The sequence below is a fragment of the Microbacterium sp. NPDC089186 genome (assembly GCF_040685115.1).
GTDB lineage: Bacteria > Actinomycetota > Actinomycetes > Actinomycetales > Microbacteriaceae > Microbacterium > Microbacterium galbum.
The window spans coordinates 564,194-620,967 of sequence record NZ_JBFBHJ010000003.1 but is presented as its reverse complement, the minus strand read 5'-3'; the positions used below and the strand labels follow the sequence as shown (position 1 = coordinate 620,967).

53 protein-coding genes and 1 tRNA gene (2 of these 54 running past the window's edge) are annotated in these 56,774 nt (G+C 71.8%); 26 read left to right on the top strand and 28 right to left on the bottom strand.

Going from position 1 to position 56,774, the window contains the following annotated elements:
• The 4 genes from dapC to AB0N82_RS13225 all read left to right on the top strand — a co-directional run.
• On the top strand, window positions 1–837 hold the 3' portion of the coding sequence (dapC, locus tag AB0N82_RS13240; protein ID WP_363392142.1) for a succinyldiaminopimelate transaminase. 267 nt of this gene lie to the left of the window's left edge; only the last 837 of its 1,104 coding nucleotides appear in the window; its start codon lies off the left edge, out of view; the stop codon is at window positions 835–837.
• A gap of 321 nt (window positions 838–1,158) precedes the next feature.
• Window positions 1,159–2,454: a citrate synthase gene (locus tag AB0N82_RS13235; protein ID WP_315995373.1), complete on the top strand. Its 1,296-nt coding sequence runs from the start codon at window positions 1,159–1,161 to the stop codon at window positions 2,452–2,454.
• 155 nt (window positions 2,455–2,609) lie between these two features.
• On the top strand, window positions 2,610–2,771 hold the full coding sequence (locus AB0N82_RS13230) for a hypothetical protein (protein ID WP_363392140.1): 162 nt from the start codon (window positions 2,610–2,612) through the stop codon (window positions 2,769–2,771).
• On the top strand, window positions 2,768–2,893 hold the full coding sequence (locus tag AB0N82_RS13225) for a hypothetical protein (RefSeq protein WP_363392138.1): 126 nt from the start codon (window positions 2,768–2,770) through the stop codon (window positions 2,891–2,893). Before AB0N82_RS13230 ends, AB0N82_RS13225 begins: the two co-directional genes overlap by 4 nt.
• A gap of 88 nt (window positions 2,894–2,981) precedes the next feature.
• Here the strand turns inward: AB0N82_RS13225 and dapD are convergent, their stop codons facing one another.
• On the bottom strand, window positions 2,982–3,902 hold the full coding sequence (dapD, locus tag AB0N82_RS13220) for a 2,3,4,5-tetrahydropyridine-2,6-dicarboxylate N-succinyltransferase (protein ID WP_363392136.1): 921 nt from the start codon (window positions 3,900–3,902) through the stop codon (window positions 2,982–2,984).
• Window positions 3,903–3,945: 43 nt separating this feature from the next.
• On the opposite strand from dapD, the gene dapE reads away from it, so the two are divergent.
• From dapE to AB0N82_RS13205, 3 genes are all read left to right on the top strand, one after another.
• The gene (dapE, locus tag AB0N82_RS13215; protein ID WP_363392134.1) at window positions 3,946–5,022 is read left to right on the top strand and encodes a succinyl-diaminopimelate desuccinylase; all 1,077 of its coding nucleotides are present in this window, start codon (window positions 3,946–3,948) and stop codon (window positions 5,020–5,022) included.
• Window positions 5,019–6,242 carry a hypothetical protein gene (locus tag AB0N82_RS13210; protein WP_363392132.1) on the top strand — a complete coding sequence of 408 codons (1,224 nt, stop codon included), beginning with the start codon at window positions 5,019–5,021 and terminating at the stop codon, window positions 6,240–6,242. Before dapE ends, AB0N82_RS13210 begins: the two co-directional genes overlap by 4 nt.
• Window positions 6,243–6,349: 107 nt before the next feature.
• A complete protein-coding gene (locus AB0N82_RS13205) occupies window positions 6,350–6,523 on the top strand; it encodes a DUF3117 domain-containing protein (protein ID WP_076490128.1) in 174 nt (57 codons plus the stop codon).
• Between the two features lie 81 nt (window positions 6,524–6,604).
• Here AB0N82_RS13205 and AB0N82_RS13200 read toward each other — a convergent pair whose 3' ends face one another.
• Complete coding sequence (locus AB0N82_RS13200; protein ID WP_315995378.1) at window positions 6,605–7,243, bottom strand: class I SAM-dependent methyltransferase; 639 nt, start codon at window positions 7,241–7,243, stop codon at window positions 6,605–6,607.
• A 72-nt stretch (window positions 7,244–7,315) separates the two neighbouring features.
• Here AB0N82_RS13200 and AB0N82_RS13195 point away from each other — a divergent pair, with 72 nt between their 5' ends.
• Window positions 7,316–7,687, top strand: coding sequence for a Sec-independent protein translocase TatB (locus AB0N82_RS13195; protein WP_315995379.1), 372 nt, complete (start codon window positions 7,316–7,318; stop codon window positions 7,685–7,687).
• A 150-nt stretch (window positions 7,688–7,837) separates the two neighbouring features.
• Here the strand turns inward: AB0N82_RS13195 and AB0N82_RS13190 are convergent, their stop codons facing one another.
• The 3 genes from AB0N82_RS13190 to AB0N82_RS13180 are packed head-to-tail and all read right to left on the bottom strand — an operon-like array spanning window position 7,838 to window position 10,847.
• Window positions 7,838–8,986 carry an Mrp/NBP35 family ATP-binding protein gene (locus tag AB0N82_RS13190; protein WP_363392129.1) on the bottom strand — a complete coding sequence of 383 codons (1,149 nt, stop codon included), beginning with the start codon at window positions 8,984–8,986 and terminating at the stop codon, window positions 7,838–7,840.
• Window positions 8,983–9,528: a DUF1003 domain-containing protein gene (locus AB0N82_RS13185; protein ID WP_315995381.1), complete on the bottom strand. Its 546-nt coding sequence runs from the start codon at window positions 9,526–9,528 to the stop codon at window positions 8,983–8,985. The genes AB0N82_RS13190 and AB0N82_RS13185 overlap by 4 nt, the downstream gene beginning before the upstream one ends.
• Window positions 9,528–10,847, bottom strand: a complete 1,320-nt coding sequence (locus AB0N82_RS13180) for a CBS domain-containing protein (protein WP_315995382.1) — start codon at window positions 10,845–10,847, stop codon at window positions 9,528–9,530. The genes AB0N82_RS13185 and AB0N82_RS13180 overlap by 1 nt, the downstream gene beginning before the upstream one ends.
• Before the next feature lie 71 nt (window positions 10,848–10,918).
• Here AB0N82_RS13180 and AB0N82_RS13175 point away from each other — a divergent pair, with 71 nt between their 5' ends.
• Together AB0N82_RS13175 and AB0N82_RS13170 are read left to right on the top strand one after the other, a co-directional pair.
• Window positions 10,919–11,716: a general stress protein gene (locus AB0N82_RS13175; RefSeq protein WP_315995383.1), complete on the top strand. Its 798-nt coding sequence runs from the start codon at window positions 10,919–10,921 to the stop codon at window positions 11,714–11,716.
• Window positions 11,713–12,399: an alpha/beta family hydrolase gene (locus tag AB0N82_RS13170; protein ID WP_363392126.1), complete on the top strand. Its 687-nt coding sequence runs from the start codon at window positions 11,713–11,715 to the stop codon at window positions 12,397–12,399. Before AB0N82_RS13175 ends, AB0N82_RS13170 begins: the two co-directional genes overlap by 4 nt.
• A 33-nt stretch (window positions 12,400–12,432) precedes the next feature.
• On the opposite strand, the gene AB0N82_RS13165 is transcribed toward AB0N82_RS13170, so the two are convergent.
• From AB0N82_RS13165 to AB0N82_RS13155, 3 genes are all read right to left on the bottom strand, one after another.
• Entirely contained in the window at window positions 12,433–14,214 is a 1,782-nt protein-coding gene (locus AB0N82_RS13165; RefSeq protein ID WP_363392124.1) for a gamma-glutamyltransferase, read from the bottom strand.
• Complete coding sequence (locus tag AB0N82_RS13160) at window positions 14,211–15,656, bottom strand: aminopeptidase P family protein (protein WP_363392122.1); 1,446 nt, start codon at window positions 15,654–15,656, stop codon at window positions 14,211–14,213. Before AB0N82_RS13160 ends, AB0N82_RS13165 begins: the two co-directional genes overlap by 4 nt.
• A 75-nt stretch (window positions 15,657–15,731) precedes the next feature.
• Window positions 15,732–16,763, bottom strand: a complete 1,032-nt coding sequence (locus AB0N82_RS13155; protein WP_363392120.1) for an endonuclease/exonuclease/phosphatase family protein — start codon at window positions 16,761–16,763, stop codon at window positions 15,732–15,734.
• A gap of 192 nt (window positions 16,764–16,955) precedes the next feature.
• On the opposite strand from AB0N82_RS13155, the gene AB0N82_RS13150 reads away from it, so the two are divergent.
• Complete coding sequence (locus AB0N82_RS13150; protein ID WP_363392118.1) at window positions 16,956–17,816, top strand: PHP domain-containing protein; 861 nt, start codon at window positions 16,956–16,958, stop codon at window positions 17,814–17,816.
• Between the two features lie 75 nt (window positions 17,817–17,891).
• Here AB0N82_RS13150 and AB0N82_RS13145 read toward each other — a convergent pair whose 3' ends face one another.
• Window positions 17,892–19,346, bottom strand: coding sequence for a DEAD/DEAH box helicase (locus tag AB0N82_RS13145; protein ID WP_363392116.1), 1,455 nt, complete (start codon window positions 19,344–19,346; stop codon window positions 17,892–17,894).
• A 149-nt stretch (window positions 19,347–19,495) separates the two neighbouring features.
• On the opposite strand from AB0N82_RS13145, the gene AB0N82_RS13140 reads away from it, so the two are divergent.
• Window positions 19,496–20,212: a ferritin-like fold-containing protein gene (locus AB0N82_RS13140; protein ID WP_315995389.1), complete on the top strand. Its 717-nt coding sequence runs from the start codon at window positions 19,496–19,498 to the stop codon at window positions 20,210–20,212.
• A gap of 214 nt (window positions 20,213–20,426) precedes the next feature.
• On the opposite strand, the gene AB0N82_RS13135 is transcribed toward AB0N82_RS13140, so the two are convergent.
• A complete protein-coding gene (locus AB0N82_RS13135; RefSeq protein WP_315995390.1) occupies window positions 20,427–20,711 on the bottom strand; it encodes a hypothetical protein in 285 nt (94 codons plus the stop codon).
• Window positions 20,712–20,721: 10 nt separating this feature from the next.
• Window positions 20,722–20,946: a DUF3107 domain-containing protein gene (locus AB0N82_RS13130; protein WP_315995391.1), complete on the bottom strand. Its 225-nt coding sequence runs from the start codon at window positions 20,944–20,946 to the stop codon at window positions 20,722–20,724.
• A gap of 427 nt (window positions 20,947–21,373) precedes the next feature.
• Here AB0N82_RS13130 and AB0N82_RS13125 point away from each other — a divergent pair, with 427 nt between their 5' ends.
• On the top strand, window positions 21,374–24,517 hold the full coding sequence (locus AB0N82_RS13125; protein WP_363392113.1) for an ATP-dependent DNA helicase: 3,144 nt from the start codon (window positions 21,374–21,376) through the stop codon (window positions 24,515–24,517).
• On the top strand, window positions 24,514–27,801 hold the full coding sequence (locus AB0N82_RS13120; RefSeq protein ID WP_363392111.1) for an ATP-dependent DNA helicase: 3,288 nt from the start codon (window positions 24,514–24,516) through the stop codon (window positions 27,799–27,801). The genes AB0N82_RS13125 and AB0N82_RS13120 overlap by 4 nt, the downstream gene beginning before the upstream one ends.
• 231 nt (window positions 27,802–28,032) lie before the next feature.
• Here AB0N82_RS13120 and AB0N82_RS13115 read toward each other — a convergent pair whose 3' ends face one another.
• Entirely contained in the window at window positions 28,033–29,487 is a 1,455-nt protein-coding gene (locus tag AB0N82_RS13115; RefSeq protein WP_315995394.1) for a phosphotransferase, read from the bottom strand.
• Between the two features lie 109 nt (window positions 29,488–29,596).
• Here AB0N82_RS13115 and nudC point away from each other — a divergent pair, with 109 nt between their 5' ends.
• Entirely contained in the window at window positions 29,597–30,520 is a 924-nt protein-coding gene (gene nudC / locus AB0N82_RS13110) for an NAD(+) diphosphatase (protein WP_363392109.1), read from the top strand.
• Window positions 30,517–32,268: an ATP-dependent helicase gene (locus AB0N82_RS13105; RefSeq protein ID WP_363392107.1), complete on the top strand. Its 1,752-nt coding sequence runs from the start codon at window positions 30,517–30,519 to the stop codon at window positions 32,266–32,268. Before nudC ends, AB0N82_RS13105 begins: the two co-directional genes overlap by 4 nt.
• Window positions 32,269–33,211: 943 nt before the next feature.
• On the opposite strand, the gene AB0N82_RS13100 is transcribed toward AB0N82_RS13105, so the two are convergent.
• Entirely contained in the window at window positions 33,212–34,648 is a 1,437-nt protein-coding gene (locus tag AB0N82_RS13100; protein WP_363392106.1) for a zinc-dependent metalloprotease, read from the bottom strand.
• Between the two features lie 128 nt (window positions 34,649–34,776).
• On the opposite strand from AB0N82_RS13100, the gene AB0N82_RS13095 reads away from it, so the two are divergent.
• On the top strand, window positions 34,777–35,904 hold the full coding sequence (locus AB0N82_RS13095) for a S16 family serine protease (protein WP_363392104.1): 1,128 nt from the start codon (window positions 34,777–34,779) through the stop codon (window positions 35,902–35,904).
• Window positions 35,905–35,947: 43 nt separating this feature from the next.
• Window positions 35,948–38,899: a UPF0182 family protein gene (locus AB0N82_RS13090; protein ID WP_315995399.1), complete on the top strand. Its 2,952-nt coding sequence runs from the start codon at window positions 35,948–35,950 to the stop codon at window positions 38,897–38,899.
• 392 nt (window positions 38,900–39,291) lie between these two features.
• Here the strand turns inward: AB0N82_RS13090 and AB0N82_RS13085 are convergent, their stop codons facing one another.
• The 7 genes from AB0N82_RS13085 to idi are packed head-to-tail and all read right to left on the bottom strand — an operon-like array spanning window position 39,292 to window position 44,864.
• Window positions 39,292–40,182, bottom strand: coding sequence for a prenyltransferase (locus tag AB0N82_RS13085; protein ID WP_363392101.1), 891 nt, complete (start codon window positions 40,180–40,182; stop codon window positions 39,292–39,294).
• On the bottom strand, window positions 40,179–40,496 hold the full coding sequence (locus tag AB0N82_RS13080; protein WP_315995401.1) for a lycopene cyclase domain-containing protein: 318 nt from the start codon (window positions 40,494–40,496) through the stop codon (window positions 40,179–40,181). Before AB0N82_RS13080 ends, AB0N82_RS13085 begins: the two co-directional genes overlap by 4 nt.
• On the bottom strand, window positions 40,493–40,828 hold the full coding sequence (locus tag AB0N82_RS13075) for a lycopene cyclase domain-containing protein (RefSeq protein WP_363392099.1): 336 nt from the start codon (window positions 40,826–40,828) through the stop codon (window positions 40,493–40,495). The genes AB0N82_RS13080 and AB0N82_RS13075 overlap by 4 nt, the downstream gene beginning before the upstream one ends.
• 1 nt (window position 40,829) lies before the next feature.
• Window positions 40,830–42,386 carry a phytoene desaturase family protein gene (gene crtI / locus AB0N82_RS13070; RefSeq protein WP_315995403.1) on the bottom strand — a complete coding sequence of 519 codons (1,557 nt, stop codon included), beginning with the start codon at window positions 42,384–42,386 and terminating at the stop codon, window positions 40,830–40,832.
• Window positions 42,383–43,252 carry a squalene/phytoene synthase family protein gene (locus AB0N82_RS13065; protein WP_363392097.1) on the bottom strand — a complete coding sequence of 290 codons (870 nt, stop codon included), beginning with the start codon at window positions 43,250–43,252 and terminating at the stop codon, window positions 42,383–42,385. Before AB0N82_RS13065 ends, crtI begins: the two co-directional genes overlap by 4 nt.
• Complete coding sequence (locus AB0N82_RS13060) at window positions 43,249–44,316, bottom strand: polyprenyl synthetase family protein (protein WP_315995405.1); 1,068 nt, start codon at window positions 44,314–44,316, stop codon at window positions 43,249–43,251. The genes AB0N82_RS13065 and AB0N82_RS13060 overlap by 4 nt, the downstream gene beginning before the upstream one ends.
• Entirely contained in the window at window positions 44,313–44,864 is a 552-nt protein-coding gene (gene idi, locus AB0N82_RS13055) for an isopentenyl-diphosphate Delta-isomerase (protein WP_315995406.1), read from the bottom strand. Before idi ends, AB0N82_RS13060 begins: the two co-directional genes overlap by 4 nt.
• 111 nt (window positions 44,865–44,975) lie before the next feature.
• On the opposite strand from idi, the gene AB0N82_RS13050 reads away from it, so the two are divergent.
• Entirely contained in the window at window positions 44,976–45,407 is a 432-nt protein-coding gene (locus AB0N82_RS13050; RefSeq protein ID WP_315995407.1) for a MarR family transcriptional regulator, read from the top strand.
• A 125-nt stretch (window positions 45,408–45,532) separates the two neighbouring features.
• On the opposite strand, the gene AB0N82_RS13045 is transcribed toward AB0N82_RS13050, so the two are convergent.
• The 5 genes from AB0N82_RS13045 to AB0N82_RS13025 all read right to left on the bottom strand — a co-directional run bounded on the left by AB0N82_RS13045 (window position 45,533) and on the right by AB0N82_RS13025 (window position 48,348).
• Window positions 45,533–46,192 carry an SUMF1/EgtB/PvdO family nonheme iron enzyme gene (locus tag AB0N82_RS13045; protein ID WP_315995408.1) on the bottom strand — a complete coding sequence of 220 codons (660 nt, stop codon included), beginning with the start codon at window positions 46,190–46,192 and terminating at the stop codon, window positions 45,533–45,535.
• Window positions 46,189–47,109, bottom strand: a complete 921-nt coding sequence (locus AB0N82_RS13040; protein WP_363392094.1) for an SMP-30/gluconolactonase/LRE family protein — start codon at window positions 47,107–47,109, stop codon at window positions 46,189–46,191. Before AB0N82_RS13040 ends, AB0N82_RS13045 begins: the two co-directional genes overlap by 4 nt.
• 51 nt (window positions 47,110–47,160) lie before the next feature.
• The gene (locus AB0N82_RS13035; protein WP_363392092.1) at window positions 47,161–47,649 is read right to left on the bottom strand and encodes a hypothetical protein; all 489 of its coding nucleotides are present in this window, start codon (window positions 47,647–47,649) and stop codon (window positions 47,161–47,163) included.
• Between the two features lie 9 nt (window positions 47,650–47,658).
• A complete protein-coding gene (locus AB0N82_RS13030) occupies window positions 47,659–48,021 on the bottom strand; it encodes a hypothetical protein (RefSeq protein WP_315995411.1) in 363 nt (120 codons plus the stop codon).
• Window positions 48,022–48,274: 253 nt separating this feature from the next.
• A tRNA-Met gene (locus AB0N82_RS13025) sits at window positions 48,275–48,348 on the bottom strand.
• A gap of 83 nt (window positions 48,349–48,431) precedes the next feature.
• On the opposite strand from AB0N82_RS13025, the gene AB0N82_RS13020 reads away from it, so the two are divergent.
• The 3 genes from AB0N82_RS13020 (at window position 48,432) to AB0N82_RS13010 (ending at window position 50,259) form a co-directional block, all read left to right on the top strand.
• Window positions 48,432–48,929 (top strand): DUF6328 family protein, encoded by a 498-nt coding sequence (locus AB0N82_RS13020; RefSeq protein WP_363392091.1) that lies wholly within the window; start codon window positions 48,432–48,434, stop codon window positions 48,927–48,929.
• Window positions 48,926–49,732, top strand: a complete 807-nt coding sequence (locus AB0N82_RS13015) for a carbon-nitrogen hydrolase family protein (protein WP_363392089.1) — start codon at window positions 48,926–48,928, stop codon at window positions 49,730–49,732. Before AB0N82_RS13020 ends, AB0N82_RS13015 begins: the two co-directional genes overlap by 4 nt.
• Before the next feature lie 104 nt (window positions 49,733–49,836).
• Window positions 49,837–50,259 (top strand): nuclear transport factor 2 family protein, encoded by a 423-nt coding sequence (locus AB0N82_RS13010; protein WP_363392087.1) that lies wholly within the window; start codon window positions 49,837–49,839, stop codon window positions 50,257–50,259.
• A 6-nt stretch (window positions 50,260–50,265) separates the two neighbouring features.
• Here AB0N82_RS13010 and AB0N82_RS13005 read toward each other — a convergent pair whose 3' ends face one another.
• Window positions 50,266–51,471, bottom strand: coding sequence for an aminotransferase class I/II-fold pyridoxal phosphate-dependent enzyme (locus AB0N82_RS13005; protein WP_363392084.1), 1,206 nt, complete (start codon window positions 51,469–51,471; stop codon window positions 50,266–50,268).
• A 200-nt stretch (window positions 51,472–51,671) separates the two neighbouring features.
• Between AB0N82_RS13005 and AB0N82_RS13000 the strand changes: the two genes are divergently transcribed.
• Genes AB0N82_RS13000 through AB0N82_RS12990 form a run of 3 tightly spaced genes read left to right on the top strand, consistent with a single transcriptional unit; the run spans window position 51,672 to window position 56,021 of the window.
• On the top strand, window positions 51,672–53,273 hold the full coding sequence (locus AB0N82_RS13000) for a trypsin-like peptidase domain-containing protein (protein WP_363392082.1): 1,602 nt from the start codon (window positions 51,672–51,674) through the stop codon (window positions 53,271–53,273).
• 40 nt (window positions 53,274–53,313) lie between these two features.
• Window positions 53,314–54,564, top strand: coding sequence for a CDP-glycerol glycerophosphotransferase family protein (locus AB0N82_RS12995; protein ID WP_363392080.1), 1,251 nt, complete (start codon window positions 53,314–53,316; stop codon window positions 54,562–54,564).
• Complete coding sequence (locus AB0N82_RS12990; RefSeq protein ID WP_363392078.1) at window positions 54,561–56,021, top strand: CDP-glycerol glycerophosphotransferase family protein; 1,461 nt, start codon at window positions 54,561–54,563, stop codon at window positions 56,019–56,021. The genes AB0N82_RS12995 and AB0N82_RS12990 overlap by 4 nt, the downstream gene beginning before the upstream one ends.
• Before the next feature lie 18 nt (window positions 56,022–56,039).
• Here the strand turns inward: AB0N82_RS12990 and AB0N82_RS12985 are convergent, their stop codons facing one another.
• Together AB0N82_RS12985 and AB0N82_RS12980 are read right to left on the bottom strand one after the other, a co-directional pair.
• Entirely contained in the window at window positions 56,040–56,381 is a 342-nt protein-coding gene (locus AB0N82_RS12985) for a hypothetical protein (protein ID WP_315995419.1), read from the bottom strand.
• 26 nt (window positions 56,382–56,407) lie between these two features.
• Window positions 56,408–56,569 (bottom strand): hypothetical protein, encoded by a 162-nt coding sequence (locus AB0N82_RS12980; RefSeq protein WP_315995420.1) that lies wholly within the window; start codon window positions 56,567–56,569, stop codon window positions 56,408–56,410.
• A gap of 151 nt (window positions 56,570–56,720) precedes the next feature.
• On the opposite strand from AB0N82_RS12980, the gene AB0N82_RS12975 reads away from it, so the two are divergent.
• Window positions 56,721–56,774, top strand: partial view of a MarR family transcriptional regulator gene (locus tag AB0N82_RS12975; protein ID WP_315995421.1) — the 5' end (the start) only. The gene runs 453 nt beyond the window's last position; the window shows 54 of its 507 coding nt (coding positions 1–54); its start codon is at window positions 56,721–56,723; its stop codon lies beyond the right edge, outside the window.

Here is a 56,774-nt window from a genome sequence, read left to right as displayed (position 1 = left end):
CCGACCGTGGGGTCGAAGGAGCTCGTGGCCCTGCTGCCGCTGCTGCTCGACCTCGGTCCGGGCGATGCGGTCGTGCACCCGCGCGCCGCCTACCCCACGTACGAGGTCGGCGCCCGTCTCGTCGGCGCCGAGGCCGTGGCATCCGACGATCCGCAGGAATGGCCGGAGAACACGCGGCTCGTCTGGATCAACTCACCGGGAAACCCCGACGGGCGCGTGCTCTCCGTCGCCGAGCTCCGGGATGCCGTGCATCGGGCGCGCGAACTCGGAGCCGTCCTCGCCTCCGACGAGTGCTACGCCGAGCTGGGCTGGGAGGCGCCGTGGGACGCGCAGCGCGTGCCCAGCCTGCTCGACCCTGCCGTCGTGGGCGATGACCTCACCGGGGTGCTGTCGGTGTACTCGCTCAGCAAGCAGTCGAACCTCGCGGGGTACCGCGCGGCGTTCCTCGCCGGCGACCCCGCGCTCGTCACGCGCCTGCTGACCGGCCGCAAGCACCTGGGCCTCATGCCCCCGGCGCCCGTGCAGCGCGCGATGACCGTCGCCCTGGGCGACGACGCCCACGTCGAGGAGCAGCGCGAGCGCTACGCCCGACGTCGGGCAGTGCTCAAGCCCGCCGTCGAGGCGGCCGGGTTCACGATCGACCACAGCGAGGGCGGGTTGTACCTCTGGGCGACCGAGGGTCGCGACGCGTGGGAGAGCGTCGGGCGTCTGGCCGACCTCGGCATCCTCGCGGGGCCGGGGCATTTCTACGGCACGCACTTCCCGAACCACGTGCGGTTCTCGTTGACGGCGACGGACGAGCGGATCGCCGCGGCGGCGGAGCGCCTGGCAGGCTGAGCGAGCCGGGAGCCGGCGAGCTGCCGGGGCGGTGACTCGTCCACGAGCGCTGCCGGCCGACCCGCCCGGGCTGCAGCGTCGTGATGGACGGCATCCGGTGCGCTGATCAGGAGGATCCCTCCATTCGATGGGGGGATCCTTTAGCGGTGTCATCTGTACGTCGGCGTGCCTACTAGGCTGTAAAAGCACTGTGTCCGGGTACCTTCCGTGCGCGTGCCGACCCGGAGGCCATACCCGTGGCATCCACCGGTTGAGAAGACCGCGGGTGCCGCCGCTCCCGCGATCGACCACATGGGCGACCAGAAATCGCAAGGAGGCGCGGTGAGCGACGCGGGCACGCAGCAGGACAAGGCCACTCTGACGGTAGGGGGCTCCACCGCCGAATTCCCGGTCCTGCGAGGCACCGACGGCGTCCCGAGCATCGACATCGCGTCGCTGACGAAGCAGACGGGGCACACCACCCTCGACTACGGCTTCGTCAACACCGCGTCGACGAAGTCGGACATCACCTTCATCGACGGCGACCAGGGGATCCTGCGCTACCGCGGGTACCCGATCGAGCAGCTGGCGAAGAACAGCACCTACCTCGAGGTCGCCTGGCTGCTGATTTACGGCGAGCTGCCCTCGGCATCCGAGCTGGCGTCGTTCGACGAGCGCATCCGCCGTCACACGCTCCTGCACGAAGACCTCAAGCGCTTCTTCTCGGCGCTGCCGCCGACCGCGCATCCCATGTCGGTGCTGTCGGCCGCGACCGCCGCGCTCTCGACCTACTACGAGGCCGAGTCCGACCCGCACAACCCCGAGCACGTCGAGCTCAACACCGTGCGCATGCTCGCCAAGCTCCCGGTGATCGCGGCCTACGCGCACAAGAAGAGCATCGGCCAGGCGTTCCTGTACCCCGACAACTCGCTCGGCTTCGTCGACAACTTCCTCAAGCTCAACTTCGGTGTGCTGAGCGAGATCTACCAGGTCAACCCCGTCATGACGAAGGCGCTCGACCTTCTTCTCATGCTGCACGCCGACCACGAGCAGAACGCCTCGACCTCGACGGTGCGTCTTGTCGGCTCGACCGGGGCGAACCAGTTCGCGTCGATCTCCGCCGGCATCCAGGCCCTCTCCGGCCCGCTGCACGGCGGCGCGAACGAGGCCGTGCTGCAGATGCTCGGCCGTATCCGCGATTCCGGCGAGAGCGTCGAGCGCTTCGTCGAGCGGGTGAAGAACAAGGAAGAGGGCGTCAAGCTCATGGGCTTCGGCCACCGGGTCTACAAGAACTACGACCCGCGCGCCAAGCTCGTCAAGGAGGCCGCCGACGAGGTCCTCGAGGCCCTGGGCGTCAGCGACCCGCTCCTCGACCTCGCGAAGGAGCTCGAGCAGATCGCGCTGCAGGACGACTACTTCAAGGAGCGTCGCCTGTACCCGAACGTCGATTTCTACACCGGCGTGATCTACAAGGCGATGGGCTTCCCGACCCGCATGTTCACCGTGCTGTTCGCCATCGGGCGCCTGCCGGGCTGGCTCGCGCAGTGGCGTGAGGCCATCACCGACCCGCAGACGAAGATCGGCCGCCCGCAGCAGCTGTACACGGGTGCCGCGGAGCGGAACTACCCCGGCGTCTGACCGGCATGCGGAACGCCCCGTCCCTCTCTCGAGGGGCGGGGCGTTCTGCTGGGCGGGCTGGGCTTCCGGCGGTTCAGTGGCCGCGACAGCGGGCATAAACGGCATCCGTGTGCAGAAACGCGGGAACGGGGTGTTTCTGCCGATGAACAGCGTTCATGTGGAGGGCAAGGCGCGGGTCGCGATCGCTGCCCGAGGTACGCCGGGACCGACTGTCGACCATCACCCCCGTCGCGATCGTGTGGATCGTGGCGGCCGCGGTGGGAATCGCCCTGACCGAGGTGGACGCGGGCGTCCTGACATCGCTCGCCCCCTGGTGACGGTTCTGATCGCGGGCGTGGGTGCCGTGCTCGTGTTCCGCACCTGGCCGCCACGCTCCATCGAGGAGAACGGCACGGATGCCGCCGACCCGCTCGAACTCGACGAGCAGCACCTGCGCTGATCGGTATCACCGCGGCCGGCCCCGCCCCCTTTGGAATGGGGCGGGGCCGGGCTGCGCGAGCGGTGCGGCTCCGGCTGCCCGGCCCGGGTCAGGCGTGCAGCGCCTCGTTCAGGGTGACACCGACACCGGCGCGGGCCGACGCCTCGACGGCGCCGGTGAGGGAGTTGCGGCGGAACAGGATGCCGTCGCGGCCCGACAGCTCGCCGGCCTTGACCGTCTCGTCGCCGACGCGCACCTTCGTTCCGGCCGTGACGTAGAGGCCGGCCTCGACGACGCAGTCGTCGCCGAGCGAGATGCCGATGCCCGCGTTCGCGCCGAGGAGCGTGCGCGCCCCGATCGAGACGCGGTGCGTTCCTCCGCCCGACAGGGTGCCCATGATCGAGGCGCCGCCGCCGATGTCGGTGCCGTCGCCGATCACGACGCCCTGCGAGACGCGGCCTTCGATCATCGACGAGCCGAGCGTGCCGGCGTTGAAGTTGACGAAGCCCTCGTGCATGACGGTCGTGCCGGGGGAGAGGTGCGCACCGAGCCGCACGCGCGAGGCGTCGGCGATGCGGACGCCCGCGGGCAGGACGTAGTCGGTGAGGCGCGGGAACTTGTCGAGCGCCTGGAGCTGGATGCCGTGCCGCTTGAGCTGCGGGAGGGCGCGCGCCGCGGTCTCGGGATGCATCGGGCCGGCGGTGGTCCACGCGACGTTGGGGAGGTGCCCGAAGATGCCGTCGAGGTTGATTTCGTTGGGGCGCACGAGCAGGTGCGACAGCGCGTGCAGACGGAGGTACGCGTCAGCCGTCGAGGCGGGGGCCGCATCGACGTCGATGGTGAGGGCGATCGCCTCGACGACGACATCGCGTCGCTCGTCCGCCCCGGCCGAGGGCTCCAACGCCGCGACGGCGGCATCCAGGTCGTCGGAGTCGCCGAGGACGGGGTTCGGGAACCAGGCGTCGAGCACCGTCCCGTCGGTGGTCCGTGTCGAGAGGCCGGCAGCGCTGATGCGTCGTTCGTTGCTCACAGGCCCAGGCTACCGGCGGGACCGCGTGTGAAATGATCGGGGCATGGCCGCGCTCGATCTGACCTCCTCCTCCGTCGCCCTCACGCGGGCCATCTGCGACATCCACAGCGAGTCGGGCGACGAGACCACACTGGCCGATGCGATCGAGGCCGCGGTCTCCGCCCACGACCACCTCGACGTCGTCCGCGACGGCGACACGATCGTCGCTCGCACCACCCTGGGTCGTGAGCGCCGGGTGGTCATCGCCGGGCACATCGACACCGTTCCCATCAACCGCAACCTGCCCGTCGAAGAGCGCGAGATCGAGGGCGAGGCCTACCTCTGGGGACGCGGCACGGTCGACATGAAGGCCGGGGTCGCGGTGCAGCTGAAGCTGGCGGCCGAACTCACCGAGCCCGGGGTCGACATCACCTGGATGTGGTACGACCACGAAGAGGTCGACTCCTCGCTCAACGGCCTCGGCCGCCTGTCCCGCAACCGTCCCGACCTCTTCGCGGGCGACTTCGCGATCCTCGGCGAGCCGAGCAACGGCGAGGTCGAGGGCGGATGCAACGGCACGCTGCGCGCGCTCGTCCGTACCGACGGCGTGCGGGCCCACAGCGCCCGGTCGTGGATCGGCGAGAACGCCATTCACAAGGCGGCGCCTATCCTCGCCCGGCTCGCCGAGTACCGCGCCCGTGAGATCGAGGTCGAGGGTCTCGTCTACCGCGAGGGGCTGAATGCGGTCCGCATCACGGGAGGCGTCGCGGGCAACGTCATCCCCGACGCCTGCGAGGTCGAGGTCAACTACCGCTTCGCTCCCAGCCGCGACGCGGCCTCCGCGTCGCGCGTCGTCCACGATGTCTTCACCGGCTTCGAGGTCGAGATCGTCGACATCGCCGAGGGGGCGCGACCGGGTCTCGACGCGGAACTCGCGAAGGAGTTCGTGGAAGCCGTGGGCGCCACGCCGAAGCCCAAGTACGGCTGGACCGACGTGGCGCGGTTCTCGGCCCTCGGCATCCCGGCCGTCAACTACGGCCCCGGCGACCCGCACCTCGCGCACCATGACGAGGAGCGCGTGCCGGTCGCGCAGATCGATGCCGTCGAGCGGGGTCTGCGCGCCTGGCTGAGCGGGTCGTGACCGCCGCGGCCACGATCTCCGCTCCCGTGCGCGCATGGGAGCGTCTGCCCGTCGCCGCACGTATCGCGCTGATCTACGTCGCGGCGCGGCTGGTGACCACCGGCTTCTTCCTCCTCGCATCGGCCCTGTCGGGTCCGGGCTCGCGGTACGGCGTCTCCCCGTCGCTCGGTGACCTGGCCCTCGGGTGGGATGCGCAGTGGTACTGGTTCGCGGCGGTGTCGGGGTATCCCGAGCATCTGCCGATCACCACGACGGGCGACGTGGCGGAGAACGCCTGGGCGTTCATGCCGCTGTACGCCTTCCTCTCCGCCGGCCTGGGGTCGCTCCTCGGTTCGTGGGGCGCGGGAGCCGTCGCGATCTCGCTGGCGGCGGGGTACGGCGCGAGCGTCATGCTGTATGCGCTCCTGCGCGAACGGATCGGCGGATCCGCGGCGATGTGGGCCGTCGTGTTCTTCGCGAGCGGCCCGCTCGCCGCTCTGTTCCAGGTCGGCTACGCGGAGGCGCTCTTCCTCTTCCTCCTCTTCCTGGCGCTGTGGTGCGTCCAGCGGCGACGGTGGGGGTGGCTCTACGTGCTCGTGCCCGTCATGGGCTTCACGCGCCCCGGTGCGCTGGCCTTCGCGCTCTTCCTCGGGCTCTACGGCATCCATCGCTTCCTGCGTCGCCGCGCCGAGTCGCTTCCGGTGTCGGAGATCGTGCACGTCGTCGCGCTGGGCGTGCTGTCGAGCGTGGTGGGGTTCGCCTGGCAGGCGATCGCGGCGGTGGTGACCGGGCAACCGAGCGCCTACCTCGCGACCGAGCTGGCCTGGCGCCGCAACTGGATCGCGGATGCCGGCGGCACCTTCGTCCCCGTGGAGGGGTGGGTGCAGGGGGCCCGGTTCTGGTTCACCCAGTGGGGGCTCGGGCCGCTCGCGGGCGTGATCGCCCTCGTGCTGCTCGTCGGCGGCATCACCGTCGCGCTCGTGGTGCTGCCGCAGGTGCGTGCGCTCGGGATCGAGGTGCGCCTCTGGTCGGCGAGCTATCTGATCTACCTGCTGCTGGTGTTCTTCCCGCAGTCGAGCATCTTCCGCCTCCTGGTCCCGGTGTCGCCGCTGTGGGGGGCACTCGCGATCCCGCGCTCTCGCGCCTGGCGCCTCGGCGTGCTCGCCGTGGCCCTGCTCGGTCAGTGGTGGTGGATCTACAACATGTACGCGCTGGGGAACGCCTTCTGGCAGATCCCCTGAACGCGGTTCCGCGCCGGCGCAGATGACGGGCGGGGACGGCGATACGTCGAGCGCGCGCGCCGACACAGTAAACTACTTCACAGACCAACGAGGAAAAGGGGGCCGCGATGGCAGCCATGAAGCCGCGTACCGGCGACGGACCGATGGAGGCCGTGAAGGAGGGCCGGTTGATCATCGTGCGCGTGCCGCTCGAGGGCGGCGGGCGTCTCGTCGTCTCGGTGAACGACGCCGAGGCGAAGGAACTCTACGACGTGCTCGGCGGTGTCGTCGGCGCCGCCTGACGAACATCTCCGCACGAAGGCCGGTCCCCACGGGGGCCGGCCTTCGTCGTGTCGGCGGGGCGACGTCGTGTCGGCGGGGCCTCAGGCGTCGGTCGGGCGCGTCGTGAGCTGCAGCAGGCCCTCGCCGGTCGTGGAGAGGGCGCCGATGACGGCGGGGGAGGCCTGGACCTCCTGGATCAGGGAGCGGTAGGCCGTGGTCACGGCGTCACGGCGAACGGGATCGGCCACCGCGCCACCCGCGAGCACGCGCGGGATGAGCACCGTTCCGCCGGCGCGCACCAGGCGGAGACCGTACTCCACGTATTCGATGACGCCCTCGGGGTCGGCGTCGATGAAGACGATGTCGTACGACGCCTCGTTCATGCGCGGGAGGACGTCGGAGGCGCGGCCCGTGATGAAGCGGGCGCGAGCTGCGGGCACGCGCGCGTCGAGGAAGGCCTGACGGGCGGCGCCGAGGTGCTCGGGCTCGCTGTCGATGGTCGTGATCGTCGCGCGCGGGGAGCCGTGCAGCAGCCAGAGTCCGGAGACACCGCCGCCGGTTCCGACCTCGACGATGTTCAGGGCGCGCGACGCCGCCGAGATCACGGCCGCCTGTGCGCCGACGGCGGGGCTCACGGGCGCAGCGCCCAGTTCGAGCGCGTGCGCCCGGGCGCGAGCGATGTGCTCGGGCTCGACCGTCGACTCCTGCACGAACCGTTCGTTCGCCTGTTGACCGCTCACGTGGACCTCCTCGACTCAGGCTAGACGGACGAAGGGTGCGCACCCCCCAGGCGCGGCCGGTAATCTGGTGCCATGTTCTTCGGCCTCACGATCGAGAAGCTGCTGCTGATCGGCGTGATCGCCGCCGTCCTCGTGGGCCCCGAGCGGCTCCCGCGCTACGCGGAGACGCTCGCCAAGTTCACCAAGCGCGCCAAAGAGACGCTGCAGGGGGCCCGGACGCGCATGCGCGACGAGATGGGCCCCGAGTTCGACGACGTCGACTGGAAGAAGCTCGACCCGCGTCAGTACGACCCGCGGCGCATCATCCGCGAGGCGTTGCTCGACGACACTCCCACGGCGACCATGCGGGCGGCAGGCGCCGCCGCGCTCGCGGCGAAGCCGAAGCCGACGGTGCCGCCGTTCGCGCCCGGCGAGCGCCCGCCCTTCGACGACGAAGCGACCTGAGCCGGGGCTCGTGAGGGAGGTTCCGGAGCGTGTCGAAGGGACCGGTGCCGCTGTGGGGCGGTGGCTTCGACGGGCTCAGCCACCTGGCGTGGGCGCGTGGAGGCGGTGGCTTCGACAGATTCGGACACCCGACCGCGCCGAGCAGAGCCGTCAGACGTTCAGGCGCAGGGGCCTGCCCGCCAGACCGCGGGGGCGGATGGCGAGCGCGGCGGCGGCGGCGTCGATCGCCTGCGCGGCGGGGTCGTCGGGCTGCGAGAGCACCACGGGTCGACCGTCGTCGCCGCCCGAACGCAGGGCCGGGCTGAGGGGGACGGATGCCAGCAACGGCACCGACGACTCCTCGTCCGAGAGCGCGCGGGCGACCTCGTCGCCGCCACCCGCGCCGAACAGATCCAGAACGGTTCCGTCGGGGAGGGTCATGGCGGCCATGTTCTCGATCACACCGATCGGGCGCTGCCCGGTCTGCCGTGCCACGAGCCCCGATCGAACGGCCACCTCGGCGGCGGCGGCCTGCGGTGTCGTCACCACGAGCACATCGGCGTGGGGGAGCAGCTGCCCCACCGAGATCGCCACGTCGCCCGTCCCCGGCGGCATGTCGAGCAGCAGCACGTCGAGGTCGCCGAAGAAGACGTCGGTGAGGAACTGCTGCACCGTCCGGTGCAGCATCGGACCGCGCCACGCGACCGCGCCCGCGGCATCCTCTCCGGGGCGGCGGAGGAACATGCCGATCGAGATGACCTTCACCCCGTACGCCACGGGAGGCAGGATGAGGTCGTCGAGGCGGGTCGGTGCCGGCGGCAGGCCGTCGGTGTCGACGAGGCCGAGAAGACCCGGGATCGAAAACCCGTGCACGTCGGCGTCGATGAGACCCACCCGCAGGCCGCGCGCCGCGAGCGCGACGGCGAGGTTCGCGGTGATCGTCGACTTCCCGACGCCGCCCTTGCCGCTGGTCACGGCGATGACGCGCGTGAGGGAGTCGGGTCCGAAGGGCATCTCGCGCTTCGCGCGGCCACCGCGCAGCTTCTCGGTCAGCTCTTTGCGCTCGTCGGGCGACATGACGCCGACGCGCACGTCGACCGCGTCGACCCCGGCGACCGAGGCCGCGGCATCCCGGACGTCGCGTTCGATGCGATCGGCGGCGGGGCACCCCACGATCGTCAGGGCGATACCGACCTCGGCGACACCGTCGCGCACCGCGATGTCGCGGAGCATGTCGAGCTCGCCGAGGGGGCGTCGCAGCTCCGGGTCGGTGACGCCCGCCACCGCGTCGCGGACCCGGGCGGTCAGCTCGGCCGTCACGGGGTCGCCCGTGGCGAGGCCGGGCGCGCTCCCGTGTCGGGCTGCTCGTCGAGGCGCTCCAGGAGGGCCTTCAGCTCGGTGCGCAGCGTGTCCTTGGTGATGACCTCGTCGGTCAGGTCCCTCACCGCCATGCGCAGCGCGACGATCTCGCGTGCGAGGTACTCGGTGTCGGCGAGGTTGCGCTCGGCGCGCTGGCGGTCCTGCTCGATCTGCACGCGGTCGCGGTCGTCCTGACGGTTCTGGGCCAGCAGGATGAGCGGCGCGGCGTACGACGCCTGCAGCGACAGCACCAGCGTCAGCGCGGTGAACCCGATCGCGGCCGAGTCGAAACGCCAGTCGTCGGGGGCGATGGAGTTCCACCCCATCCACAGCACGCAGAACATCGTCAGCGAGAGAAGGAACGTGGGCGTGCCCATGGCCCGCGCGACCCACTCGGTGAACCGACCGAAGCGGTCCCGGGAGGGCTGCGGGGTGCGGGGGGCGAGCACGCCGGTGCGCCCGCGGGGCGCATCGAGGGCGGGCGTCTTGTTGTTGCGTGCCATCAGCGCCTCCTCGGGGTCTGCGGGATCTGGGTGGGGATGCTCTGCGTCTGCAGGGGCCTGACCGAGGTCGGGGGTTTCGGATCGTCGCTGTCGTGCGTGCGCCAGTCGTCGGGCAGCAGGTAGTCGAGCACGTCGTCGACGCTGACGCAGCCCACCAGGCGATGCGCCTGGTCGACGACGGGGAGCGAGACGAGGTTGTAGCTCGCGAGCAGGCGTGCGACCTCGGCCGCCGTCGCGTCGGAGGGGACCGGCTCGAGCGTGTCGTCGATGATCGCGCCGAGGCGCTCGTGCGGCGGGTAGCGCAGCATCCGCTGGAAGTGCACCGTGCCCAGCAGACGCCCCGTGGGCGTCTCGTAGGGCGGGAGGGTGATGAAGACGGATGCCGCGAGGGCGGGGTGCAGCTCGTGACGGCGGATGAGGGCCAGGGCCTCGGCCACGGTGGCATCCGCTGACAGCACGATGGGCTCGGGGGTCATGAGACCACCGGCAGTGTCGGGGCCGTACTGCAGCAGGGCGCGGACGTCGTCCGCCTCCTCCGGTTCCATGAGGTCGAGCAGTTGCTCCGAGCGCGACTCGGGGAGCTGACCGAGGAGGTCGGCCGCATCGTCGGGCTCCATGGCATCCAGGATGTCGGCGGCACGCTCGTCGCCGAGCTGCTCGAGGATGTGCACCTGCTCGTCTTCGGGCATCTCTTCGAGGGCGTCGGCGAGGCGGTCGTCGCTGAGCTCCTCGGCGACTTCGATGAGGCGCTCCTCCGGCAGGTCGAGGAGCGTGTTGGCGAGGTCGGCGGGCTTGAGCTCGGAGTAGGTGGCGACCAGCTGCTCGGCGGACTGCGCCTCGCCGGGGGTCTGGTTCTCGCGCACCTCGCCCCACGCGGCGAAGGTGGTCGCCCCCTTCGCGAAGGGCGACGCGCTCGTGCGCGGGCGGCGCAGGAACAGCTGCCCCACGTCCCACTCGCCGAGGCGGTTGCGCTCGATCGCGACGTCTTCGATCACGGCGCCGCCCGAGCCGTCGACGAGGCTGACGCGCCGGCCGAGCATCTCGGCCATGACGCGCACCTCGCCGCCGCGCTGTTGGAAGCGACGCACGTTGATGAGGCCGGTCGTGATGACCTGACCGGCCTGTATCGAGGTGACGCGTCCGATGGACACGAACACATGTCGGCGCCCGGGGATCTCGACGACGAGGCCCACGACGCGCGGTGCGGCCGACGCGCGGTAGATCACCACGACGTCGCGCACCTTGCCCAGACGGTCGCCCGCCGGGTCGAACACCGTGCAGCCCGCCAAGCGGGCGACGAAAACCCTTTGCGTGCTCACCGGTCCAGCGTAGTCCGCGCCTCATGCGCAACACCTCGGAACGCCCCAGGCGCGCGTGACAGGATGGTGAAATGAGTATGTTCGCGCAGCGCCCGGGTGCCGGTCGAGACGAGGTCGGCGAGAAGGTCGCCTCGTTCCCGACGTACGAGCAGGCCCAGAAGGCCGTCTCGTCGCTCATCGCGGGAGAGGTCCCCGCCCGCGACATCGCGATCGTGGGGTCGGGGCTGCGCTCGATCGAACGCGTGACCGGTCGTCTCGGCTACGCCACGGCCGCGCGCTCGGGCGCGCTGAACGGTCTCATGCTCGGACTGCTGTTCGCCTTCATCTTCGTGCTCGGGCAGCCCACCCTGCAGATCTCGCTGTTCGTCGGCGTGCTGCTCGTCGGCATGGCGCTCGGCATGCTCCTCAGCCTCGGCACGTACTCGATCGTGCGCCGTCGTCGCGACTTCGCGTCGGTGATGCAGGTCGCCGCCGATCACTACGACGTGTGCGTGGCGGCGACGAGCGTTCACAAGGCTCGGGGGATCGTGGGTCCGTCCGGCGCGCCGCGCACGGTCGTCTCGCGTCCCTCGGCGTCGCCGTCCGACCCGCCGCGGTACGGCGAACGCGTGACCCCCGGCTCGAGCGCTCCCGCCGCGCCGCCGCGGCCGCCCGCACCGACGGCGGCGCCCTCGGACGACGAACCGCCGCGATACGGCGAACGCATCGCGCCGCAGGCGCCGACGCCGCAGGGTGACGCGGCGGCCGACCGAGGAACGCACGGTGAGGAGAGGACGGCCGACGAGCCGACGCCCGCCGCACGCCCGGACGACGCTGACGCCTCCACCGCCAGCGGCACCGACCGCGGCTCGCGACCGACCGAGCGGTGAGCGCCGACGCAGCCCCTCCCACCGAGGCGGTCCGCATCGCCGTCGAGCTCCCGGCCGGCGCGACGGAGGTCTCGGGGCTGTGGTCACCGGCATCCGGATCCGACAGCACCGTCGCGCTCGCGCACGGCGCGGGCGCGGGCATGGAGCACCCCTTCCTCGCCGGGCTCGCCGACGCCCTCGTCGCGGACGGGGTGTCCGTGCTGCGGTTCGTCTTCCCCTACGTGGAGGCCGGACGACGGATGCCGGGACCCGCCGCGCACGCCGTGGCGACGTGGGCGGGCGTGGGGGCCTGGCTCGCGGAGACGGCTCCGGAACCGTACGCGGCCGTCGGCAAGTCGTACGGCGGGCGCATGGCATCCGTCGCCGCCGCCGAGGGTGTCATCTCTCCCGCCGGACTCGCGTACCTCGGCTACCCCCTGCACGCGCCGGGGCGGGCCGACAAGCCCCGCGGCGCGCACCTGCCGGCGATCGGGTTGCCGCAGCTGTTCGTCGAGGGCGAGAACGACCCGTTCATCGACCCGCGCGAGCAGTTCGACGAGGTCGTGGGGTCGTGTCAGGACGCGCGGGTGCACTGGATCCCCGGGGGCGGTCATTCCTTCGAGGTGAAGGGTGCCCGCCGGCCGGCCGACGAGATCGGCGCGGGGCTGGCGCCGGTGGTGGCGGAGTTCGTGCGGTCGCTGTGACGGTGCGTCGGCGAGCCGCACGGCCCGCTCCGGTCAGCGACCCGCCGCGTAGCCTTGGGCGCCGCGCGGGTTCGCCGCGGCCCACAGCGTGCCGTCGGCGGCGCGTCCGACAGCGGTGACGCGCCCGAGCGACCAGTCGCCCGAGCGGTGCACCCGGTGTCCACGCTGCTCGAGGCCCGCGATCACCGCGGCACCGAGGCGATCCTCGACCGCGACACCCGCCGGAGCCCACGTGCGCGGCCAGAACGAGTCGACGAGCGCCGTCGTGTGCAGATTCGGGGCGTCGATGGCTTGCTGAGGGCTGTATCCCCCGACCAGCATGCGCAGCAGCACGGTGAGCTGCCACTGGTCCTGCTGGTCGCCGCCAGGGGATCCCAGCGCGACGACCTCGTCCGCGCGCGACATCAGCGTCGGGGTGAGCGTCGTGCGCGGACGGCGACCGGGGGCGAGGGATGCCGGGTGCCCCGGCACGAGCCACGTCGCCTGCAACCGCGTGCCCAGGCAGAAGCCCAGAGACGGGACGGAGGGGGAGGACTGCAGCCATCCGCCCGACGGCGTGGCCGAGACGACGTTGCCCCAGCGGTCGATCACATCGATGTGGCACGTGTCACCGCGGGTCTGGCCCGACCGGTCGACGGTGGGCTCGCCGGTGGAGCCGTCGTTCACCCCGTGCGCGGTGCGCAGCGGCGGACGGACCGGGTCGCGGCCGTCGGGGGAACCCGGCCGCCACTGCGTGGAGGCCTCGTCGCCGATCAGTGCGCGGCGGGTGGCGACGTAGTCATCGGCGAGCAGGGCCTCGACCTCGACCGCGCCTCCGGCGTCTCCGAACCACGCGTCGCGGTCGGCGAAGGCCAGCTTCTGCGCCTCGATCACGAGGTGCGCCCCCTCGACGGTGGCGGGGTCGAGCTCGGCGTCATCGACGTCGTCGAGGAGCCGCAGTGTGTGCAGCAGCGCCGGTCCCTGCGTCCAGGTGCCGGCCTTGAAGACGTCCCATCCGCGGAAGCGCGCGGTCACCGCGGGTTCCCACCCGGCACGCCAGGATGCGATGTCCTCAGCCGCCAGGACGCCCGGGTGATCGGCGCCGTCGGCATGTCGGTGCGGCCGCGCGATGAACGACGCCGCCTCCGGGAGCACCTTCGTCATCCAGTGCTCACGCGCTGCGTCGATGCGCTCCGCGCGGTCGGGCAGGGCGGCGCCGGCGATCACGAGCGCATCGAGCACGTCGGCCCACGCCGGGTTGGTCACGAGGGTGTCGGGCGCGGGCGGGCGGCCGGTCGGCATCCACCTCTCGGCGGACGTGGGCCAGTGGTCGCGGAACAAGTCGGCGACCCGCGCGATGGTCGTGGCGGCTCCCGCCACGAGCGGGTGACCGTCGCGGGCGTAGCCGATGGCGAAGGCGAGGACGTCGCCGAGGTCCCACGTACCGTGGTCGCGCAGCAGGAGGAGCCACGCGTCGACCGCGCCGGGCACCGCGGCGGCGAGACCGCCGGCGCCGGGCACGAGATCGAGGCCACGGCTGCGCAAGTGCGCGAGCGTGGCTCCGGCCGGCGCCGGCCCCTGCCCCATCAGCACGACGGGGACCGACGCGCCGGCGGGTCGGACGAGCGCGACGAGGTCGCCACCCGGTCCGTTCAGGTGCGGCTCGACGACGTGCAGCACGAACGCCCCGGCGACGGCCGCGTCGAACGCGTTGCCACCGCGCTCGAGCACGGCCTGCGCCGTCGCGGTCGCCGTCCAGTGCGTGGACGCCGACATGCCGAACGTGCCCCGGAGGGTCGGCCGCGTCGTGAACGGCGCCGGGGGCGTGAAGGTCATCGCGACTGCCGGGCGATCCACTCCTCGATCTCGTCGGCGGTGCGGGGGATGCCCGCCGACAGGTTCACCGGGCCGTCCTCGGTCATGACGATGTCGTCCTCGATGCGCGCGCCGATGCCGCGGTACTCCTCGGGGACCGTGAGGTCGTCGATCTGGAAGTACAGGCCGGGTTCGATCGTGAACACCATTCCGGGCTCCAGCAGGCCGTCGTAGTACATGTCGCGACGCGCCTGCGCGCAGTCGTGCACGTCGATGCCGAGGTGGTGGCTCGTGCCGTGCACCATGTAGCGGCGGTGCTGGCCGCCGGAATCGGCGTCGAGCGCCTCTTCGGCGGTCACCGGCAGCAGTCCCCACTCGGCGACGCGCGCCGCGATGACCTCCATGGCGGCCTCGTGAAGTCGACGGAACGGCACGCCGACCCGCGCAGCCGCGAACGAGGCGTCAGCGGCCTCGCGCACCGTCTCGTAGATGCGGCGCTGGATGTCGGTGAACGTGCCCGAGACCGGGAGCGTACGCGTGATGTCGGCCGTGTAGAGGCTGTCGACCTCGACGCCCGCGTCGATGAGGATGAGATCCCCCGGCTTCACGATGCCGTCGTTGCGCGTCCAGTGCAGGTAGCAGGCGTGGGGGCCCGACGCGGCGATGGTGTCGTAGCCCACGCTGTTTCCGTCGGAACGCGCACGCTGGTGGAAGACGCCCTCGACCACGCGCTCGCCGCGCGGGTGCTCGATGATGCGCGGCAGCTCGGCGACGATGTCGTCGAACCCGCGTCCGGTGACCTCGACGGCCAGCGCCATCTGCGCGAGCTCGTACTCGTCTTTCACCAGGCGGAGCTCCGAGACGAAGCGGGTGAGCTCGTCGTCGGTGCCGACGGTGCGGTCGTCGTCGCCGGGGGCGAAGTCGTCGAGGTGGGCGGTCGCGAGGCCGAGGTCGGCGGCGACGCCGTCGAGGGCGGGGCGCGGGCCGATCCAGAACTCGCCGATCGTGGCATCCGAGTAGAACTCGGCGGTGGTGCGGTCGGCGCGCTCGCGGAAGTACAGCACCGCCTCGTGGCCCTCGTCACGCGGCTCGAAGACGAGCACGGCGTCGGGCTCGGCGTCGCTGCCCCACCCGGTGAGGTGCGAGAACGCGGAGTGCGCGCGGAACGGGTAATCGCAGTCGTTGCTGCGCTGCTTCAGCCCGCCGGCGGGGACCACGACGCGCTGGCCGGGGAAGGCGCGCGACACGCGCGCACGACGACGTGCGGCCCAGGCCGCCTGCTCACGGGGCTCGGGCGTCGACGCCGGGTGCTCCGCCCAGCCGGTGGAGATCGTGTCGAGGAATCCGCGGGGGAACGGGGCCTTGCGATTACTGGGGGCCTCGATGGCGACCTCATCGGTCTGCGGCTCGGCGGTCGTGGGCTCGGCGGGGGCGGTCGTGTCGCTGGTGGAGGGGGCGTCCATCGTTCCAGTCTCGCACCCGTCGCCCTCTCCTGCACGGATGCGGCCGCACCGGCGCGGGCGGGGGAGCAGCCGTACTCAGCCTCCGGTGCGTTCCAGCTGCACCACGATCGGCCGATGATCGCTGCCCGACCCGTCGAGGGAGCGCATGACGACCGACGCCGAGACGGTCCAGTCGGGCGTGGCCATGACGTGGTCGATCGGTGCGCCGAGGAGGGCGGGGGCATCGGTGGGCCACGTGCCCACTCCGCCGTTTCCGCTCTCGGACGCCGCATCGTGGCATCGGCCGAGCGTGCCGCCGTCGACACCCATCCCCGTCATGTGGTCGAGGGTGGCGTTGAAGTCGCCCGCAAGGATGACGTTGTCGCTCGCGCACTGGTCGGCGAGCCACTGCAAGTCGCTGCGCCACTGGGGCATGTACTCCTCGCGCGGAGCGACGGCGTGCGCGGCGACGATGATCGGACCGTCTCCCGACACGGGCATCGCCACAGCGCTCGGAACGGTCGAGGTGTTGCTCGACCCGTCGAGCGAGGACTGGATGACGGAATAGTCGCCCAGCTCGGGCCGGATCAGCACGGTGGTGGAGGTGGCATCCCACCCGGTGATGCCGTACTCGCCGTACTCCGCGTGGTGCGCCCACATCGGCTGCCCCATGCCGCGCATGAGCTCGGCGACCTCGGCCCCGGTGTCGATGGTCGTCTCCGGGAGGGTGACGACGTCTGCCTGCATCCCGACGGCGAACTGGGCGATCGTCTCCGCCGAGGTGGCCGATCCCGCGGTGTTCCAGGTCATCACGCGCAGGCTCGTGTCGGTCTTCGCAGGAAACCCTTCGGTGCCGAGCCCCCGCCCGGAGAGCAGGGCGACGTTGACCCCGCCCGCGATCCCCAGGATCAGCGCCAGCACCAGCGCGAGCGCGCGGATCGGCCGGATGAGCGCGAACAACAGCATCAGCAGCGTCGCGGCGACCAGCACGGCCGCCAGAGCGGCGCGGAAGGAGATGATCTGCGCCAGCGGGAACGTCCGCTCGAGTCCGAAGGCCGACGGCCACGTCAGCACCGCAGCGCCCGCCGCGACGACGAGCGCGACGAGGAATCCGAGCAGTCGACGCACCCGATCGACCCTAGGGGAGCCGTCTGGGAGATCGACGGATGCCGGCAGGGTGCTGCCCGAGCGTCGTGACGGTCGAGGGGGACGGCGTGCGGGCGGGGTGCCGTCGCCGCATCGGTGGGCGGCGCGGACCGGCAGCACGGCCCGGGCATGGACGCTGCGCCCGGGCGCGAGCCGGAGCGATACGCTCGACGGATGCCACGCGATCGTCGATTCCTCGGACCGACCGATCTGCACCTGCACTCCTCGCACTCCGACGGCACGGAGCCGCCCGCCGAGGTCATGGCCGCCGCGCACCGCCACGGCCTGCGGACCGCCGCCCTCACCGATCACGACACGACCTCGGGCTGGGCCGAAGCCGCCGAGGCGGCCACCTCGCTCGGGATGACGTTCGTCCCGGGAATGGAGCTGTCGGCGCGGCACCGGTGGCGCAGCGTGCACCTGCTGGCCTACCTCGTCGACCCCGACGACGGGGCGTTGCGAGCGATGACCGATCGCATCCGTTCGTCCCGCGTGGATCGCGCGCAGATCATGGCGGAGCGCATCTCGCACGACTACGACATCGCCTGGGACGACATCGTCGCCCAGACGACCGACGGCGCGACCGTCGGGCGCCCTCACATCGCCGACGCGCTCGTCGCGCGCGGGATCGTGGCCGACCGCACGGAGGCGTTCGCCGGCATCCTGCATCCGGCCGGAGACTACTATGTCGCCCTCTACGCCCCCGACCCCGTCACGGCGGTCGAACTCGTCGTGGGTTCCGGGGGCGTGCCGATCATCGCCCACCCGGCGGGGCGGGCGTTGCTGCCCGACGGCGTGCTGTGGGCGATGCTGGACGCGGGACTCGCGGGCTTCGAACTCGCGCACCGCGAGAACCTGCCCGAGCCGACCGCCCTGTTGGCGGACCTCGCCGCCGAGCGCGACCTCATCGTGACCGGGTCGAGCGACTACCACGGACTCGGCAAACCGAACGTGCCCGGCGAGAACACGACGGCCGACGACATGGTGGCGCGCCTGTTCGCGCGCGGTCGCGGATCGGCGCCGGTCTTCCCGTAACCCGCGGCTCCGGCGGACCCCGACGACGAACGGCGCCGCCCCCCGAGGGGAGCAGCGCCGTTCGGCGAGTGTGCGTCAGGCCACGGGGGCCGTCGGGGCGCCCGAGCTGCCCCCGCCGCTGCGACGGCGGCGACGGCGGCGCGGAGCCGCGTTGCCGTCGTGGTGCTCCTTGCCCGCTCCGTCGTGCGTCCCGGCGCCGCCCTCGGCGCGCGGGGCGTCCTCGCCGCCCGCCTCGCCGGTCGACGATCCGCCACGACGACGGCGACGGCGCGGGGCGCGGTCGCCCTCGGCATCCTGGCCCTCGATCTTCTTCTCGACCTGCTTGGGCGTGACGGCCTTCGGCGCGGTGACGAGACGGCCCTTCGTTCCCTCGGGGATGTTCAGGTCGGTGTAGAGGTGCGGGCTCGACGAGTAGGTCTCGGTGGGCTCGGGCTGGCCGAACTCCAGAGCACGGTTGATGAGCGCCCACTTGTGCACGTCGTCCCAGTCGACGAAGGTCACGGCGATACCGGTGTTGCCGGCGCGGCCGGTGCGGCCCGCGCGGTGGAGGTAGGTTTTCTCGTCGTCGGGGATCGTGTGGTTGATCACGTGGGTGACGTCGTTGACGTCGATGCCGCGGGCGGCGACGTCGGTCGCGATCAGCACGTCCTTCTTGCCGGCCTTGAACGCGGCCATCGAGCGCTCGCGCGCCTCCTGGCTCATGTCGCCGTGGACGGCGGCGGCGTTGAAGCCGCGGTCGCCCAGCTCGTCGACGAGCTTCTGCGCGGCGCGCTTGGTGCGGGTGAAGATGACGGCCTTCTCGCGACCCTCCGACTGCAGGATTCGGGCGATGACCTCGTCTTTGTCGAGCGAGTGCGCGCGGTAGACGAGGTGCTTGATGTTCGCCTGGGTGAGTCCCTCGTCGGGGTCGTTGGCGCGCATGTGGATGGGGTTCGACATGAAGCGGCGCGCGAGGGCGACGATCGGCCCGGGCATGGTCGCCGAGAACAGCTGCGTGTGACGGACGGCGGGGACCTTGGAGAAGATCTTCTCGATGTCGGCGAGGAAGCCGAGGTCGAGCATCTTGTCGGCCTCGTCGAGAACGACCTCGGTCGCGTTCGAGAGGTCGAGCAGACGCTGGTTCGCGAGGTCGATGAGGCGGCCGGGGGTGCCGACGACGATCTGCGCGCCGGCCTTCAGCTGGTCGATCTGCCCCTCGTACGCCTTGCCGCCGTAGATCGCGACGACGCTGGTCGAGCGGTTGCTCGTGAGCATGTCCATGTCTTCGTAGACCTGCACCGCGAGCTCGCGGGTGGGGACGACGATGAGCGCCTTCACGCCGGGCTCGGGGTCGAGACCGAGGCGCTGGACGACGGGGATGCCGAAGCCGAAGGTCTTGCCGGTACCGGTCTTGGCCTGGCCGATGATGTCCTGTCCGGGGAGGCCCAGGGGGATCGTCTGCTCCTGGATGGGGAAGGCATCGACGATGCCCTTCGCTGCCAGGGCATCGACGATGTCCTGATCGATGCCGAGCTCGGCGAATGTCGTCATGTGCGTGCCTGTTCCGGCGGCGAGAGACCGCCTGGGGGAGTCGTATCCACGCCTCACTCGTCCACAGGCGCGGGGTCCCGATCCATCGCCGGGACGTGTCCACTCTACCCGGCGTGTCTCGGCGGGCCCCGACGCCTAGGCTGTCGTACGTGTTCGCGTGGTTACGTCGTCGTCAGCGCCCGGTGGGTCGCACGCTGCAGTTGCGGTCGCGGGGAGACCTCGGCGAGGCGATGCGCGTCGACTTCGCGGAGCTGGCGCCCGACGTCGAGACCTTCCTCGGTCAGGCGGCCTATCTGCAGCTGGGGTTCTTCGAGACCCTGAGCGAGTTGATCGCCCTCACGCCCGAGCTGGCGGAGAAGGAGTCCCTGTCGCGCGCGGCCGGCGCGGCGCTCATCAAGCACCAGGAGCTCGTCGCGGTCATCCGTGAGCGCGGTGCCGATCCGACGCAGCTCATGCTGCCCTTCCGCGAGTCGCTCGACGCCTTCCGCCGCAACACCCACGGCGTCCGGCCGCAGGAGACGATGCTCACCGTGCACATCACGGCGGGGCTGCTCGACGACTTCTACCTCGCGCTGTCGTCGAGCTACGGCGACACGGGACGCCGCGTCGCCCGCATCCTGCAGGCCGATGACGACCGTCAGGCGATCGTCGACATCCTCGGCGCCACGATCGAGAGCGACGAGGAGTGGCGGTGGCTGCTGGCGCTGTGGGGACGACGTCTCGTGGGCGACACGCTCCTCGTCGCTCGGACGGCGCTGCGCCACGGACACCTCGACCGCGCCGAGGAGGCCAAGGTCGAACCCGTCTTCAGCGAGCTGATGGGCGCGCACGCCCGGCGGATGGATGCCATGGGATTGGCCGCCTGAGGGCGCGCGGCCCAGCCGTGTGGCCTGGGCGCGCGGCACCCGCGACCCTCTGAGCGCGTGTCGCACCGGTTTCGAGCGCGTGCGCCGCGATGTCCGGCGTCTGGGGGCGGGTGGGTGCGCGGCATCCGGAACGACCGATCGCTCGGCGGTGGGGGTTCCGGCGGGCGCGGTGCGGGCTTCGAAAGGGCGGGGCGCGAGCGCCTTCGCCGAGGGTTCAGACGGGCAATCGCGAACGGTCGGCGTCGTCGCGCGCGAGACGCGAACGCGTGACGAGGGTCACCAGCAGCACGGTCGTGACGACCGGCGCGATCACGGCGAGCACCCAGGTCAGCGGCGAATCGCCGAGGCCCGCCCACGTGAGGACGGTCCAGACGACGCCGGCCGACGACGCCCCGGCGAACGGTGCCAACGCCGCACCGCGCAGGTGCCGGCCGGGGAGCGCGACGTGCGCGGCCAGGCCGATCACCGCGCCGATCAGGAGACCGAGCAGGATCTGCACGGCGGGAAGGTCAGGCGACGAACCCGACGCGACGCGACTCTTCGGTGCCGAGTTCGACGAAAGCGAGGTTGGCGGTCGGGACGAGGTAGGAGTTGCCCTTCACATCGGTGAAGGTGACGTGGCTGGCAGAGCTGTCGAGGGCCGAGGCGATGGTCGACTTGACGACGTCGGAGCTCTCGTTCGTCTCGAAGTTCAGCTCACGGCCGGTGTTGATGATGCCGATGCGGATCTCCACGATGCGTCCTTTCCCCGCGGGCCGCGGTCGGCCCGGCGCGTGATTCGACTCTAGGGCAGGGTTCCGACACCACAGCCCGTCACGCGGGGCGCTTCGCGGACGGCGAACGCGGCGCCTCCCGGCACCGTCCGGGGCCGGGTGACGCGGTGGGCTCGGCTCCTAGCGGCCGGTGAGGTCCGCCCCGCTCCGGCCGCCGCGGCCCGCCCTGCTCCGGCCGCCTCGGCCCGCCCCTGGCGGTCGACTCGGCCCGCCTCGGCCCGCCCCGGGCGGTCGCCTCGGCCCGCCTCGGCCTGGCCGCCGCGGCCCGTCCCGGCCCGGCCGCGGCAGCGCGCCCGCCGGCCGCCGCGGCCCGTCCCGGCCGACGTGGGAGACCGCAGCCGCCCGTCGCGCCCGGCCGATGTCGGAGGTCGCGATTACCGTGGAGCACATGCAGATGACGGATGCCGCCGCCCTCGGCGCCGTGCGTGAGGGCGCGGGTCTCGATCGCGATCAGCGTGCCGTCGTCGCCTGGCCCGCCGACGCGAGCGGCGTGGTGGTCGGCGCGCCGGGGTCGGGCAAGACGACCACCCTGCTCTCGCGCGTGCGCGAGCTCGTGGCATCCGGTGTCGACCCCGACGACCTGCTCGTGCTCACCCCCACCCGGCCGGCGGCCACGGCCTTGCGCGACCCCCTCGCCCTCGCGGTCGACCGCGCCACCTCGGGCGCGCTGGCGCGCTCGGTGGCGTCGTTCGCCTTCCAGCTGGTGCGGGGGGCCGAGGTGCGGCGGGGCGCGGAGCCGCCGCAGCTGCTCACCGGCGGCGACGAGGACCAGATCATCCGCGATCTGCTCGAGGGTGATGCTCTCGACGAGCTCGAGGGCGTGTCGCGCTGGCCCGAGTGGCTGGGGCCGACGATCCGCGCCACCCGCGGGTTCCGCGGCGATCTCCGCGCCTTCCTCGCCGAGTGCACGGAGCTCGGCGTCACCTCGAACGACCTCGCGCTGCTCGCCGAGCGCCACGATCTTCCGGTGTGGGCATCGTTGGCGTCGTTCGCCGACGAGTACCGCGCGGTGCGGTCGGCCATGCGCGGCGCTCACCGCGACGCGGCCGATCTCGCGCGCGAGGCCGTCGCCGTCCTCGACGCCGCGCGCTCCGAGCGCGAGCTGCTCGGGCGCTTCTCGACGTTGCGGTGCATCCTCGTCGACGACGCGCAGGAGCTCACCGCCGGCGGGATCGATCTGCTGCGCGCATGCCGCACCTCGGGCATCGGAGTCGTCGCCTTCGGCGATCCGGACGTCGGGTCGGGGGCGTTCCGCGGCGCGACGCCCGAGAACTTCGCGCGGCTCGCCCGTGAGCTCGGCTCGACCGCCGCACTCGGCACGCCGCATCGCGGCACGCCCGAGCAGATCGACCTGGTGCGGCAGGTGGCATCCCGGATCGGGGCCGCCGGCGTCGTCGCCCATCGTCGCGCGCCCGAGGGGGCATCCGCGCAGGGATCGGTGCGCACCTACCTGCTGCGCTCGCCCGCGGAAGAGGCTGACGCGATCGCGCGTCTGCTGCGCGAGCGGCACGTTCTCGAGGGGATCCCGTGGAGTTCGTGCGCCGTCATCGCCCACGACTCCCGGCAGGTGGCGACGCTGGAGGCCGAGCTGGCCGCGCGCGAGGTTCCGGCCCGCGCGAGTGGACCCGGGCTGGCGCTGGGGGCGCAGCGCCCGGTGCGCGACCTCGTGCGCCTGGTCGAACTGGGCATGACGGATCCCGACGAGTGGGTGGCCGACGAGGTCGTCGATGCATTGCTGGGCACCTTCGGCGGGCTCGATGCCATCGAGCTGCGGCGTCTGCGCACGGCTCTGCGCCATGACGAGGTCACGGCCGGGGGCACGCGCCCCGCGACCGACCTGCTCGTGTCGGGGGTGCGCTTCCCCCTCGAGCTCGCCGTGATCGACTCGCGCGAGGCCCGTCGCGCGATCCGTCTCGGCGAGACGTTGAGCGCTCTGCGCGGGCAGGCCCTGCAGCAGGCGACCGCGCACGAGCTGCTGTGGACGGCGTGGGAGCGCAGCGCCCTTTCGCGCACCTGGCGCGAAGCGGCGAGAGGACACGGTGCGGTCGCCGAGCAGGCCGATCGCGATCTCGATGCGGTCGTGGCGCTGTTCCAGGCGGCGAAGCGCTACACGGAGCGTGAACCCGACGGAGAAGCGTCGGTGTTCCTGCGGTCGGTGCTCGACTCCGACGTCGCCGAAGACCGCATCGAGCAACCGGCCGTCGTCGACACCGTGCGGGTGCTCACCCCCGCAGCCGCGGCCGGAACGGCATTCGACACCGTCGTCATCGCGGGGGTGCAGGACGGCGTGTGGCCGAACACGCGGTTGCGTGGGGGACTGCTCGAGACCTGGCGTCTGGCCGACGCCGTGCAGAATCCCGACCTTCCCGCCGCGGGCATGCTCGACCGTCGCCGCGCCGCGATGCACGACGAGCTGCGATTGTTCGTGCGCGCCGTCAGCCGTGCGGACGCCCTCGTGATCGTGACGGCCGTCGACGACGACGACACCGGGCCCAGCGTGCTGTTCGAGATGCTCCCCACTCCCGAGCCGGCCGCGGCCATCCCCGAGCATCCGCTGTCGCTGCGCGGGCTCGTCGCCCGGCATCGCCGTTCCCTGACGGCCCCGCGCGTTCCCGCGGGCGAGAGGGCGCACGCCGCCGGCCAGCTCGCGATCCTCGCGGGCGCCGGGGTCGCCGGTGCCGCCGTCGAGGACTGGTACGGCGTCGCGCCGCCGAGCTCCACGGCGCCGCTGCGCGAGCTCGAACGCGAAGACGTCCGCGTCTCGCCGTCCCGCTTGCACGCGCTGGAGGAATGCCAGCTCGACTGGGTGATCGCAGACCTCGGCGGCGACCGCGGTGGCACGACGGCCGGCATCGGGACCATCATCCACGCGGCGCTCGAGACCGCGGCATCCTCGTCCGAAGACGACCTCTGGGCCGTGGTCGACGAGCGGTGGGGCGAGCTCGTGTTCGACGCGGCGTGGCGCGAGCGGGCGGAGCGCACCCGCGCCCGCGACCTCGTGAGACGGCTCGCCGCCTACCTGCGGCGCTTCGACGACGCCGGCGGCCGCCTCATCGGCGCGGAACGGCATTTCGAGGTCCCCATCCCCGTTCCCGGTGCCGGTGAGCACGGCGCCGTTCTCAGCGGCGACATCGATCGGGTGGAGCTCACGCCGGCCGGCGAGGTCGTCATCGTCGATCTGAAGACCGGGAAGAGCGAGCCCCAGACCGACGCCAAGGTCGCCGACAACCCTCAGCTCGCGGCCTACCAGCTGGCGTTCTCGTCGGGTGCGATCGAACAGGTCGCCGGCCTGGCCTCCGGCGGGGCGAAGCTGCTCGTGCTGCGTCCGACCGCCGCGACGAAGGATTACGCCGAGCCGACGCAGAAGCCGTTCGACGACGAGCAGCGGGCGGCCTTCGTCTCGCGGGTGCAGGGAGCGGTCGACATCATGCGCGGCACGTCGTTCGCCGCCCCCTACGAGGTGCACTGCCGGGACGAGTTCTCCTACGGTCTCTGTCGCATCCACACGGTCTCAGCGGTGAGCGCCTCGTGAGCGAATCGCTGTCAGCGGCGACGATCGCCGCAGCCCTCGGCCAGTTCCCGCCCACCGTCGAGCAGACCGCCGTCATCGAGGCGCCGCTCGCGCCCGCCCTCGTCGTCGCGGGGGCCGGCAGCGGCAAGACCGAGACCATGGCCGGTCGCGTCGTGTGGCTCGTCGCGAACGCCCTCGTGCGCCGCGACGAGGTGCTTGGGCTGACTTTCACGCGCAAGGCCGCGGGGGAGCTGGCCGAGCGCATCCAACGCCGACTGCAGCGCCTGTCGGAGTTCGAGGTGCGGGGGCTCCTTCCCTTCCTTCCGCGCCTGCACGCGGACGGCCGCCTCGCGGTCTTCGCCGAGCTCGCCGCCCTTGAGGGCGCGCGGGGCGACGCGGCGCGCCGGGAGGCGCTCGATGCCCTGGTGGCGGAGACCGGTGCCGAGGTACCGGATTCGCACGACGGCGATCAGCTGCTGCACCGGCCGACGGTGTCGACGTACAACAGCTTCGCGGACGCGATCGTGCGTGAGCACGGCCTGCGGATCGGTCGGGATGCCGAAGCCGCGGTGCTGTCGGAGTCGGCGGCGTGGCTGCTCATGCGACGCGTGGTGTTCGCCTCCGACGATCCACGCCTCGAGGAGCGCCAGGAGTCGCCCCGCACGCTGATCGACGCCGCGTTGCGCATTGCGCGCGACGGGGTGGACAACCTCGTCGATCTCGACGAGCTCGCCGCGTTCCCCGAGCAGTTCGGACGGATCGTGGAGCGGCCCTCGACCTCCGCGCGGGTGAGCGTCTACAAGGAGGTCGGGGATGCCGCCACGAAGGTCTCGGCGCTGTCGCTGCTGGCGACCCTCGCGGCCGCCTACGACCGCGAGAAGGCCCGACTCGGGGTGATGGACTTCGCCGACCAGGTGGCCGGCGCCCTGCGGATCGCACGGGAGCACCCGGCCGTGGTGGCCGAGCTGCGCGCCCGCTATCGCGTCGTGCTGCTCGACGAGTACCAGGACACGTCTGTCGTGCAGACCGACCTGTTGGCGACGCTGTTCGGCGGCACGGGCGTGATGGCGGTGGGCGATCCCCACCAGGCCATCTACGCCTGGCGCGGGGCGAGCGCGGGCAACCTCGGCGGATTCCCCGACGCCTTCGCACCCGGCACCGAGTGTCAGCGCTTCGCTCTGCTCACGAGCTGGCGCAACAGCGCGCAGGTGCTCACCGCGGCCAACGCGGTACTCGCCCCCCTGGCGCCCCGCGCGGCGGTGGCGGTCGAGGAGCTGCGCTCCCGCCCCGGCGCGCCGGAGGGACTCGTCGAGACGGTCTTCGAAAACGACCTCGATGCCGAGGCCGATCGCGTCGCGGCCTGGTTCGTCGGCGTGCGCGCCGCGCGTGCCGCCCACGGGCGCTCCACGACCGGCGCGGTGCTGTTCCGCAGCAAGAAGCACATGGTGCGCTTCGGCGACGCGCTCGGCCGACGCGGCATCCCGCACCGCATCCTCGGACTCGGCGGGCTCCTCACCACGCCCGAGGTGGTCGACGTCGTGTCCGTGCTCCGGGTGATCAGCGACCCCGAGGCGGGGTCGGCGCTGATCCGCCTCCTCTCCGGACCGCGGTGGGCGGTGGGTCTCGCCGACCTGCGTGCGCTGGCCCAGTTGGCACGGCGTCTCGCCACGCACGACGTGGCGCTGCAGCCGCTGGCGCCCGAGGTCGTCGATCGGCTCCGATCCACCCCGGGTGCCGACCGCGCCTCGCTCGTCGACGCACTCGACTTCGTCACCCGGCAGAGCGACACGCACGGGTGGCTGGCCGACATCACACCGGACGGACGCGCGCGGCTCCGCGAGGCGGGGGCGGTGTTCGCGGGGCTGCGTCGCAGCGTGGGCGCTCCCGTGCCCGAGCTCATCCGCCTGATCGAGACGGAACTGCGGCTCGACATCGAGCTCGCGGCGAACGAGGCACGCGGTCCCGCGCGCATCGCGTCGGCGCAGCTGCGGGCCTTCGTGGACGAGATCCGCGGCTTCCTCGCCGCCGACGAGTCCGGGTCGGTCTCGAGTCTGCTGGCCTGGCTCGACCACGCCGAGCAGGCCGATGAGTTCGCTCCGCGGACCGAGCCGCCCGAGGACGACGTCGTGCAGTTGTTGACGATTCACGGGTCGAAGGGGCTCGAGTGGGATGCCGTGGCCGTGGTGCGTCTGGTGACCGACGAGCTGCCCTCTCTCGCCCGCGATACCAAGGGGTGGCTCGGCTTCGGCATCCTTCCCTCGGAGTTCCGCGGCGACTCGGCGTGGCTGCCGGTGTTCGCGTGGCGCGGCGCCGAGACGCAGCAGGACCTGAAAGCGGCGATCGACGCCTTCGTCGCCGACAATCGGGCGCGTCAGCTCGACGAGGACCGCCGCCTCGCCTACGTCGCGTTCACCCGCGCCCGCGACCATCTGCTGCTGTCGGGGTCGAGCTGGTCCGGGACGAAGCGCCCCCGTCGTCCGAGCGTCTTCCTCGACGAGGCCGTCGAAGCGCTCGGTCTCGATCCGGTGATCGACGAACCGGGCGACGACCCCTACGACGGCGAGCGGCGGCTCCTGCACTGGCCGCTCGATCCGCTGGGCTCCCGCCGCACCGCGGTCGCCGCCGCGGCGACGCAGGCGCAGGCCGCGAGGGCGCAGCCGGCGGCTGACGCCGATCCCGACCTCGAGCTGCTCCTAGCCGAGCGGGCCGCTCGGCTACGCCCTGCCCACGCGCCCGCCCCGACGCGCATCCCGGCATCCAAGTTCAAGGACTTCGTCGCCGACTACGGGGGCGCCGTCGACGACCTGCGCCGCCCCATGCCGGAGCGTCCGTACCGGCAGACACGCCTCGGCACCCTGTTCCACGCGTGGGTCGAGCAGCGCTCGGGACTCGTCGGATCGAGCATCGGCCTCGACGACGACGCGCTCTGGGATGACGACGAGGGAGGCGCATCGACCGCCGACGCCGCCGAGCTGCAGCGCTTGCGCGAATGTTTCGAGCGATCGGAGTGGGCGCCGCTGCGCCCCCTCGAGGTCGAGACCGAGATCGACTTCGTCACGCGGCGACTCGACGGGCGCGATCACGTCGTCATCTGCAAGCTGGATGCCGTGTACCGACGCGGCGACCGATACGAGATCGTCGACTGGAAGACGGGCCGCCCGCCCGCGAGCGAGGCCGAACGCCGTGCGCGCATGGTGCAGTTGGAGCTGTACCGGGAGGCGTACCACGCCAAGCACGGCATCGATCTCGACCGCATCGACGTCGCCCTGTTCTACGTCGGTGACGAGTTGGTGCTGCGCGGCTGACGGGGCCTCTGCCGGGCCGAGGTGCACGCCCTGCGCGGGTGAAGTGGGGCGAGGCGTCCTGCCCGCGTGGCTGTCGGCCACGGGCGACGTGGGATCGCGACGAGGCCGGGGCGGGAACGCAGCCGAGCCAGCCGGCCCCGAGCCGTTCGGGTCGGGCGCGCGAGACGCCGGCTCGGGCGGTGTCACCCGATGCGCCCGCAGGATCTCTGGTCGGGTGCGCGCGAGGCGGACTCAGACGGTGTCGTCCGACACGCCCCAGCGGCGGAGCGCCGCGCGACTCGCACGCGCAGCGTCCTCCTCATCGTCGACCGCAGTGACGGCCGGGTCGTCGGAGGGGCGGGGCTGGCGGAGGGGAGTCTCTTCGTCGGTGACGGGGGTCTCCGAGGCACCGGGGAGGTCCGACATCGCCGACGGCGCGCTGGACTCTGCGCGCGGGATCGGCGTGGATTCGCGCGCGGCATCGTCCCACCCGTCGAGGTCGATCGGTGCAGTGGCCTCGGGGTCGATATCGTCGCGCGCCGGCAGTTGATCGATGTGGATCGCGCCGGTGTCGGCATCCGGTCCGGGGGTGTCGAGGGCCTCGGCGAGCGCTTCGGCTGCTGCCACCCGATCGCGCTCGGCGGAGAGGTACAGCGAGAGAGCCTCGGGATCGTAGGCGTCGGTCTGCATCGACGTGTCGACGACGGCGGGCGCGACGACGGGCGGAACGGCCTCGACGAGGGCCAGGGCGTCGTCGATGTCGCTGCGCGAGTCCGGGACGATGTGGTCGCCGCGCACGCCGTCCGCCAGGGCGTCGAGAAGGGCGACCGCGTCGGCGACGACCTCGCTCTCGCCTGCGTCGTGACCGTGCACGAGCCATCGGGCGAACTCGAGCTCCGCGTACAGGCGGGCACGCTCGCGCAGCAGCGGATCGGGCGAGCGTTCGCCGGCGGCGGCGTACCCCGCGTGCACGTCGTCGGCTGCCAGCGGCGAGGAGGCCAGCCAGCGCAGGTCGACGGCGGGATCGCCGACGCTGAGTCCCGCCCAATCCAGGATGCCCACCACGTGCGGCACATCGTGCTCATCGTCCGCGAGCACGATGGAGGAGCTCGTCGCTCCGCCGAGGATCACGGCGGACTCGAAACGCCAGAGGTCGTCGACCTCGAGAGCGCGCCGCCAGCGCATCATGAGATCGTCGCCGACCCGGCCCGTCGCATCGGCACGGTCGAGGAGGCGTCGGACATCGTCGCGCACCTGCTCGGGGGAGCGCACGGGCAGTCCGTCGGTGCGCACGATCGACACGGGGAGGGCGTGCACCGCGGCCAGCGCTCCGCCGATCGCGGGGGCGTAGCCCGGGCCCTTCGGCAGGTGCGCGGGGTCGATGCGGTATCCGTCGATGTGATCGACGACGAGGACACGCTGGACGCCGGAGCCGGCCTCGCCGAGCACCTCGGGCACCGCGAAAGGAAGCAGTGCCCGCACGCCCGCGGTGAGCGCGTGCAGCGCCCGGGTCTCCGCGGCGAGGTCGGCCGAGGCCTCCTCGGTCGCGGGCATGCGCACCACGACCTCGCGCCCGTCATCGGTTCGAGCGAGGGCGGAATCGAAGCGTCCGCCGCTGTTCTCGGTCAGCGCGCTGACGTTGGTGATGGCGGTGCGCGGGAGGGCCGCCGTCGCCGACGCGGCTAAAATGAGGGGCGAGCGTGCCATGCCCCCAGGGTAGGTCGGGCTTTCTCCCGTCTGCCTGCGCCACGCCCTTCTGCGGTGAGGTCGGGCCGTCGATCCGCCCGTCCGCGTCCGCCCGTCAGAGAGGTGTCCGATGCCGCATCCCGCGTCCGCCCCGGCCGAGTCCCCGCTTCCGCTGCACGTCGACCGCTCTGGAGCGGAGCGCGACGACGAGGGCCTCCTCGAGCGCGCTCGAGCCGACGCGGCGACCCGGATCCTGGCGGTGCGGCGAGACGCGGCACCGGTGCGTGCCGGTCGCCTCGCGCTCCTGGAGCGCGGGCACCTGGCATCCGCCGGCGTCGAGGTGCGCGAATGGGCGTTCCTGGGGCACGCCGTCGACGGCGTCGCGCTCCTGCTCGCGGTGCTGCCCGACGACGCCCCCGACGATCTCGTCCGGGATGCCGAATGGGCCGCGCTGCGTACCGCCGGAGGCGATCTGCCCGAGTCGGAGGCGGAGGTCCTCACCACCGCCGTCGCTCTGGCGGGCTGGCTGCGCGACGCGCCCTTCTGCCCCGCGTGCGGGGCGCGTACCGACCTCCGGCACGCCGGATGGTCACGGCACTGCCCCTCGTGCGGACGCGAGCACTTCCCCCGCACCGACCCCGCGGTGATCGTGCTGGTGCAGTCGGCCGAGTCGGATGACCGCATCCTGCTCGGCGCGAACGCCGCCTGGGGTGGAGACCGGTACTCCTGCTTCGCCGGGTTCGCCGAAGCGGGGGAGTCGCTCGAAGACGCGGTGCGCCGCGAGGTCGGCGAGGAGTCGGGCGTGCGGCTCGACGACATCTCGTACCGCGGCTCGCAGGCGTGGCCGTACCCGCGTTCGCTGATGCTGGGCTTCCGTGCGCGCGTGGTGGCCGATGACGAAGCACGTGCCGATGGCGAGGAGATCGTCGAGGTGCGCTGGTTCGACCGTGAGGAGATCGGCGCCGCCCTGAGGGGCGAGGGATCGGTGCAGCTGCCGGGGCCGGCCTCCATCGCCCGAAAGCTGATCGACGACTGGTTCCGGGGCGTCGCGTGACGGGGCCTCTCGACGGCCTCGACGAGCACCAGCTCGAGGCGGCGCGCGCCCTGCGGGGTCCGGTCTGCGTGCTCGCGGGTGCCGGAACGGGCAAGACCCGCGTCATCACGCGGCGCATCGCGCACGGGGTCGACACGGGGGCGTATTCGCCGCAGCGGGTGATGGCGGTGACCTTCACCGCGAAGGCGGCGGGGGAGATGCGGGGCCGACTCCGTGCACTCGGGGTGTCGGGGGTGTCGGCGCGCACGTTCCACGCCGCGGCCCTGGCCCAGGTCAACTTCTTCTGGCCCACGCTCGCGGGCGACCAGGCCCCGTCGATCATCGACAACAAGGTGCGGATGCTCGCGCATGCCGCCGACGGGGTGGGGCTGGCCCCCGATACCGCGACGTTGCGCGACGTGGCGGCGGCGATCGAGTGGCGGAAGGTCACCCTGCGCTCGATCGAGCAGTATGCGACGGATCGACCTGAGGGTGTCGGTCGTCTCGGCGTCGACCAGGTGGTCGCGCTGCAGCGTGCGTACGAGAAACTCAAGGACGAGCGTCGACAGATGGACTTCGAAGACGTCCTGCTGACCTGCGCGGGCATGATCGAGGCGGAGCCGAGGGTCGCGGCGGCGGTGCGCGAGCAGTACCGTCACTTCACCGTCGACGAGTACCAGGACGTCTCGCCCCTGCAGAACCGCCTCCTGGAACTGTGGCTCGGCGACCGGCGCGACCTCTGCGTCGTCGGCGACGCGAGCCAGACGGTGTATTCCTTCACCGGAGCCGACGCGCGATACCTGCTGGAGTTCGAACGCACGCACGACGACGCACGGGTGGTGCGCCTCGAGCGCAACTACCGTTCCGCCGCGCCCGTGCTCGCCGTCGCCAACGACCTCATGCGCGGCCGGGCGGGCGCCCTCGAGCTGGTCGCGGCCCGCGCCGACGAGGCTCCGGTGCCGACCGTGCGCGCCTACGACGACGACGAGGCCGAGGCCGCGGCCGTCGCGCGCTCGATCGCCGAGGCTCTGGCCCGCGGCGTCGATCCGCACGACATCGCCGTGCTGTATCGATCGCACGCGCAGTCCGCCGCGGTGCTCTCGGCTCTCGCCGCGGTGGGGATCGCGGCATCCGTGCTCGGAGGACGCAAGTTCTTCGACCTGCCCGAGGTGCGCCAGGCGCTCATGGCGTTGCGGGCCGCCTCGGTCGCTCCGATGCAGACGGGATTCCTCCCGACGGTGCGCGACGTGCTGCGCAGCATCGGCCTCACCGACGACCCGCCGGAGGCGGGCGGCGCCCTGCGCGAGGCGTGGGAGGCGCGCGCGGCGCTGCTGCGCCTGGCCGAGGAGGCACCGGAGGGCACCGACCTGCGCGGCTTCACCGATGATCTGCAGGCACGCGCGCGCGACCAGCACGAGCCGACGACCCGCACGGTGACGCTGGCGACCCTGCACGCCGCGAAGGGTCTCGAATGGAGCCACGTCTACCTCATCGGTGTCAGTGAGGGGCTGCTGCCCATCTCATATGCGAAGACGTTCGAGGCGGTCGACGAGGAACGTCGTCTCGCCTACGTCGGGGTCACGCGCGCCGCGCGGACGTTGTCGGTGAGCTGGGCTCGCGGCTACGGGCGGATGGAGCGGTCGCCGTCGCGCTTCCTGCGGGAGATCGGCAGTGGCAGTCTGCGCTCGGCCGATGAAGCTCCCAGACCCGCGGGAACGAATCGACGTCGAGGCGCAGCGACCTCGTCGTCACCCCGGTCGGGGCGCTGAGCAGAAACCGCGCGGCGCGCCCGGCCTCGGCGGCAAGGGCGACGTCGACGTCGGGTCGGGGGCGTCCGATCAACTGCGGGGCCACGACGGGCCACTGCGGATCGTCGCGACGTCGATCGGCGTCGAGGCAGGCCAGGCAGGCCGTGCGGCCCGGCCGTATCACCGGACCGATCCGCGCCCGCCCTCCGTCGAGCGTGAGCGGGAGGTGCGTGACGTCGTCGCGCATGTACGTCGCGGCCCGACGCGGGTCGACGCGGTAGGCGCCGAGCATCACGACCACGGTGCCCGGTGGGGCCGTTTCCGCCAGCGGCCCGGCCCACGGGAGCACCCGGCTGCGCGCGGGGAGGGCGGCCAGGACCGCGCGGACAGCGCGTGGTGGCAGGTCGTCGGCGGTCTGAAGCGCGATCGGGGGATGCCGTCGGCGCGTGCGCAGCGCGGGGCCGACGGCCGCGAGCAGCTCGTCGGCCTCGTTCTCCGGCGCGCCGTGCAGGCGCGCCAGGCTGCGGACGGCCGCGTGCGTCGTGCCCTCGACGAGAGCGCTCACGACGACGTCGACCCACTCTGCGGCGGAGGGGGTGACGGCAAGAGCCGGAGCGCCGAACTGCACGCGGCCGTCATCGCGCCAGAGGGGGACGGCGGAGGGGGAGAGGCGGATCATGGCCCGATCATCGCGCGACCCTCGCCCCGGGATGCCGTTGTCCACACGTACCCGTCGGTGAGGACGGGGTGGGGAGGAGGCGTCACCGCGCCGGCCGACCCGCGTACGCCGCGACGAACCCGCCCCGCGCCGACCAACCCGCCCCCGCGCCGATCCAGCCCGCGCCGATCCAGCCCGCGCCGCGCCCACCGCCACGTGCTCGCGTGCCCCGCGCGACCGCACCCGTCCGCACGCGCACGGACGACCGTGGCGAGGAGCCTCAGCCCCTCGCCACGACCATCGCCGTCACACCGGTCGTTGGTCTCCCGGTGCGGCGTCGTCGTCGGGGTCGGCGTCGGGCGCCGCGCCGTCCGCATCGGCCGAGGTCGTCGTGGAGTCGGCATCCGATCGGCCGCCGCCGGCCTCCTCGGCCAGCAGCTGGGCGAGCGCGTCGTCCATCGCGTCGGCGGGGGCGGCCTCGCCGCGGGAGGCGGCGGTGACACGGGCGATGAGGGCGGCCGGGTCGTCGATGTCGTCGGACGAGGGCATGAGGTCGGGGTAGTCCCACAGCGCGTCACGGCCCTCGACGCCGACGGCCGCGGTCACGGCGCGCCACATGGCGGCGGCTTCGCGCATGCGCCGGGGGCGCAGCTCCAGGCCCACGAGCGAGCCGAGGGCCTGCTCGGCGGGACCACCCACCGCGCGGCGGCGCCGCACGGCCTCGGCGATGCGGGCGGCCGAGGGAAGGCGCGAGGTGGCGTCCTCCGTCACGACGTCGACCCATCCCTCGATGGTCGCGAGCAGGTTCTCGAGCCGCGTGAGCGCCGCCGTCTGCTCCTCGGAGCGTTCGGGCAGCAGCGCTCCGCTCTCGAGCGCGCCGCGGAGCTCGTCGGGCTGCGACGGGTCGAAGCGCGTGGCGAGCTCCTCGAGCGCGTCGGTGTCGACGCGGATGCCGTGCGCGAAGTCGCGCACCTGCGAGATGACGTGCAGCCGCAGCCACCGCGCGTGCCGGAAAAGGCGTGCATGGGCGAGTTCCCGCGTGGCGAGGTAGAGGGCGAGCTGATCGTCGGGGATCTCGAGGTCGCGGCCGAAGTCCGCGAAGTTCTGCGGCAGGATCGCCGCGTCGCCGTCGGGCATGAGCGGGATGCCGACGTCTCCGCCGCCCACGACCTCGGTCGACAGGCGTCCGACGACGTGACCCAGCTGCGTGGCGAACAGCGATCCGCCGACGGTGCGCATGAGTCGTCCGGCGCCCGCGATCATGTCCTGCATGTCGTCGGGAGCCTGCTGCCCGAGGGCGGCGGTGAGCGCGTCGGCGATGCTCGTGGCCACGGGCTCCGCGAGCTCCTGCCACACCGGCAGGGTGGCGCTCACCCAGGCGCCGCGCGTGACGGCGCGCGGGGGGCGCGGGAGGTCGCTGATCGCCGTCGCCTCGCCCAGCCAGAGACCCGCGAGGGTGAAGGCCTGATCCAGGTCGGTGCGCTGGCCGGTGGTCACCCCGAGACCGTCCTGGTTCGCGATGTGCAGGGCCTGGCGCTCCGCGAGGCTCCAGTCGACGCCCTCCTGCGTGCCGTTGAACGCGCCCTGGAGCTGATTCATCACCTGCTGCAGCATCGCGGGGTCGATCTGCATGCCCGACAGGCGCGAGAGCTGTTCGGGATCGATGCCGCTGGTGTCGCCCGACATGAGGCGACGCATGAGCTCCTGGAACTCTTCTTCAGGGCTCTTGTCGTCGTCTGCCACTTCAGCCGCCTTTCAGCCAGGTCTGGGGGAACGAGATCTACGCTAGTCGCACGTTTCCCCGCAACAGTCGGCCCGGCCCCTCGCCGCTTACGCCGCGCGCGAACGACCCCGACGAAGGACTCCCCACTGTGACGCTGTTCGACGAAAACGCCTCTCCCGCGCCCGCGCCCCGACAGCGCTGGCGACGCGGCTCCGTCGTCGGCGTGTGGTCGCTCGCGGTGGCGTTCGTCATCCTGCTGGTGATGTCGTTGCTGCCCTCGGCCTACGTCATCCAGCAGCCCGGCCCCGTCTTCAACACCCTCGGCACCACGACCACCGCCGACGGCCAGGAGGTCCCGCTCATCTCGGTACCGGAGGAAAAGGACAGCACGACCACCGGCCAGCTCGACCTGCTCACGGTCCAGGTCAGCGGCAACCGCGAGCGCACGCCCTCGTGGCTCGAGCTCGCCCAGGCGTGGTTCGACCGCTCGCGCGCCGTCGTGCCGATCGACCGCATCTTCCCCGCCGGGCAGACCACCGAGCAGCGCAACACCGAGAACGCCGCCCTGATGAGCGATTCGCAGCTGGAGGCCAGCGCCGCGGCGCTCCGCGAGCTCGGGTACGACGTGCCCGGCGAGATCGCCGTCGGAACGGTCGACGACGCCGGAGCCGCCGCGGGAGCGCTGCAGGTGGGCGATGTCGTCACCTCGGTGGATGCGGTGGCCGCGGCCAACGTCGACGCGGTCCGCGCCGCGGTGCAGGCCGCGGCCGGAGCGCCGGTCACGGTGGCGTACACCCGCGACGACACCCCGGGCACGGTCACCGTGACGCCGAAGCAGACGGAGGTGGACGGTCAGCCGCAGTGGCTGCTCGGCATCGGCCTGCAGGAGTCCTTCGACCTGCCCGTCGACGTGAAGATCCAGCTCAATGACGTCGGCGGACCGAGCGCCGGCATGATGTTCGCCCTCGGCATCATCGACAAGATGAGCGACGGAGACCTCACCGGCGGCCAGCACATCGCCGGCACCGGCACGATCGACGCCGACGGCAACGTGGGCCCGATCGGCGGCATCCGCCAGAAGCTGTACGGAGCGCGGGATGCCGGAGCGACGGTGTTCCTCGCCCCGGAATCGAACTGCAACGAGGTCGTCGGCCACGTGCCCGACGGCATCCGGGTGTTCTCGACCTCGACCCTGGAACAGTCGATGACGGTGCTGCGGACGATTCGCGAGGGCGGCGATCTCGACGCGCTGCCCACGTGTGGTTCGGGAACGTAGCATTCACGGCGAACCCCCGGAACGCCGCGCCTAGGATGAAGGGGTGACCACGACCTCAGCGCCGAACCAGGCCACGCCCCCGAATCGCTCTCGACGGATCATCTCGATCACCCTGGCGGTGATCGCCGCGCTGGTCGTGGCGTTCTTCGTCTTCGCGAACCTCTACTCGGACTGGCTGTGGTTCTCGCAGCTCGGGTTCACGGGCGTGCTGACCACCCAATGGATCGCGCGGACGGTGATGTTCGTCGTCGGCTTCCTCGCCATGGCGATCCCGGTCTGGGGCGTCATCCAGCTGGCGTACCGCCTTCGTCCCGTCTACGCGCGGCTGAGCTCGCAGCTCGACCGCTACCAGGAGGTCGTCGAGCCGCTGCGTCGCCTGGCGATGTGGGGCATCCCGATCTTCTTCGGCTTCTTCGCCGGCTTCGCCGCCTCGGCGCAGTGGGAGACCACGTGGCTCTGGGCCAACGGCGTCGCCACCTCGACCACCGACCCCCAGTTCGGCCTCGACACCGGCTTCTACCTGTTCGGGATGCCGTTCTACGCCGCCGCCCTCGGATTCGCGTCGGCGGTCGTGCTGGTGTGCCTGCTGCTGACCGGCGTCGTGTCGTACCTCTATGGTTCGGTCCGCATCGGCCAGCGCGAGCTGCGCATCTCCAAGGCGGCACGCATTCAGCTCGCCCTGCTCGCGGGCCTCTACCTGCTCCTGCAGGGCGCGAGCCTGTGGCTCGACCGGTTCCGCCAGCTCGTGGAGCCGTCGGAGCGCATCACCGGTCCGGGATACGTGGGTGCCAACGCCGTCATCCCCGGTCAGACGATCCTCGCGATCGCGGCGGTCATCGTCGCCCTGGCGTTCTTCGTGACGGCGTTCATCGGACGCTGGCGCTACCCGCTCATCGGAACCGCCCTCCTGGTCGTCTCGGCGATCGTGGTGGGGGCGGCGATCCCGTGGGCCGTGACCACGTTCCAGGTGCGTCCCAACGAGCTCACGCTCGAGAGCCAGTACTACCAGCGCAACCTCGACGGGACGAAGGCCGCCTACGGCATCGACAACGTCGAGAAGGAGAACTTCCAGGCCACCACCGAGGCCGAGGCCGGTCAGCTGCGCAACGACGCCGAGTCCACGGCGCAGCTGCGCATCATGGACCCGGCGATCATCGGCCCCACCGTCCGCCAGCTCGAGCAGTACCGGGCCTACTACCAGTTCACGAACCCCCTCGACGTCGACCGCTACACGATCGACGGCAAGACGCAGGACACCGTGGTGTCGCTGCGCGAGCTGAACATCGGGCAGCTGGGCGACGCCGCGTCGTGGCAGAACACCACCCTCGTCTACACGCACGGCTACGGCATGGTCGCGGCCGCCGGTAACGAGCGCACCGCCGACGGCGACCCGGTGTTCTTGGAGCAGGCGATCCCGGGGACGGGCTTCCTGACCGACCTGAACTACGAGCCGCGCGTGTACTTCGGCGAGAGCTCGCCGCAGTACTCGATCGTCGGGGCGCCCGAGGGCACCGACCCGATCGAGCTCGACTACCCCCTGGGCGCCGATGGCGGCACCGAGACCCGCACGACGTTCACCGGCAACGGCGGGCCGAGCGTGGGCAACGTCTTCAACCGCCTCATCTACGCGCTGAAGTTCCAGTCGGAGCAGATCCTCTTCTCCGACAGCGTCAACGCCGACTCGCAGATCCTCTACGACCGCGACCCCAAGGAGCGCGTGCAGAAGGTCGCGCCGTACCTGACGCTCGACAGCGACCCGTACCCCACGGTCGTCGACGGTCGCATCAAGTGGGTCATCGACGGCTACACCACGAGCTCGAACTACCCGTACTCCACGGGTGTCTCGCTCTCGCGCGCCATCGCGGACTCGAACAACCCGGCTCCCACCTACGCGCTGGATGACATTAACTACATCCGCAACTCGGTGAAGGCCACGGTCGACGCCTACGACGGTTCGGTGCAGCTCTACGCGTGGGACGACCAGGACCCGCTGCTGCAGGCATGGCAGAACATCTACCCCTCGTCGCTCAAGCCCTGGAGCGACATGTCGGCCGACCTCATGAGCCACGTGCGCTACCCGACCGACCTCATGAAGGTGCAGCGCTCGATGCTCGGCGTCTACCACGTCGACGATGCGACCTCGTTCTACCGCCAGGACAACCGGTGGACCACGCCGAACGACCCGCAGGACCCGGCGACGTTCCAGCCGCCGTACTACCTGACGATGAAGATGCCGAGCCAGGACGAGCCGACGTTCTCGATGTTCACGAGCTTCATCCCGGCATCCCAGGGTGGTCAGGCGAGAAACGTGCTGACCGGCTATCTCGCCGTCGACGCCAACGCCGGTGACGTCAAGGGGACCAAGCGCGAGGACTACGGACGATTGCGCATGCTCGTGATCGACTCGACGACGACGGTGCCCGGTCCGGGTCAGGTGCAGAACACCTTCGACTCCGACACGAACGTGTCGTCGCAGATCAACATCCTGCAGCAGGGTCAGTCGCAGGTGCTCCCGGGCAACCTGCTCACCCTCCCTGTCGGCGGCGGTCTGCTGTACGTGCAGCCGGTGTTCGTGCAGTCGTCGGGTGACACCAAGCTCCCGCAGCTGCGGCGCGTGCTGGTCGCCTTCGGCAACAAGATCGCGTTCGAGAACACGCTGAGCGAAGCCCTCGACACGCTGTTCGGCGGCGACTCCGGTGCCAGCACCGGTGACTCGACGGTCACACCGACGGATCAGAACGCGGGCGACGGGACGACCACGAATCCCACGGTTCCGGCCGGCGACTATGCGGCGGCGCTGCAGGAGGCGCGCGACGCGCTGAGCGCGCGCCAGGCGGCGCTGACCAGCGGCGACCTCGCCGAGTTCGCCACGCAGGACGCCCGCCTGACCGCGGCCGTGCAGCGCTTGCTCGACCTCGAGAGCCAGGGTCAGGGCGGAACGGCGACGCTGTCGCCGACCGCGACGCCGACCCCCGAGGCCACGCCCGCGGGCTGACCTCGCTCCTCACGACGACGCCGGCGTCCCGCTTCGCGCGGGGCGCCGGCGTCGTCGTTGCCGGTGTCTCCGGTCGCTCGCACACGCTCCCGGGCGCTGCCCAACCCGTCGAGTGTCCAGGACACGCCGCATCCTCGCGCGCCGAGCGGCGTGTCCTGGACACTCGACGTTTCCGCGGGGGCGCGGGGGTGCCGCGGCCTCAACACGCTGGCGCGGGAGAGCGCCGGCGCGCGGGCGCGGGGCGGCTCGCGCCTCGTCTCGTCAGCGCGGGAGCAGCGTCGGCGTGGCGCTCGGAGGGCACGCGAGTGTCCGAAACACGCCGCATCCACCGGCGGACAGCGGCGTGTCCCGGAGACTCGACGGGGTGCCGGGCGCCCCGCGCGCGGAGCGCGTCAGACGCTCAGGAACCACCACCAGATGAGCAGCATCGTCGTACCGAAGCCGGCGAACTGGTTGAGCCACAGGAAGCGGTTCCACCCGGCGGTGGCGCGGTCGCTCTCGGCATCCGTCACGTTCCGGTACGGCCAGCACACCACCAGGTACGGGATGACCAGGACGGCGGCCAGCGGCCCCGGCCATGCCGTGAAGAGCATCGCCACCCCCGCCAGCGCGTAGGCCGTCAGGGCGAAGCGCACGGTCCAGCGCGCTCCGCGGGCGGTGGCGATCGACGAGATGTCGGCCGCGCGGTCGGCCTCGACGTCCTGCACCGCGCCGAAGGCGTGCGACGCGATGCCCCACAGGGCGAAGGCGATGAAGACGAACACGAGCTGCCACGTCCAGACCGCACCGGCGAGCACGAGCCCGTAGACGGCGGGGGAGAAGAAGTGGATGCTGCTGGTCATCGAGTCCAGGAACGGGCGTTCCTTGAGCCGCAGCGGGGGCGCCGAATAGAACACGACGAAGAAGAGGCTCAGCGCGAGCACGAGCCACGACAGCGGCGACCCGATGATCACGAGGTACACCACGAACGGCAGGCACGACAGGGCCGAGGCCCACAGGGTGATGGGGTGCATGCGCTTGGCCAGCACGGCACCGTGCGTGCCGCCCTTGCGGGGATTGCGCAGGTCGGATTCGTAGTCGAACACGTCGTTGACCCCGTACATCGCGAGGTTGTACGGCACGAGGAAGAACAGGATGCCGACGACCAGCGGTGCATCGATCTGCCGCGTGGTCAGCAGGTAGGCGGCGGCGAAGGGGAAGGCCGTGTTGATCCAGCTGACCGGCCGCGACGACACGAAGAGCTCGCGCGCCACGCGACCGGGGGTGAGGGCGGGCGTGGTCATGCGGAGTCCTTCTGCAGAGGGCGGGGCGTGAGCAGGGTGTACAGCGCCGGGAGCAGGAACGCCGCGCACAGGGGGTACGCGAAGTCCTCGATCGGCGCGAGGCCGAGCCGCAGCCCGCTCAGGTGCTCCTGAGGATACGAGAACAGGTCGACGGCGATCATGAGGTTGTCGAAGACGAGGGTGAGGCCGATCAGCACGAGGGCGGTGACGGCGGAGGATGCCATGCGGCGGCGGAATCCCGGCATCCGCACCGTCGAGACGGTCACGATGGCCGTGAGCACCACGAACGGCACGACGATGAGCGGGTAGGTCACGACGACTCCCGCACGCGGGCCCGCGCCCGCGCGCGTCGCTCGAAGACGGCGAACAGGACGACGGTGAGGTAGCTGAGGAAGAGGAGGAAGAACAGCTCCTCCAGGGGCAGGTGCGGAGCGAGCATCACGCCGACGAAGAGCGGACTCTCGCCCTTCACGAAGACGCCCGTGACGATCCCGACCAGATCCCACGCGAGGAAGAACGCCGTCCCGATCAGCACCGCAGCGACCGTGCGCACGGGCGCGACCCGGAGGGCGAGCGAGTACTTCCCGTCGATGAGCATCATGCCGACCAGCGAGAAGAGGATCGCACCCAGGTAGATCCCCGGCACCTCAGACCACCGCGCGCGCGGGTTCCGCCAGGGGGCCGGGGGTCTTGTCGCCCGTCATGCGCTTGACCACCAGCTCGGCCGAGATCAGGCACATGGGCAGACCGATGCCGGGCAGCACCGAGGTCCCCGCGTAATAGAGGTTCGAGACCTTGCGCGAGCGGTTCTTCGGGCGGAAGATCGCGCTCTGGTTCAGCGTGTGCGCGAGCCCGAGCGAGTTGCCGTGCCACGCCTTGAGGTCGTGCGCGAAGTCCTCGGGGGCGATGGTCTTGCGCACCACGATCCGCTCGGCGAGGTCGGGGACGCCGGTCCACTCGGCGATCTGGGCGATCACGCGGTCGGCGGCCTGCTCGATCCGCTCGTCTCCGGCCCGGTCGACGCCGCCGCGTCCGCTGACGGGGTCGGCGGGCACGGGCACGAGGACGAACAGGTTCTCGTGACCCTCGGGTGCGACCGAGTCGTCCGATGCGCTGGGGCGGCAGATGTAGATCGACGCCGGGTCGGGGATCTTCTTGTCCGCGCCGAAGATGGCGTCGAAGTTCGTGTGCCAGTCGTCGGTGAAGAGCAGGGTGTGGTGCGTGAGCTGCGGCAGCTCGCCCTTCACCCCGAGCAGCAGCAGGAGTGCGCCGGGGCTGGGCACCTTGTCCTTCCACCACTTCTCGGGGTACTGGCGGTCCTTCTCCTCGAGGAGGTCGTTCTCGGTGTGATGCAGGTCGGCGCCCGAGACCACGGCATCCGCCGAGATGACCCGCCCGTCGGCCAGGCGCACGCCGCGAGCGATCCCCGACTCGGTGATGATGGCATCCACCGGAGAGGATGTCTCGATGCGCACGCCGCGCTCGCGGGCGAGCTTCTCGATCGCCCGGATGATCTCGGTCATGCCGCCCTTGGGGTACAGCACGCCGTCGCCCAGGTCGAGGTGGCTCATGAGGTGGTACAGGCTCGGCACCTCGAACGGCGATCCGCCGAGGAACACCGCGGGGTACGCGAGGATCTGCTGCAGGCGCGTGTTCGTGAACGAGTCGGTGATGCGCTTCCACAACGTGCGGGTGAGCAGCGGGATGAGGGTGGGCAGCCGCTTCACGAGCGCCGGGTCGCGCAGCCCCTTGGTCGACGAGTACGGGTCGTAGAGGAACTTCGACGTCGACAGCTCGTAGGCGTCCTTCGCGGAGTCGAGGTACGCCTCGAGGTTGTCGCCCGAGCCGGGCTCGTGCTCCTCGAACAGCGCGCGCACGGCCTCGCGGCCCGAGACGATGTCGATCGGCTCGCCCTTTCCGGGAGGGCCGTAGACGCGGTAGGCGGGGTCGAGGCGCACGAGATCGAGCTGCTCGTCGGCGCTCGTTCCGAGAAGCCGGAAGAAGTGGTCGAACACCTCGGGCATGAGGTACCAGCTCGGACCGGTGTCGAAGCGGAAGCCGTCGCTCTCCCACGACCCGGCGCGGCCGCCGAGCGCATCGCGCGCCTCGAACAACTGGACGTCGTGGCCGCGGTCGGCCAGGAGGGCTGCGGTGCCGAGTCCGGCGATGCCCCCACCGACGACGACGATGCGCTGGGCGCTCATGAGCGTGAACCTTTCGGAGGACGCCCGAGGAGGGCGCGGGCGGCGAGGGTGGCTTTGACACCGTCGGGGACGCGGACGCGGGGTGCGCCGGCGGGGGAGAGGCGGAGGCGGCGCGACAACTCCGCGAAGAGGTCGTGCGCGCAGGTCACGGCCGCGCGGCAGTCCGGCGGAAGGTGCGGGATGACGGATGCCGCGGCGGCGAGGTCGGCGTCGATGCGGTCGAGCACGGCGACCCGGCGCTCGTCGTCGGCCGCGCCGTCGAGGTAGTCGCGGCCGAGACGGTCGGCGTCGTCGGCGAGGTCGCGGAGGAAGTTGACGTCCTGGAACGCCGCCCCGAGTCGCCGGGCTCCATCGATGAGGTCGGCGGCGGGGCGCGCGGGCGCCGACATCCCGGCGTTCAGGAACACCTGCAGGCACATGAGCCCGACGACCTCCGCCGAGCCGTAGACGTAGGCGTCGTGCGAGAGGTCGTCGTGGGCGGCGGTGTCGAGATCGGTGCGCATCGACGCGAAGAACGGGGCGATGAGGTCGTCGCCGATCCCGCACTCGCGGGCCGTGCGGGCGAAGGCGTGCACGACGAGATTGGCGCTGAAGCCGGTGACGATGGCCTCCGCCACCTCGGCTTCGAGCCCGTCGAGGACCGCGCGCTCGCGGTCGGGTGAGAGCCCGGCATCGTGCGCGGGTCCGTCGACGATCTCGTCGGCGACGCGAACGAGGGCGTAGATGTTGCGCACGTGCGGTCGCGGGCGGGGGCCGAGCAACCGCGCGGCGATGCCGAACGAGGTGGAGTAGCGGGAGATGACGGCGGCGGCGACGTCGTCGGCCGTCTGCGAATACAGCTCGAGACCCGTGGGGGCGTTGCTCACGGAATGCGCTCCTGCACGGCCTCGACCAACTCGATCAGCATCAGACGGCACTCGGTCGGCAGCGTCGACGCCTCCACGATCGCGACCGCTTCGTCCAGCGTCTCGCACACGAGCACCTCGAGCCGCGAACGGGCGCCGGATTTCGCGAGAGCGCTCTGGGCGGCACGCACGGCGACCGGGCCGGTGTGCGCCTGCGCGAGCGCCGCGCTGACCTCGGGCCAATCGGCGCTCTCGCGCGCGAGCGTGATGAGGTGCGTCTTCTTCGCCTCGCGCAGGTCGCAGCCCTCGTCCTTCCCCGATGCCTCGGCCGTGCCGAAGGCGCCGATGAGGTCGTCGACCAGTTGGTAGGCGAGTCCGAGCCGCTCGCCGAAGCGCTCGAGCGCCCACTGGGTGGAGCGCTCCGCCCCGGCCATCACGGCCCCGGCCTGCAGGGGCGCCGAGAACGAGTACACGGCTGTCTTGTCGTGCGTGGTGCGCAGGACGGTCTCGGGGTCGACGTCGCCCGACGAGACGGCGTTCTCGACGTCGGCGAGCTCTCCCGCGGCCGAGACGAGCACCGCGTCGTCGACGAGCTGCAGCAGCTGTCCGCGGAGGGATGCCGGGATCTCGGCGACCGCGATCATGCGCCCGGCCTCGTGCAGCAGCAGGTCTCCGGCGAGGATCGCGGCCGCGTCTCCGAGGAGCGCCGCGCCACCGGCATCCGCGCCCTTCTCGAGCCCGCGTCGGCGGAACTCGCCGCCGATGTTGGGCACGCCGCGGCGTTCGACGTCGTGGTCGATCACGTCGTCGTGCACGACGAAGGCCGTGTGCAACAGCTCGAAGGCTGCGGCCACCTCGTAAAGCGCCGGTCGGCCGATCGTGGGGCCGTGCAGGGTCTCGAAGGCCGCGACGACGAGCAGCGGGCGGAAGCGCTTCCCGCCGGAGGCGGCACGACGGATCGAGGATGCCAGGGCGCGCGCGCCGTCGCCGAGCGGGGCCACCCGCCGATCGAGGCGCTCGAGGGCGACGTCGATCGCGGCGTCGATGCCCTGCCGGGCGAGGGGGGTGGAGTCGAGCGCGATCATGACGCGCGCCGGACCACGGGTGGAGACTCGAACAGGTGAAGCTGCTGCGCCTGAAGGACCAACCACGGGCTGAATGCCCACGGCGTCGCCTCGAGGGATGCCGCGAGGTCGAGCGGGTCGACCCACCGGTACTCGGCGACCTCGTCGGGGTTGGGCTGGGGGTCGTCGTCGGTGCGGGCGACGTAGACGGGGCAGATCTCGTGCTCGACGATGCCGCTCGCATCGACGGCACGGTACCGGAAGAGGGGGAGGGCGAGCTCGAGGTCGCGGACCGTGAGGCCCACTTCGAATTCCGCACGCCGATGCACGGCCGAGAGCACGGGTTCGGCCGGACCGGGGTGGCCGCAGAACGAGTTCGTCCACACACCCGGCCACGTCTTCTTGTGCAGCGCCCGGCGGGTGACCAGCACCTCGCCTCGGCTGTTCACGACATGGCAGGAGAAGGCGAGGTGCAGTTGCGTATCGGTGCCGTGCACGCTCGCTTTGGGTGCCGTGCCGATCTCGTTGCCGAAGTCGTCCAGGAGGACGACATATTCGGTCTCGCTCATCGTGCCTCCCGTTTGCTAGTTTAGCTAGCGATGTGAGCCCGACTATACCTAGCGCGAAAGGGGGTGTCCACCGTGGACAACACCGTTTCCACCTCTGGTACGAGGCCCGCGGTGGTCCAGACCCTCCGCGCGGTGCAGACGCTCAGCGACGCGCTCGATCGCATGCACAGCGGGATGAAAGGCGACATGGCGATGAACGCCAGCGACCTGGCGACGCTGCGCATGCTGACCATCCGCGAGACGCGCGGAGAGATGGTGAGTCCCCACGACGTCGCGGCCCATCTGCGCATCTCGACGGCGTCGACGACGAAACTCATCGACCGTCTGGTGGCCTCGGGACATCTCGAGCGGCTCCCGCACCCCTCGGACGGGCGAGCACGGGTGGTGGTGCTCACGGACAAGTCGCGGCGCGAGTTCTTCCAGCACTTCGGAGCCCATCTCGGCGCGATGCGCGAGATGGCGGCGGGGTTCGACGACGCGCAGCTCGAGACCGTCGCCTCGTTCATGGACCAGCTGACCGAGGCGATCTCGACCGACGACTGACGCGCGTTGCCGTCGGCTGTCGCGGGGTCGGTGGCTTCGACAGGCTCAGCCACCCCCGTCGTGCCCTCACCCACCCGTGCGCGAGGGACCCTGAGCCTGTCGAAGGGGTCCGTGCCCCCCGCGCCTCAGCTGCGCGAGGGCAGCGGGCCGCGCGCCACCCGCACGCCGACGTCGTCGAACGCGTCGCGCGGCCGCCCGCCGCGCCGGGCCGAGGCGCGCACGAGCGCGGGGGCGTCCGACCATCCACCGCCGCGGAACACCCGCGCATCGCTCTCCCCCTCGGGGTCGTACAGGTCGCTGCACCACTCCCACACGTTGCCGAGGGTGTCGAACAGACCGTGGAGGTTCGGCATCCGGGCTCCGACGTCGACGGGGCCGCTCAGACCGTCGCCGGCGGTCCATGCGACCTCCCGCACGGGGCCGTAAGCCGGGCCCGTCGAGCCGGCGCGGCACGCGTACTCCCACTCGTCCTCGGTCGGCAGGCGGAAGCCGTCGGCGTCGGCATCCGCGGTCACCACCTCGCCGTCGAAGGAGTAGAGGGGGTCGAGCCCCTCCCATTCGCTGAGGGCGTTGCACAGGCGGATGGCCCGCAGCCAGCTGAGTTGCGTCGCCGGGCGACGCGGATGCCGTGACGGGATGCCGAGGAGCTCGGCGAGCTGCTCCTCGGTCAGGGGATAGACGCCGATCTCGAACGAGGCGACCTCGATCTCGCGCCGCTCCGCGCCCCGCTGATCGCCGCGCAGCACGCGACCCGCGGGGATGCGCGCCATCTCGACGTCGGTCACGCCAGCTCCACGAGCCACAGGTCGCTGTCGCCCGTGATGAACAGACGCTTCTCATCCGCGTCGAAGGTGCAGTTGCTCACGACATGGGGCGTGGGGATCATCCCGAGCCGCCGACCCTCCTCGTCGACGATGACGACACCCGCTTCGCTCGAGATCCAGAGCCAGTCGCGGCTGTCGACGACGAATCCGTCCGGGAGGCCGGCGTCCACCGTCGCGAAGGTGCGCGGGGGGCCGAGGCTCTCCCCGTCCCACGCGCAGGCGACGACGCGGGGGAGGGCGGTGGCGTCGGACTCGGCGATGTAGAGCGTGCGCTCGTCGCGGCTGAAGGCGAGGCCGTTCGGCTCGTCGAGGTCGATCATGCGCTCGAGGCCCGTCTTCTCGTGCCATCGGTAGACGCTCCGGTGCGAGAGAGCGGGCTCGGCGGGGTAGCCCTCGCGCGGGTCGGAGATGCCGTAGGTGGGGTCGGTGAACCAGATCGCCCCGTCCGAGGCCACGACCAGGTCGTTCGGGGAGTTCAGGGGAGCTCCCTCGTAGGCGTCGACGAGCAGACGGGTGCCCTCGGCGTCGGTGCGACTGATCCCGCGGCGGCCGTGCTCGGCCTGCACGAGGCGTCCGTGCGCGTCGAACGCGTTGCCGTTGGCGAAGTCGCTGCGGTCGCGCACCGTGACGATGCGCCCGTCCTCGTACCGAGCGAGCGTACGCCGCCCGATCACGTCGCTGAAGACGAGCGCGTTCTCGGCCGGCCACCACGCCGGCCCCTCGGCCCAGGTCGCGTCGTCGTAGAGCGAGAGCAGGCGGGAGGATGCCGGCAGCACGGCGGCGAGACGGTCGTCCCACACCCGCGGGGGAGCGACGTCGACGACGCGAGGCTCGCGGGGCGGTTGCAGGACACGTCCGTCGATGGGGATCTGGGGCATGAGATCAGTCAACCCCGTGACCCGGTGGGGTCCAGGCGGGTTGACGCCGGCTCAGCCGAAGGGGTGGGGCGTGGGGGCGGCGGGCGACGCGGCGAACTGGATCAGCACCTGCAGGCACGGTTCGTCGCCGACGGTGCCGGAGAGATGCCCCGTCGTCCCGTCGATCTCGGCCGTGGAGGTGTCCTGCCCGAAGTGGATGTCTCCGGGGCCCATCTCGACGCGCGAGCCGTCCTGCGTCTCGAGGAACCAGCGCCCGCGCAGGGGGATCACCCACTGCGGATGCGGGGAGGGATGCCACTGCCCCACCCATCCCACCGGCAGCGCCGCGAAGAGCACGGCGGACACCTCGCCGGGGAACGGCCGCATCCATTGCGGATCGGCGCCGCCGCCCACGCTCTGCAGCCCGAAGCCGCGGAGCATCGACCCATCGAGCCGGCTGGTGCCGTCGACATCGGTCCACATGTGGACGAAGGGCAGTGACGGCGGAGTCGAGGCGTCGCGGCCGTCGGTGTCGAGCGGCGCGGTGGTGGTGGTGTGCATGACAGCGAGTCAACCGCGCGGCGGAGGCGCGCCGATCCCGCTTGACGAGTTCGCCGCGGCCGTCTCCTTGCGCGCCTGCCGGACCTTGACGGTGACCAGGACGGCGGCCGTCGCGAGCGCCAACGCGCCTCCGCCCACCCAGAAGCCCAGCAGGGTGGACGCGTCGAGACCCGTGGACCGCAGGGCGTGCGCTGTCGGCGAGGGCGCGATGCCCGACCCGTCGACGGTCGATCGCGGCGTCGTGACGGTCGCCGCGGCGGACGCGGACGTGTCGACGGATGCCGAGGCGGCTCCGGCGCCGGCCGAACCGCCCACCGCGAAGCAGGTCGCCAGCGCCAGCGACAACACGCCGTGCGTGAACGTACGTCTCACGAGTGCCTTCTTTCGAGGGGTCCGCGACGAAGGCCACGGTGACCTGTCGGGTCTTCACACATCGTTGAGCGAAGTCAATCAATTCCCCCAGTATTCCCCGGGTGAACCCGATGCACAACACGCCGACCCCCGCACAGGTCGAGGCGGCCAGGCGCCCGGCGAGAGATCGGGGGACGTACGCGGTGCCCCGGGAAACGACCGCGGGGGAAAAGGCAGAAGGCCCCGGATCTCGCGATCCGGGGCCTTCTTCTTGTTGCGGGGACAGGATTTGAACCTGCGACCTCTGGGTTATGAGCCCAGCGAGCTACCGAGCTGCTCCACCCCGCGGCACAAGAGAAAACATTACGCCGAGATGAACGACATGGCAAATCCGGACGCACCTCCCGGGAGTGTCGCGCCAAGATGGGCTGGTGAGCAACACTTTCGACAATTTCGCCGACGGACGCCCGGAGAGCCCCGCGCAGCGCGCCGACCGCAACTGGAGCGAGATCCTGCAGGAGCTGCGCGTGCTGCAGACGGGTACGCAGATCCTGACCGGCTTCCTCTTGGCGCTCGCCTTCCAGTCGTCGTTCGCCGATCTGTCGTCGTCGCAGCGCACGTTCTACCTCGTGCTCATCTGTCTCGCAGCCCTGAGCGCCGTGGTCGCGCTGGCGCCGGTGGCCCTGCACCGGGCGGTGTTCCATCTGCAGGTCAAACCGTCGCTCGTGCGGTTCGGGCACAACGCGCTCCGCGGCGCCCTGGCCCTGGTGTCCCTTCTGCTGGTGGGCGTGGTGGTGTTCGTCTTCGACGTCGTCGTGAGCCTGGGTGCGGCCGTGACGGCCGGGGTCGTCCTCGGGCTGGTGATCCTCGTACTGTGGGTCGTGGCGCCGGTGTCCGTCCGACGCCGGGGGAGGGGAACCGCACGATGAGCCACGAGACCGTCGGCGTCGCGGTGGCGCAGTTCGCGCCCGCGGCGTCGCGTGAGGCCAACCTCGCCCACATCGCGGATGCCACCCGCACGGCCGCCGCGCGCGGGGCCCGGGTGGTGGTGTTCCCCGAATACTCCAGCTACTTCGTCGACCCGTTCGACGCGTCGCTCGCCGAGAACGCGGAAGATCTCGACGGGCCTTTCGTCCGGGCCCTCACCGCGCTCGCGGACGAGCTCGACGTCGTGGTCGTCGCGGGGCTGCTCGAGCGCGCCGACGACGGCCGGCGCGTGCGCAACACGGTCGTCGCGGTGGCGCGCGACGGCATCCGAGCGGTGTACCGCAAGCTGCACCTCTACGACGCCTTCGGGCAACGGGAGTCCGACTGGGTGGAGCCGGGCGAGATCGCGCCGCCCCAGACGTTCGAGACCGCGGGGCTGCGGTTCGGGCTCATGACCTGTTACGACCTGCGCTTCCCGGAGGTGGCCCGCACGCTGGCCGATGCCGCGGTCGACGTGGCCCTGATCCCCGCCGAGTGGGTGCGGGGGCCGCTCAAGGAGCATCACTGGCGCACCCTCGTGCAGGCGCGGGCGATCGAGAACACCTTCTTCGTCGCCGCGGCCGACCACTCTCCGCCGCTGGGCGTGGGGCACTCGATGATCGTCGACCCGCAGGGAGTCGCGATGGCGCAGATCGGCACGTCCACCGACGTCGCGGTCGCCCACATCGACCCGGATGCCATCGCCCGCGTGCGCCGCGTGAATCCCGCGCTGGCGCTGCGCCGGTTCCGCGTCACGCCGCGCTGACCGCACGGGGGCCCGTTTCCGCGCGCCTGGTCAGCGCGGATCACCCGGTGTGCGCCCGCCGGTCTCGGCGAAACGGTGTGCGCCGGCTGTCTACCCTCTCCCCCATGACCGCAGACCTGCACACCCCTCCGACCCCGATCGAGCCGGTGCGACGCCTGCTGGCGGCGATCACGGACGGCGACCTCGAGACCGCCGCTCGGGTATTCGCCGACGCAGCGCGCATCATCCGGGTGCGCTACGCCGACGGCCGGGCCTGCGGCGGCCGGACCCTCGCGGTGGGGAGCGACGAGATCCGCGCCTGGTTGGCCGAGATCATCTCGCGCGAGGTCTCGGTGGAGGCCACCGAGAGTCATCTCGAGGGGGCATCGCTGGTCGTGAGGACCGCGTGGTCGATGCGTGGCTTCGACGGCGAGCGCGTGCACTCGTCGAGCCTCGGCGTCTACGACGTCGTCGACGGGCGCATCGCGCTGCTGCGGGCGACGTCGAGCGAGGAGGAGGGGGCGGGTCGCCCCATCGCGCGCGTCTGAGGGAGGTCAGTCGCGCCGCATCCCGGCGAGCCGTTCCGCCGCGTCGGCGAGCACCTCCACCCGTTTGCACGCCGCGAACCGCACGAGCGTGGCGTAGCGATCGCGGTGCTCGGGCGAGACGAAGGCCGTGAGCGGGATGCCGACGACACCCGCGCGGGCGGGCAGCTCGCGGCAGAACGTGTCGGCGTCGGTGGCGCCGAGCGGGGCGGCATCCACCACCGTGAAGTAGGAGCCGCCCGGGGCGGACACCTCGAACCCCGCCGCGCGCAGGCCGGTGCCCAGCAGGGCGGCCTTGGCGGCCATCTCGGAAGCGACGGAGGCGAAGAAGGCGTCGGGCAGGCGCAGACCCACCGCGATCGCGGGCTGGAACGGCGACCCGCCGACGTAGGTGAGGAACTGCTTGACCGCCAGCACCGCCGACACCAGGTCGGCGGGCCCGGTCACCCACCCGGTCTTCCATCCCGTGAGCGAGAAGGTCTTGCCCGCCGACGAGATCGACACGGTGCGCTCGGCGGCCCCCGGCAGGGTCGTGAGGGGCACATGGGGGCCGTCGAAGACGAGGTGCTCGTAGACCTCGTCGGTGACGATGATCGCGTCGTGACGGTGCGCGAGGCGCACGATCTCGTCGAGCACCTCGCGCGTGAACACGGTGCCGGTGGGGTTGTGCGGATCGTTGACGAGGATCACGCGCGTGCGGTCGGTGACCGCGGATGTCAGCTGCGCGAGGTCGGGCTGGAAGTCGGGCCACTGCAGGGGCACCGTGACGAGCTTCGCACCCGCGAGGGCGACGCAGGCGGCGTAGGAGTCGTAGTAGGGCTCGAACACCACGACCTCGTCGTCGGGCCCGTCGACGAGCGCCAGCAGTGTGGCGGCGAGCGCCTCGGTGGCTCCCACCGTCACGAGGACCTCGCGGGCGGGGTCGAGCTCGATGCCGTAGAAACGCCGCTGATGCTCGGCGACCGCGGCGAGCAGGTCGGGGTAGCCGCGTCCGGGAGCGTACTGGTTCACTCCGTCGGCGATGGCCTTCCGGGCCGCGTCGAGCACGGCCTCGGGGCCGTCTTCGTCGGGGAAGCCCTGGCCCAGGTTGAGGGCTCCGGTGGAGGCGGCGAGCGCGCTCATCTCGGCGAAGATCGTGGGGACCGAGGAGCCGTCGGCGGCGAGGAGTCCCGCGCCGCGGGCGGTGCGCTGCCAGGCGCCGGGAATGTGCTGCATCCTCCCAGGATGCCGCACGGCGCGCAGCGCAAGCGGGAATGCCGTCACGGGGCGACGTGCTACACCTCGAGAGGGGCGTTCGGCGCCCCCGACCTCTCGCGGTGGCTTGCTGCGAGACCCATAGAGGCGACTCACGCTCGTCATAGGTGGCCCACAGGATCCGCGGTCATCGTAGAAGCGCCTGGAAGAAGGAGCATCCCATGAGCGACACCACGGACAACCGTCCCGAGGGTAACGACAACAGCCACAACGCTGAGGCGCCCACGTCGTCGCAGCACCACACCCCGACCCCCGCCGGCGCCGACGCCGCGCAGACCCCGGCAGCGCCCGCCGCCGACGTCCCGGCCGCCGCGCCGCGCGCCGACGTGCCCCCGCTGCCGACGCGCTCGCCCGCCGCCGCTGCGGCCGCGTGGCCTCCGCCCGCCGCGGGCAGCGCCCAGCCCGGCCTCCCCGCCCAGCCCGGAGCGCAGCCCGCGCACGGCGGATACGCCTCCGCCCCCTCGGGCGCCACGGCCCCCACCGGCCAGGCCTTCGGCCCCGCCGCCACCGACGCCCACCCCACGCTGTCGCTGCACGACCCGGCCCCCGCCGCCCCCCGCAAGAAGAGCTCGGCTCCGCGCATCGCGGCCCTCCTCGTCGCCGCCGCCCTCGTCGGCGGTGGTGCGGGGCTGGGTGGCGCGTACGCCGGCGTCAACCTCTGGGGCGGCTCCGACGCCTCCACCGTGTCGGGGCCCACCGCGATCACGGTGAACGATCCCAACAACGTCAACGACACCGCCGCCGTGGCCTCCAAGGTCGTGCCGAGCGTCGTCACCATCAGCGCGACCGGTACCTCGGCCGGCGGGACGGGCTCGGGCGTCATCCTGAGCGCCGACGGCTACGTGCTCACCAACACGCACGTCGTCACGCTCGACGGTCAGACCGGCGACGCGAAGCTCTCGGTGACCACCTCCGACGGACGCGTCTACGCGGCCACCGTGGTCGGCACCGACCCCACCTACGACCTCGCGGTCATCAAGCTGACCGACGCCTCGGGTCTCACCCCCGTCGAGTGGGGCGACTCCTCGAAGCTCAACGTGGGCGACTCGACCACCGCGATCGGTGCTCCGCTGGGACTGTCGAACACGGTGACCACCGGCATCGTCAGCGCGCTGAACCGGTCGATCCAGGTCGCGTCGTCGGCCGCCCCCTCCGACGGATCCGACTCGCAGCAGAGCGAGCCGGGACAGGAGAGCCCGTTCCGCTTCGACTTCGGCCAGGGGCAGCAGTCGCAGTCGGCCACCTCGACGATCAAGATCGCCGTGATCCAGACCGACGCGGCCATCAACCCCGGCAACTCCGGCGGTGCGCTGGTCGACGACGAGGGCAAGCTGATCGGCATCAACGTCGCCATCGCGAGCGCCGGCGGATCGTCGGCGTCGGGCAGCCAGTCGGGCAACATCGGCGTGGGCTTCTCGATCCCCTCCGACATCGCCAAGCGCATCTCGGAGGAGATCATCGACACCGGTTCGGCGACCCACGGTCTGCTGGGCGCGTCGGTGCAGGATGCCAGTGGCATCCAGGGTGCGACGACGACCGGCGCGTACGTGGCCGAGGCCGTCTCGGGCGGTGCGGCGCAGGCCGCGGGCCTGACGAAGGGCGACATCATCACGAAGTTCAACGGCATCCCGGTGACGAACTCGATCGACCTCACCGCCCAGGTGCGCGCTCTCGCGTCCGGCGCGAAGGCGGAGGTCACCTATCTCCGCAACGGTCAGGAGAAGACCGCCGAGGTCACCCTGGGGACGATGACCCAGGGCTGAGCCCGGAAGACGAGACGCCACCCCGCGATAGGCTCGCGGGGTGGCGTCTTTCTCGTTCGGTGCGGGGAACGCCCGGAAACTCCGCCGCATCCCCCTGTACGTCGCCGGTCGTCTCGTCACCGCCGTCGTGCCGCGCTCCCGCGGCGAGTGGGTGTTCGGGTGCGCGGTCGGACTCGCCGACGGAGCGCTCGCCCTCCACGCCGTCGCCGCCGCCCACGGGGAGCACACGACCTGGCTCGTCGCCGACGCCGATCAGGCCCGCGAGGCGGAGCGCCTCGGCATCCGGTGGGTGCGGCGCGACAGCGCGGCGGGATTCTGGCGCACCGCGCGGGCCCGCGTGATCGTCGTGACGCACGGCTTCGGCGACGTGCAGCGCTACGCCACCACAGGGGCCGTGATCGTGCAGCTGTGGCACGGGATCCCGCTCAAGCGCATCGGCCTCGACTCGGCGGAGACCACCCGCAGCCCCGTGCTTCCCGGGGTGCTCTCGCCGGTGCTGCGGACGCTGTACCGGCGTGCCACCCGGCGCATCGCGCTCCTGCCGGCGGCCTCGCACCTGGTGCGCGGGCGTCTCGAGAGCGCCTTCTCGCTCACCGACGAGCGGGTGCCGGTCACCGGTGAGCCGCGTGTCGACGTGCTGTCGGCCGGCGATGCCGAGTCGCGACGCCGGGTGGCGCGCGAGGGGCTCGCGCACCTGCTCGGGATGCCGCTGGGCGAGCGCCGCGTGGTGCTCTACGCGCCCACGTGGCGCGATGGAGAGCCCGACCCGGCGGTGCCCGACGCGGGGGAGTGGGAGCGCATCGGCGCGACGCTCGATGCCGCCGACGCTCTGCTCCTGGTCCGCTCTCACCCCCTCGGCGCGGGCGATTACCGCCCTCCGCGGGACACGGACCGCATCGCCGACCTCGGCAGCGACCGCGTCGCCGACGTCACGCCGCTGCTGCCCGGACTCGACGCCCTCATCACCGACTACTCCTCGCTCGCCTTCGACGCCTCGCTCGTCCCGCTGCCGGTGGTGTTCTTCGCCCCTGACCTCGAGGCGTACACCGCGCGGCGCGGTCTCTACGGCCGCTACGCCGACGTGGCCGGAACGGATCCGGCCCGCTCGTGGGGTGAGGCCCTCACGCAGCTCGACGCCGTGCTCGCCGACCCGACGGCGGCGCTCGCCGCCTCACGCGAGCGCAGCGCGCGCGTGCACGCCCACCGCGACGGCCGCAACGCCGAGCGCGTCTACCGGGCCGCCCGTGCACGGCTGCGCTCCGCTCCCTCCCGGAAGGACGACCGCCCATGACCGACGCTCGCCTGTTCGACGACGCCGGGATGCCCGCGCTCGAGCTCAGCGGAGAGGGCGCCCGCCCGGCATCCGTCGTGCTCGAGGGGGCGCGGGCGCGCTCGTACGGCCGCCTGCACGGCCGCGGACGCACCTGGCGTGCCGTCGTCCCGCTGCACGTCTCGCGATGGGGCGGTGCCGATCTGCCTCTGCCCTCCGGACGCTACCGTCTGCGCGTCGAGCCGGGGGAGGCGACGGATGCCGATCCGTCGGCATCGTCGATCGCCGAGACCGGCCTCGTGGGCCTGCGTGCCGCGCTCGACGCCGGGGTGGTGACCATCTCGGCCCCCGTAGACCCGGTGTACCGGTCGGGGGAGGGGCGCGCCGCGATCGAACGGCGCTACGCCACGGGGCGGCGGGAGCCGCTCGAGAACGCCGTGTTCTTCGAGAGCTTCTACGGCCGCACCGCCGGGTGCAACCCGCTCGCGATCGACCGCGAGCTCGCGCGCGTCGCCCCGGGGGTGACGCGGTACTGGAGCGTCGTCGATCTGTCGGTCGAGGTCCCCGACGGGGCGATCGCGGTCGTCGAGGGCAGTCCCGACTGGTGGCGGGCCCGTGGAGTCGCGCGTCTGCTCGTGGTGAACGACTGGCTCCGTCGGCGGTTCGTGCGTCGTCGCGGACAGCGTGTGCTGCAGACGTGGCACGGGACCCCGCTCAAGCGACTCGCCCTGTATCGCCCGGGCTTCGATCCGCGTCGCGCGCTCGCCGTGGTGCGGGAGAGTCGGCGTTGGAACGTCCTGCTGGCGCAGAGCCCGTATGCCGCGCGGGTGCTGAGCAAGGCCTACGCGTTCCTGGGCCGGCCGGTCTGGGTCGAGGGCTACCCGCGCGACGATGCCCTGCAGCACGACGACGGGCGCGAGACGCGTCGACGCCTCGGCATCCATCCCGAGGAGCGCGTGCTGCTGTACGCCCCGACCTGGCGCGACGATCGAGAGCGGATCGTCGACTTCGTCGATCCGTCCGCTCTCGCGCGGGCGGCCGACGCCGTCGTGCTCGTGCGCGGGCACACCCGCACGCTGCAGCCGGGTGCCGACCTCCACGGCCCCCGGGTCATCGACGTCACCGGCTACCCCGATACGTCGCGCCTGCTCGCCGCCGCGGACGCCCTCGTCACGGATTACTCGTCGGTGATGTTCGATTTCGCCGTCACGGGCAAGCCCCTGTACTTCCTCGTCCCCGACCTCGAGCGCTACCGGGGCGAGATGCGCGGCTTCTTCTTCGACCTGCTCGATCTGGCTCCGGGACCGGTGGTGCGCACGCAGCACGAGCTGGAGAGGGCGTTGATCGACGTGGATCCGTCGATCTTCGCCGAGCGGTACGCCCGGTGGAAAACCCTCTTCGTGCCGCGCGATGACGGTCGCGCCGCCGAGCGCGTCGTGGCGCGGATCCTCGATCAGGGATTCGTCGACCGCGGCTGACGTGCGCTCCGCGCGCGGTCAGGCTGCCGCCAGCAGCTGCACCCGGTGCGCGTCCTCCTGCTGCTGCCAGGTCTCGGCGTCGAGCAGGAGACCCGACGACATCGACGCGTGGTCGGCGAGCTGGCGGAGGTAGCCGCCCGACAGGGGAGCGGAGGCAGCGGATGCGAACTGGAAGCGCATCGAGATCGACGGCTGGATCCACAACGTCGTGCGAGCGTGCCCGCCGGCGGTGTCGGTCCACGTGATCGTGAAGGATTCGCCGCGACGCAGCTTGGTCGTCAGGACGACCTGCAGATATTGCAGCAGGCGGTCGTCGATCTGGATCGGCTGCGTGTCGGCGCTGTAGAAGAGGGTGCCCATGGGAGTGCTTTCCGGGAGCGGGTGCGTCAGAGGAAGAGGGACAGCACGACGGCGGCGCTGAGGCCCGAGGTCGCGATGCTGGCCCAGACGACGATCGTCGTCAGCCGCGCGGTCGACACGGCGCTCGCGCTCGGGACGAAGGTGGAACGGTGCCGCAGCGGTGCGGTGGTGAGGGCGGTGGTGGTCATCGGTACGTTCCCTTCTTCGTGGGGTGGGGTGGTCAACCCCGGTGATCAGTAGCCTAGCATCTAATTAAGCGCGTTAAACATCATGTGGACGAACATTCACCAAAGATGACAGTCATTCGAGAAACCTTCTCCTGTTGGCTATAGTGACGGGATGCATCGAGTCGAGGAGGAGGAGCCGGTGACACCGCGAATCGACGACTCCTCG

Bases quoted from the DNA above. Each gene is read 5' to 3' on its own strand.
- nudC (WP_363392109.1), top strand. From the start codon at position 29,597: ATGCCGCATCCCGCGTCCGCCCCGGCCGAGTCCCCGCTTCCGCTGCAC.
- AB0N82_RS13230 (WP_363392140.1), top strand. From the start codon at position 2,610: ATGTGGAGGGCAAGGCGCGGGTCGCGATCGCTGCCCGAGGTACGCCGG.
- AB0N82_RS13060 (WP_315995405.1), bottom strand. From the start codon at position 44,316: ATGATCGCGCTCGACTCCACCCCCCTCGCCCGGCAGGGCATCGACGCC.
- idi (WP_315995406.1), bottom strand. From the start codon at position 44,864: ATGAGCGAGACCGAATATGTCGTCCTCCTGGACGACTTCGGCAACGAG.
- AB0N82_RS13205 (WP_076490128.1), top strand. From the start codon at position 6,350: ATGGCAGCCATGAAGCCGCGTACCGGCGACGGACCGATGGAGGCCGTG.
- AB0N82_RS12990 (WP_363392078.1), top strand. From the start codon at position 54,561: ATGACCGACGCTCGCCTGTTCGACGACGCCGGGATGCCCGCGCTCGAG.
- AB0N82_RS13010 (WP_363392087.1), top strand. From the start codon at position 49,837: ATGACCGCAGACCTGCACACCCCTCCGACCCCGATCGAGCCGGTGCGA.
- AB0N82_RS13150 (WP_363392118.1), top strand. From the start codon at position 16,956: ATGCCACGCGATCGTCGATTCCTCGGACCGACCGATCTGCACCTGCAC.
- dapE (WP_363392134.1), top strand. From the start codon at position 3,946: ATGGCCGCGCTCGATCTGACCTCCTCCTCCGTCGCCCTCACGCGGGCC.
- AB0N82_RS13145 (WP_363392116.1), bottom strand. From the start codon at position 19,346: ATGACGACATTCGCCGAGCTCGGCATCGATCAGGACATCGTCGATGCC.
- AB0N82_RS13015 (WP_363392089.1), top strand. From the start codon at position 48,926: ATGAGCCACGAGACCGTCGGCGTCGCGGTGGCGCAGTTCGCGCCCGCG.
- AB0N82_RS13175 (WP_315995383.1), top strand. From the start codon at position 10,919: ATGAGTATGTTCGCGCAGCGCCCGGGTGCCGGTCGAGACGAGGTCGGC.
- AB0N82_RS13165 (WP_363392124.1), bottom strand. From the start codon at position 14,214: ATGACCTTCACGCCCCCGGCGCCGTTCACGACGCGGCCGACCCTCCGG.
- AB0N82_RS12985 (WP_315995419.1), bottom strand. From the start codon at position 56,381: ATGGGCACCCTCTTCTACAGCGCCGACACGCAGCCGATCCAGATCGAC.
- AB0N82_RS12980 (WP_315995420.1), bottom strand. From the start codon at position 56,569: ATGACCACCACCGCCCTCACCACCGCACCGCTGCGGCACCGTTCCACC.
- AB0N82_RS13115 (WP_315995394.1), bottom strand. From the start codon at position 29,487: ATGGCACGCTCGCCCCTCATTTTAGCCGCGTCGGCGACGGCGGCCCTC.
- AB0N82_RS13125 (WP_363392113.1), top strand. From the start codon at position 21,374: ATGCAGATGACGGATGCCGCCGCCCTCGGCGCCGTGCGTGAGGGCGCG.
- AB0N82_RS13160 (WP_363392122.1), bottom strand. From the start codon at position 15,656: ATGGACGCCCCCTCCACCAGCGACACGACCGCCCCCGCCGAGCCCACG.
- AB0N82_RS13040 (WP_363392094.1), bottom strand. From the start codon at position 47,109: ATGCCCCAGATCCCCATCGACGGACGTGTCCTGCAACCGCCCCGCGAG.
- AB0N82_RS13185 (WP_315995381.1), bottom strand. From the start codon at position 9,528: ATGGCACGCAACAACAAGACGCCCGCCCTCGATGCGCCCCGCGGGCGC.
- AB0N82_RS13005 (WP_363392084.1), bottom strand. From the start codon at position 51,471: ATGCAGCACATTCCCGGCGCCTGGCAGCGCACCGCCCGCGGCGCGGGA.
- AB0N82_RS13000 (WP_363392082.1), top strand. From the start codon at position 51,672: ATGAGCGACACCACGGACAACCGTCCCGAGGGTAACGACAACAGCCAC.
- crtI (WP_315995403.1), bottom strand. From the start codon at position 42,386: ATGAGCGCCCAGCGCATCGTCGTCGTCGGTGGGGGCATCGCCGGACTC.
- AB0N82_RS13035 (WP_363392092.1), bottom strand. From the start codon at position 47,649: ATGCACACCACCACCACCGCGCCGCTCGACACCGACGGCCGCGACGCC.
- AB0N82_RS13195 (WP_315995379.1), top strand. From the start codon at position 7,316: ATGTTCTTCGGCCTCACGATCGAGAAGCTGCTGCTGATCGGCGTGATC.
- AB0N82_RS13085 (WP_363392101.1), bottom strand. From the start codon at position 40,182: ATGACCACGCCCGCCCTCACCCCCGGTCGCGTGGCGCGCGAGCTCTTC.